The 49,706-nt window shown below is 46.4% G+C and carries 14 protein-coding genes and 2 pseudogenes; 14 read left to right on the top strand and 2 right to left on the bottom strand.

Features of this window, described 5'->3' with window-relative positions:
• The 5 genes and pseudogenes from ACFSVN_RS05015 to ACFSVN_RS05035 form a co-directional block, all read left to right on the top strand.
• Window positions 1–885: pseudogene (locus tag ACFSVN_RS05015) on the top strand (hypothetical protein); the annotation flags it as partial.
• Window positions 886–893: 8 nt separating this feature from the next.
• Window positions 894–3,059, top strand: a complete 2,166-nt coding sequence (locus ACFSVN_RS05020) for a PorV/PorQ family protein (RefSeq protein WP_390299523.1) — start codon at window positions 894–896, stop codon at window positions 3,057–3,059.
• A gap of 42 nt (window positions 3,060–3,101) precedes the next feature.
• Window positions 3,102–6,065: a two-component regulator propeller domain-containing protein gene (locus ACFSVN_RS05025; protein WP_390299526.1), complete on the top strand. Its 2,964-nt coding sequence runs from the start codon at window positions 3,102–3,104 to the stop codon at window positions 6,063–6,065.
• A gap of 2 nt (window positions 6,066–6,067) precedes the next feature.
• Entirely contained in the window at window positions 6,068–6,676 is a 609-nt protein-coding gene (locus tag ACFSVN_RS05030; protein ID WP_390299529.1) for a LuxR C-terminal-related transcriptional regulator, read from the top strand.
• Between the two features lie 134 nt (window positions 6,677–6,810).
• Window positions 6,811–7,067 (top strand): annotated as a pseudogene (locus tag ACFSVN_RS05035) (transposase); the annotation flags it as partial.
• Here the strand turns inward: ACFSVN_RS05035 and ACFSVN_RS05040 are convergent.
• Window positions 7,040–7,438: a transposase gene (locus ACFSVN_RS05040; protein WP_390299532.1), complete on the bottom strand. Its 399-nt coding sequence runs from the start codon at window positions 7,436–7,438 to the stop codon at window positions 7,040–7,042. The pseudogene ACFSVN_RS05035 and the gene ACFSVN_RS05040 overlap by 28 nt on opposite strands.
• 375 nt (window positions 7,439–7,813) lie before the next feature.
• Between ACFSVN_RS05040 and ACFSVN_RS05045 the strand changes: the two genes are divergently transcribed.
• From ACFSVN_RS05045 to ACFSVN_RS05055, 3 genes are all read left to right on the top strand, one after another.
• Window positions 7,814–8,221 (top strand): PspC domain-containing protein, encoded by a 408-nt coding sequence (locus tag ACFSVN_RS05045; RefSeq protein ID WP_390299535.1) that lies wholly within the window; start codon window positions 7,814–7,816, stop codon window positions 8,219–8,221.
• Window positions 8,222–8,233: 12 nt separating this feature from the next.
• A complete protein-coding gene (locus tag ACFSVN_RS05050; RefSeq protein ID WP_390299538.1) occupies window positions 8,234–8,857 on the top strand; it encodes a hypothetical protein in 624 nt (207 codons plus the stop codon).
• Window positions 8,858–9,253: 396 nt separating this feature from the next.
• On the top strand, window positions 9,254–9,469 hold the full coding sequence (locus tag ACFSVN_RS05055; protein WP_390299541.1) for a nitric oxide synthase oxygenase: 216 nt from the start codon (window positions 9,254–9,256) through the stop codon (window positions 9,467–9,469).
• 16 nt (window positions 9,470–9,485) lie between these two features.
• On the opposite strand, the gene ACFSVN_RS05060 is transcribed toward ACFSVN_RS05055, so the two are convergent.
• Window positions 9,486–10,682, bottom strand: coding sequence for a helix-turn-helix domain-containing protein (locus tag ACFSVN_RS05060; RefSeq protein ID WP_390299544.1), 1,197 nt, complete (start codon window positions 10,680–10,682; stop codon window positions 9,486–9,488).
• 274 nt (window positions 10,683–10,956) lie between these two features.
• Here ACFSVN_RS05060 and ACFSVN_RS05065 point away from each other — a divergent pair, with 274 nt between their 5' ends.
• The 6 genes from ACFSVN_RS05065 to ACFSVN_RS05090 form a co-directional block, all read left to right on the top strand.
• On the top strand, window positions 10,957–11,589 hold the full coding sequence (locus ACFSVN_RS05065; protein WP_390299547.1) for a phage tail protein: 633 nt from the start codon (window positions 10,957–10,959) through the stop codon (window positions 11,587–11,589).
• A gap of 53 nt (window positions 11,590–11,642) precedes the next feature.
• Window positions 11,643–20,675 carry a BspA family leucine-rich repeat surface protein gene (locus ACFSVN_RS05070; protein WP_390299550.1) on the top strand — a complete coding sequence of 3,011 codons (9,033 nt, stop codon included), beginning with the start codon at window positions 11,643–11,645 and terminating at the stop codon, window positions 20,673–20,675.
• Between the two features lie 196 nt (window positions 20,676–20,871).
• Window positions 20,872–21,186: a hypothetical protein gene (locus ACFSVN_RS05075; RefSeq protein WP_390299553.1), complete on the top strand. Its 315-nt coding sequence runs from the start codon at window positions 20,872–20,874 to the stop codon at window positions 21,184–21,186.
• Window positions 21,187–22,049: 863 nt separating this feature from the next.
• On the top strand, window positions 22,050–23,963 hold the full coding sequence (locus tag ACFSVN_RS05080; RefSeq protein WP_390299556.1) for a tetratricopeptide repeat protein: 1,914 nt from the start codon (window positions 22,050–22,052) through the stop codon (window positions 23,961–23,963).
• 191 nt (window positions 23,964–24,154) lie between these two features.
• On the top strand, window positions 24,155–24,544 hold the full coding sequence (locus ACFSVN_RS05085) for a hypothetical protein (protein ID WP_390299559.1): 390 nt from the start codon (window positions 24,155–24,157) through the stop codon (window positions 24,542–24,544).
• A gap of 179 nt (window positions 24,545–24,723) precedes the next feature.
• Window positions 24,724–49,706 (top strand): Ig-like domain-containing protein (locus tag ACFSVN_RS05090; protein ID WP_390299562.1); only part of this gene is annotated, 24,983 nt, incomplete at its 3' end.

Below are 49,706 nucleotides of genomic sequence, written 5' to 3' on the forward strand. Positions count from 1 at the left end.
CTGGTTAGTGACCTGTATTCCAACCCGGTGGCGGGCGCCGAGGTGACATTCCGTATTACCGCGGGCGGAGGCGAGTTTCCGGGCGGGGCTGCCGACACCGTTATGGTGACCAACAAGGACGGCATAGCAGTCTCCCCGGCGTGGACGCTGGGTACCACAGCCGGGGAGCAAACGCTGCGGGCTGAGGCAGGAGAACTGCCGGCCGTTGACTTTACCGCTACGGCTGTGGCCGAGGCCAATAGTGGTGAAATTACCACCATTGAAGCAGCACAGGGTAAGGTTGAGCCACACACCACGGAGGTTAGTTTGTCTGCATTCCTGATAGACCGCTATGAGAACCCGATTATAGACACCGAGGTTACCTTTGAGCTGGTTATGGCCCCTTCCGGTGCCTCCGGTATGGCCTTTAGAGCGGATTCAAGCGGCAGCCGTAAAGCTAAAGAAGCTCGGCAGGAAGTGGGTACAGACCGCTTTACGGTATCAACCGATACAGCGGGTAAGGCCGAGGTGCTATTTACCGTAGGCGACCGCTCTGGAGAATACCTGGTTGAAGCAACGGCCGCCGGCATAGGGGTGATACCTTTTGATATAACGGCGTATTCAAATGGTTTTAAGATCAATCAGAACTACCCGAATCCGTTTCGGGGTGTAACAACCGTGCCGGTGGATATAGAATCTGAGAGTCAGGTTCGCATGGAGGTGTTTGATGTGAGTGGCCGGCGGGTAAAGACGTTATACGACGGGCGATTACAACCGGGCTGGCACCGCATTGAATTTGACGGCCGGGATCTCCCCAGTGATGTCTACTGGGTACGAATGGTAGCCAGGAGTGAGGATGGAACATCGCATACAGGCACGATTTCTCTGACCCTTGTTAATCAATAAATCATGATATGTATAAATCACTATTATTTATTAAGATGATTAAAATTTTTTTATTCTTTATAGTAATTGTCGGCTTAAACGGTAAGTGTTGTCTAATTATGGCTCAAAACGGACAATCTGCTGTTCAATTTCTAAAAATTGAACCTGATGCCCGAGTTTCAGCTATTGGCGGGGCAGGAGTTACTATTTTAGATGGAGGCTTCGGTGGTTATTATAATCCGGCATCACTTGGCTGGCAGCAAGGTGTATCTGCTGGGTTCAGCTATTCTAATTGGTTACCCGGTATCACTAACGATGTTCGCTACAATAGATTTGCAGGAACGTATCAGATGGGGGCTAAAAGCTCATTGGCACTGTATATGACCTACTTAAATTTAGGTGAACAAATGGCTACTGATGAATCTAATGCAGAGCTTGGAACATTTTCGAATCAGCAAATGTCAACAGGATTGAGTTATGGTCGTGAAGTTAGCCGACGTTTGGCTTTAGGTGTAGGCGTAAAATATATTTATTCATCTATCGGATCGGGTCAAACAGTAATAGGGCAGGCAATAGATCCTGCCTGGAGCATAGCCGCCGATATTGGTGCCTTATGGCGTAGTGGTGAAATGAATATATTCGGTCAAAGTGGTGAATTCCGGGTAGGAAGTTCTTTAAGTCATGTAGGTTCAGGATTATCCTACCTTGGCGGCAAAAGTGTAGCACCGCTTCCTCAAACATTTCGGGTAGGGGTTGCAATGCAACGGGAATTAGGAGCTTCTGGTGACCAACAGCTAATTTTATCCCTTGATACAAGCCGGCTACTTGCCAGAATGCATAGAGAGGTTTCAGGTAGTGATACGAGTTGGACTAGTGCCGGAGCTTTAAGTTCATTGATAAAGGGTTGGGGCACAATTAAACGCTTTGATGGTATGGACACCGTGGAGTTGGGGTTCTTCGATCAGTTTACGATTGGTTTGGGTGCCGAATACTGGTTCCGTAATTTATTTGCTATTCGTAGTGGGTATTATTCAGAGCATCCAGACAATGGTGATCGAAGATTTATGACAATGGGTGCCGGGATACGTTATTTAAGTACAGAATTTGATCTTTCGTATTTGAAAACCGTTGAATCTGATCACCCTCTCGACGGTACACTTCGAGTTTCTTTAAGAATACATTTTGATGGTGGGTACAAAAAACCAAAAACTGTGAGTAAACAAGTCAGAAATTTAAAAAAGACTGTCATAACTACTAAAGATCAACCTGTAACAGATGTTAAAGTAATTGCAACGGATACTACAGATGTAAATCTATTTCAGAATAATCCTGATAGATCATTTGACATTTTAAAAGATTCAGTAACAACAGAAAGAATGAAAGGCGATCAGGTTACGATGCAAAATTTCAGTCAGGAATATGAAGATTTCGAGTATCGACAAGAAAAATTTCAGATCGTTGGGTTTCCTGTCATGTCTTCTCAATTAACACAAATACATCGGGACCGCTTATCGAAATTGATCGTACGGTTACAAAAAGAACCAGATCTTTCACTTAGGATTGTGGGGCATACTGATAATACAGGCTCAGACATGGTTAATCTAATGTTGTCTGAATCTAGGGCAAGGGCAGTCTGCCTGGAATTATTATCGTACGGAATTATTGACCCTGATCGGCTCTTGATCGAGGCAAAATCATCAAATTTACCGTTAGCAGGTAATAAAACTCTTAACGGAGGGAGGCTGAACCGTAAGGTTGATATAATACAAGAACAGGATTATAAGAATTTTGAAGCAGATTATGGAAGATATAAAGAACAAAGTAGTACTGTAAATTTTGCTACGCCAATAAACAAAGGAAACGAATTTTATTTTGATATGCTTAAATTAAAAGAAAATACTGTTACTGATCGTATTTTAGAGGAAGCCAAAAACTATTTGCGTAAAGGGCAAGCCCAAGTCATTGGAATTGCAGGGTTTGCAAACTACAGTGCAAGTTCATCGGAATTTATTAATGAAATAGTAAAAGCTCGATCAGAATTTATAAAAGAAAAACTTATAAGAGCTGGTGTAGCATCCCATAAAATAATTGTTATGCAACCAAATTCTAATGTATGGAATGAGGTCATTAATCCTATTCTATCTGATCAGTATGATGAACAACTTTGGTTGATTCCTGGATCTGCTGATAAATAAAAGGTTAAAAACCTCATAAATTTTACACCATCAATATAGGATATGATTAAAAAAATACACTTAATACTATTGACAACTATATCAATATGTGTTGGTTGTGTAGCTATTGTAAACGGACAGCCATTTGGAATAGATTTTTATGATATACAAAAAATTGAATCGCTAGATAATGGATATTTCAGAAACATAAATGATTTAGTAATAGATAACAATAACTTTGTTTGGTTGGCAACTGATGGTGGTTTAATTAGATACGATGGCGATCATTTTGTTTACTATAATGCTTCTACTACTGAAAATTTTTTTAAAAACTCAACCGTACATAAGGTAAAAAAATTTAATAACAAGTTATATTTGCTTAACCGAGACGAAGGATTACTAACATATGATCTAAATGACTCCATTTTTGAATATTTAACCAGAGAAAAGACTAATGATTTTACTATAGATGAAGATAACTCGTATCTCTATATTTTAGAAAGATCTTCAAAACTTTTAAAATTAAAGGGGGATGAAGTAGTAAGAGAAACTACATTACCTAAATCATCTTTTGGTATATTAGAGCATTTTTCTGACGGCTTGTTTATTGCATTAAAAGATACAGGATTACTTAGGTTAGATGAAAATTTTAAAGAGCTGCAAAATCTATCAGTTCGATTCAAATATCCAGTCCCATATGGATATAAAGAACAATTCTTAAGAACAGATGATGCCTTATTTTATGTTAGAGAAACGCTCGTGTCTAAAATAACTAATGATTTAACAAAACCGAGTTATAAACAACCATGCTCTGAGCATGATAAATATCTACGTTTAGGGCAACCACAAAGAAATTATGCAAGCTACAAGTTATTCAATTATACTTGTGATAATAAAATATATGTTAGTTATAAAAGTCTAGATGAAAAAAATACAAAATGGTTTAATTTACCAGCCCAATTAGATATAAGAGAGTTTTTAAAGATTAATAATAGTGATTTTTTGGTTGCTACAAATCAGGGATTATATTTACTAAGAAAAAAAACATCATATTTCAGTAATATTATTGACAGTGATTTAGCACAGGGAAATAGTCCAAGGGTTCGCAGAGCAATAATTGAAACCAAGAATGAAGAATTAATTCTGTTGGGTTACCCAAGTGTAATTAAATATAAAGCTAAAAAAGGTCCGGAACTTGTAGAGCCAAATTCAGAGTTTCTTTTTTTCGATGCTTTAAAATCTAAAGACTACATCTTTGCTACTTCCGAGGGCAATGGGATTATAAAATTAGATCTATCAGGTAAAATTATAGATCGTATTTATAGTGAGCATACGGTAAATAGTTTTTTTTATAGTATCGCAAAAATTGATAAAAACACTCTAATTGCAGGATCTGAAGGTATGGTAAGTATTATTACTGATGATTTTAAATCTATTGATGTAATTGATCTTACGAAATTATCTGATTATATCAATTCAGATACAAAAATACTTGATATTCTTGTAGACAAACAAGCAAGGGGTATTTGGTTAGCCTCTGAAGAAGGAGTACATCTGCTTGATAATGAACTGAATAAAGAAATTGGATTTTATTCATCGCGCGAGGAATCAAAAATTCGTCTGAAAAATACGACTACTACAAATTTACTACAAAGTGATAATGGCAACACTATTTTTATTGGTGGAAATAATGGCGTAGATGTAATTGATAATGAACATCAGAAATTCATTTCACATCTTGACTCTACAATGAACAGTAAAGTAGTGGCCATGTTATTTGATAACGACGGTAGATTGTGGATATCTACGTATGACGGGCTAATAATAAGTGCTAAAAATATTGAACAAACCTACTCTCTGAATAAAAGTCATGGGTTAATAAATCAAGAATATAATCTAAAATCCGCAGCAAAAACCCGAACTGGAAAGTTAGTTTTTGGTGGGTTAAATGGATATGATATTATTGACCCAACTTTTTTAGACAGTACTTTATTTAATAATAGTATAAATCTTACTAAAATTACACGTAGACAATTAGGAAAAACCAAAATTGAAGTTCCGGGTAATTATAATGATCAAATACGGGTAAAATTTGATGCTCACTCTGAGCTAATTCAGCTACACTTTTCAGTACTTGACATCGTGAATTCGCAAAATTATCGATTAGAGTATAAAATAGATGATAAAGATTGGTTGGCATTAAAGCCTGATAAAATTTTAATGTTAAACGGTTTAATAAGCGGTACCTACAAGTTGAGAATACGAGGTTATAATCCAGTAGGGGAGTTAATGAAAAAAGAGATTGTAATTACACTAGTTGCCTATGTCCCATTTTATTATAAAAAAGAATTTTATGGCGGAATAATAATCATATTAATGGCTTTGATGATTATGCTGATTTATACTATGTTAGTTAAATCACAAAACGAAAATAAAATTAAAGAGGCTATAGCAATTGATTTACATGATGTAGTAGGTACATCACTAACTAGAACAAGTATACTTGTACAAGAATATTTGGAAGATGGTAATAAGATACATAAGCGTATAAAAAAAAATTTGGAGGAGTCTAATTTTGCCCTTCGTTTATATATAGAATCAGTAACACGTCGCAGTTACAGTTACGATGAACTTAAGTCGGAAATTCATGACCTTATATATAAACATTTTGCTGGTACAGACATAAAAAATCATACTTTGTTTCGAAACACAGAAAGTAATAGTGATAAGGTAAGTAGTGAGTTAGTTAGAGATATCAAACTTGCAATTTTTGAATTAGTAAACAATACAAAAAAACATTCAAAAGGTTTTAATACTTATCTTAATTTAGAGATTATGAGGGATAAATTAAACATTGAGTACCAAGATGATGGGCATATAAGTAATGTTAAAGACATTAAATTTTCTGAAGGTTATGGGCTTCGCAATCTAAAAAAAAGGCTAAAAAAACATAATGGGAAAATCACTTTTGGCATTAACAAAAGTGGGCATGGCTTAAAGGTTATAATGAGTTTTCAAAGATCATAGAGATGTACCAAGTTGCGCTTATAGAAGATGATATAGAAATAGCTGAGTTGATAAAAAATAAATTAAATAACATAGAGTTTTTAAGCTCTATAGATATTTATGAAGGACCATTGACATATCTTAATTCGGGGAAAAAAGCTCCTATCATTCTTTTGGATATATTGATGCCAGAAATGAATGGTTTAAATGCAATTCCTATTCTTCTTGAGTATGATCCTGACGCACTAATCATTATGCATACAATAAAAAATAATTCTGAGACAATTTTTCAATCTATTAGGTCTGGTGCAGTTGGCTATATTGATAAACAGAGTTCAAATATAGATTACACAAAAGTATTTAGATCAATATTAAATGGTGGAGCTTATCTTACACCGAATGTAGCATATAAAATTGTTAATTATTTTCAAACGAAAAAAAATCAGTTTAATAGTCTAACAGATAGAGAGAATCAAATTACTGATAAAATTGTAGAAGCAAAGTCTTACAAAGACATTGCAGATGAACTGAACATTAGTATTAATACAGTTAGAATGCATATAAAAAATATTTATGGTAAGCTACAGATTAATTCAAAGTATGAACTTATAAAATTGACTAAGTCACGTTAGTCTATATATAGCTTTTAATTGCTAAAAAGCGATACCATAATTAGACAAAATGCTCCGTTTTTTTGAATTTTTGCCTTTGTCAGCTTCCTTAAAATTCGTCCGGTCTAAAGTGCAAAAACTCTTACTTTTGTTCTATGAAAAAATCTCGATTTACCGAATCCCAAATTATCTCTATTCTCTTCCAGCATGAACAGGGATGCAAAGTAGCCGATCTGGTTCGTGAACACGGAATTAGCCCAGCCACCTTTATAACTGGAAAGCCAAATACGGAGGTATGGGTGTCAGTGAGCTTACCCGACTGAAAGAACTGGAAGCCGAAAAACGCCGTCTGAAGCGTATGTATACTGATTTAAGCTTAGTCCATCATGCCCTGAAAGACGTGATGCAAAAAAGCTGTAATGGCGACCATGCAAGCAAGTTTTCAAACAGCTCACCAGCCTGTCTTTGAGTCAGCCCTTGTCCGTATAAGGCACTAACAAGCTTATCGGTCTCGGCTTGCTGGCTGCGTAGCAACGTCAACACTTTAGGATAGAATTCTCCATTGCGATCTCGGGGAATACGCAGTTCCAAAAGCTTTCCGTGGCCATAGACCCGGCCCGGGCGGTAGCCATTGCTTTTATTGCCTTCAGCAGACTCCAAATGCAATGCCCGCTCATGTTTCATCATCGCATTAAGGGTAAACTCTAATACTTCGTTGAGCCCGTTATCCTGCTTGATATGGTTGGTAATTAGATCATTGAGTAGTACTTTTGAGATAATCATTGGTCTTCTTGTGTTTTGGGTTCTTGGTTGGTTTGGACGCTGCCAAACCTACACAAGAAGACTTTTTTATTCTACCTACAGACACACTTTTCTGGCAAGTACCTAATTAGATCATTGAGTAGTACTTTTGAGACAATCATTGGTCTTCTTGTGTTTTTGGTTCCTGGTTGGTTTGGTCGCCGCCAAATCTATACGAGAAGACTTTTTTATATTTTACCAACAGACACACTTTTCTGGTAAGTACCCACAATAGTCCCAAAAGTACTTTAGGAACCCGTTAGAATTATCAAAAAATACACATCTTCATGTGTTTTTTAATGTATATGCGATACATATACTATTCAATACTAAAAATGGAATGTATTGTAAAACTTCATGTATTGTAGAACTTGTAGTAAAGAAGTCAAAGATGATAATACGATTTGTTCAAAGTGCGATAACCATATCCTTATGGGTAAGAGCTACTGTCCTGGGTGTGGAAAAGCTACAAGTTATCGAGAAGTACTCTGCTATATCTGCGGCCACAATCTTACCATAGAACTAAAATCTCTTAGTCGACTTGATATATCCCCCCAATATCGTCGCATTTACAGAAGTACAGATGAAAATCTAATCTTTGGAATTATGGCAGGGATAGCGCATAAGTATGGAACAAATAGAACTGTGCTCAGATTAACGGCTTTTTTATTAACGTTCCTGTTCGGTTATTATGGCACTATACTTGTACTAACATACATACTTTCTGTATTTCTCCCAGCTCTTCCGACGAAAAATATAAGGTAATGGTACATTTTTATGAGTAACATCCTGCATAAGTTCAATTTGGTATTTATTCCCATTATTCTTTCAGCAAATTCCGTATCAGGACAGATTGATGATAATTCAAGTAAATCTTTTCATGAGGTTACGGAAACATATCAAGATTCAAGTACTTCATACGCTAATAAAAAAGAGATTGGTGATATAGGAGATAGTGGAGGAATAATATTTCAGATTGTAAATACAAAAACAAATTACGAGTATACTGAAGCATATCAATTTGATTTACGGCAACGATTATATCACGATAATGGAGTCATAATCAATCAATTTGATCTAAACGGCTACACTGATTGGAGACTACCAAGTGCTGATGAGTTTTTGAAAATGATTAAATTAATAGATTTGGATATTGATGTAGGATTAGGAGGTGGTGCTAGGCCCTACTGGATAAATGAGTCTGCAAACTATAAAGACCACAGATGTACAGAAAATGGTCCAGTCCCCATGTTTTTAGTTTATTGGGTCGGCTTGGAGACTACATACTACCCTAACGGCAAGCCTTTCAAAAACATGGAAAACTGGATTCCAAAATGTCCGAATAAAAAATATTTTGTCAGACCAGTAAGGTCATATACAAAACAAAAAAGAAAACCATAAAATTATGAATATTGTATACCCCCTAATAGGAAAATAGCCTTTGATTAGGCTATTTTTTTTAGGTAATATCCACAATTGATAAAGGAAAAATGGTTGATGTCTTTTTTCCAAAATTTCGTCTATGTTTTGTCTGAATTTTGAGGAAGTTGTACTGCCTCTTTGCATTTCTTTAACTGTTACTCACCGAATTAATTTGTCTGGATGTTTTACTTACATAGGTTGTCAATGTCGTTATTCTGTTAAATTCGTTGGCACCTAATTTTAGATAAGCACCTATGTAAACAAAGTGTTTACGCGTTGATCGGATGTCCGCCACCTGGCTGCCATGCTGTGCTGTATTCGTTTAAAAAAGCAGGGGTCATGATAACCGACCATCATACGGCATCCAGGTAGTTCATGAAATTTTGTACCAGAGAAAAAGAGGCCGGCCGTGAAGTAATGGCCGACTGGTCCTGGATTGTACCTCCTATGAGCGCATCAACCATGGAAGTATTCCATAAGCAATGGCAGGATGAGGTGTTAGACCCAAACTTTTATTATCAGGAAAAGAAGTGGAAGAAAACCGCTGGTAAAAAATTAAAGGAGTGTCCTTACCATCTGAATTCGAATTAAATTAGATATCAACTATTCAATAAGTATTATCTTGCTTTTTACACTTTTTTGCATATTCAGTAGGGGTAGAGCCTGTCTTATCCTTAAACAATTTATAAAACGTAGTTTTGTTTGAAAACCCAATATCTTTAAGCAGGGCACTTACTGTATAGGTTTCAAAGTACCCTTCTTCAATTTTAGAAATTGCATCCTTTATCCGGTATTCATTGATCAGTTCGTTAAAGTTCATGCCGAAATGTTCATTGATAAGGTAGGATAACTTTCTGGCAGGAATGTTAAGCTCAGTGGCAAGGTCATTTAATTTTAATGAATTGGTTAGATATACGTTATCCTTTTCAAGTGCTTCTTTTAAAGCATTTATTTCTTCCTCAAACTCATTTCTATTCTCATTCTCTTTCGCATCATTATTTTGTTGGGCTTTACGTTGATAATTGTAAAGCCCTATCAAAGTTTCCGGAAAAACAAGAAGGTAGGCTGTATAAAAAATGAGTGTGCCGTTGAATAACGTAACGATGAGAAATTCGATCAGTCCACTCACTAAGGCTGAAGGCTGTAAAACCGGGAATAGATTTGTTAGTACGAAGCTGGAAAAACTAATGAGGTTTACGGATAAAGTAACACCGAAGAGTAAAATCCACTTGTAAATGCGCTGTTTAAAACCCTTGCTATTTACATTTTTATACAAGACATAAACCTTATGTTTGCGCAATAAGTGAATAATCAATAATGAATAGGTAAGACTGATAAGGGCTCTCACTACTGAGAATGTAGCCTCATCTACCATTCCAACGTTAGTAGTATATTCAAGCGTATTATCACTTAAAAGCTGTTTTACCACCTGTTTTTTAAACGTTGCAGATGAAAAATAGAAGGGAGCGTATTGTAAAAAACCCAACAAAAAAGGCACACTGTGCCAAATATCACTCTTGTGAAGCGCATTTTCATCATTTAATACAGACCTGATATATAGGTAACCAATAGCCGGGCTAATTAAAGAAAGGGGTAAAGTGGTTCTGTATAGATACCATAGATTTTCAATAAGTCCGGTGAAAACCAACAGATATAAAGCCAGCGCTGCAATGTTGATCCCGAAAAAAGTTATAAGCAAGCGGTTCGAAAACACCTGCCGGTCTTTTCGCACCAAAATCCGAATAATAAGCACCAATGACAACGCGATGACGCTAAGGTGTAAAACGGTAAAAAAAATAGACAATGGATTGTTCAAAGCTAAGACTTCTGCTGTATAATATCTTTATGTGTCAATAATACTGAATTCTTGACACCTAAAATAGGGTAATAGAGATGTTTATTAGTAGAAAATTGATATTATAAAAACTAAACTAAACCTGAATAAACTCAGTTCCAGAAACCTCCATATGGTGCTGAAACAGACCATTCTTAGAGGAAATTAATTGTACAACCCTTAGCATGAAATTCAGGGCATCTTTTGCAATTAAATTTTTAATAAAACTGACATCTTTGTCCCCATGAAATCAAGAAAAAAATTTCTAAAAACCATTGCTGCCGGTTTATCTTTAGGTTGGTTATTTACAGACAATTCTCAGGCTGCTAATGTTGACGACTTGCCAGCAAATAGCCTGGCAACAGAACCATATATCGGCACTGTGGCACTTTTCGCGTTTAATTTTGCACCAAATGGCTGGATGCCTTGCGACGGGCGTTTACTTTCAATAAGTGAGTACGATACCCTTTACAGTCTTCTGGATACTATTTATGGTGGAGATGGCCGAACTACCTTTAGGCTACCCGACTTACGTGGACGGGTACCTATTGGAACCGGACAAATGCCAGGGGGGAGTAATTACCTGCTGGGTGCACAGGGAGGTACAGAGACAAATACGCTTAATGAGGCTCAACTTCCAAGCCACAGTCATAGTTTAAATGTGTCCGGTAATCCGGGTACTTCTTACGAGGCTGCAGGAAACCTGCCTGCGGCAAACCGCGATGGTATTTTGCATTATGCTGAAACATCTGATAATACCATGGGAAATCAAGCGATATCAGCAACGGGAAGCGGGCAAGCAGTTAATAACATGCAACCTTACCTAAGTCTAAACTACTGTATAGCCGTAACCGGCCTGTACCCACCGACTCCATAATTGGCATACGGGTATAAAAAATTAATAATCAATAAATACACTTAAATAACAATATGATTTCATCAATCTGGCAGGTGTTAAATAGATCTGCACTCGGGTATATGTTCATAAGCTTCCTTATAATGGCAAGCGGGCAAGCATATGCACAAACATTTTTAATAAGCAGTAACAGCCAGAATGCTGTTCAGGTGTTATCTGATGAAGGCATAGCAGATCTAAATGTAGATGGGGCCGTTAGCCCCTGGGGTATATCTGCTGACCCTGGTGAAAATAAGATCTACTGGAGTAATGTCACCGAAGGATCGATCAGGAGGGCTGATACAGATGGAACGAACTCAGAAACCGTACTAACCGAACTTGATGTGCCCAGGGGGGTTGCCGTAGATGCCGGCAGCAACAAGTTATTTTGGGCAGAGGCTGGAAGCAGTACCCCGGCCATTCGTGGTTTAGATCTTGGAAGTGAAAATGCAGTGATTGAGGATATAGTTACAACCAATATAACCTCCCCCTATCACATCGCGTTAGATTCTGTAAACAGCTACATCTACTGGGTAGATAATGCCCTGGATGCCAAACATATCAAGCGGGCCAGTTACGATGGAACGACGGTTGAAACGGTGATCTCTGAGGTGAAACAGGTATCTGGTATTACGCTCGATTTAGCCAGCGATAAGATCTTTTGGGGAGATTTTGAAGATGACAAGATCTACAGTGCCAGTACAACCGGCGTGGATAGCAATATTCAAACAGTACATGCAATGAGCGAAGAGGCAAGCCCCTGGGCTCTGCAATTCGATCCAGAGGCTGAACGGTTACTCTGGTCTGATTATTTAACCGGTACCTTGAATCAGCTGGATCTAAACAGCGGTACTGTGACCAATGTTTCTTCCAGTGCCCCATCCGTATCCGGTATATCAACGTATAACCTCTCAGGTCAAAATGCAGCACCGGCATATTCAGGAGGCAGCGGTACCGAGGCTGATCCTTACAAGATCGCAACTCAACAAGATTTAATTGACCTTTCCAATACCCCCGCAGATTGGGATAAACATTTTATTCAAACCGCAGACATTGTATTCAACAGCGACTCTACACAATTAGATTGGGACGGGGATGGTACCGCTGATTGGGATGCTGAGGATCAGAAAGGGTTTACACCTATAGGTACAGGTGATGATAGCTTTACTGGCTCATATAGTGGCGAAAATCACACTATATCAAGACTGTACATTAACCGTGAGAATGCACTTTATATCGGGTTGTTTGGGGTTTTAAATGGTGGGGATATTAAAAATGTAGGCCTGCTGAATGTTGATATAAAAGGAGAAGACAGAACGGGTGGTCTTGTTGGATATGTATCTGATAATAGTTTAGTTGCCGATACTTATGTGACAGGCAAAATCTCTGGAGGAACTGTGGTAGGAGGTTTGATAGGATATGCTGGAAATGGAGAGATCAATAATAGTTATGCAAATACCAATGTGGAAGCTACCGGTGATAATGTTGGTGGTCTTATTGGTGACAACAGTGCAAAAGTAAGTAATGCCTATGCCCAGGGGGTAGTAAGCGGTAATAAAAATGTGGGGGGGCTTATCGGTTTAATAAGAGATTCAGACATTTCTAATGTGTATGCCACAGCCGAAGTTTCTGCAAATGAGAATATTGGTGGTTTAATTGGCGGAAAACTAAACACAAACACCTCCGATTTAAGCGGGAACACAGCGTTCTGGGATGTGGAAACCAGTGGTGTTGGGAGTGCCGGTAATGATAACTTCGGAGCCACCGGTAAAACCACAGCCGAGCTTAAAACCCTCTCCACCTTCACCGATGCCGGCTGGGATTTTACCGGTGAGACGGCCAATGGAACGGACGATATCTGGACGATCAAAGAACCAGGCAGCGGCTATATCTCGTATCCTTATTTATCTGGCTTAACATATGATGCCCCGGAAGCCAACCCGGCCGTCAATCCTATTCCGGGCTTAAGTAAATTACCGTACGCCGGCGGCAGCGGCACCGAAGCCGATCCCTACCAGATCGAAACTTGGGAGCATTTGCACAATGTGCGCCAAAACCTCGATGCCCACTTTGTGCTGAATAACGATTTGGATGAGAACACAGCGGGCTATGCCACCTACGTCAAAGACGGCGAAACCCTGGCCAATGACGGCAAGGGGTGGGAGCCGATTGGGGACTCAAATACACCATTTCAAGGAAAATTTAATGGAGGAGGCTTCCTCATTAGTTCGCTGGAAATGTACCGCCGTCCCCAGGATGAGATAGGTCTTTTTGGCTGGATAGGGTCTTCCGGAGACGTAGCACGTCTTGGTGTCTCTGTACAGATCAGCGATGGCAGCAATGGCGCTGGCGGCGATTCCTCGGTTGGTGGCTTAGCGGGCGTTAATTTTGGAAGTATCCAGGAAGTATATGTGCAAGGCCTGGTCATTGGTACCACTTATGTTGGTGGGTTAGTTGGGGCCAATGAAGGTACGATAGAAAACAGCTATGCCACAGCATCGGTAAAAGGGGATGTTGTTGCCGGGTTTGCAGGCATGAATTCTGCTACAATCAATAACAGCTATAGCACAGGCTTTGTTACCCCGGAAGGCGGAAAAAGTGCCACTTATGGCGGTTTTGTAGCCTTATTTGGGGGGGGGACAGTAACCAATGCCTACTGGGATATTGATCTTTCACAGGTCGGTATATCAGACGCCGGGGAAGGGAAAACAACGGCCGAGATGAAAACCTTGAGTACCTTTACCAACTGGGATTTTGATACCGTATGGGCTATAAAAGAAGGCGCTTCCGTCTCCACCCCCTACCTGCAGAATGCGGTGCAGGAGCCCGCCCCTGGGCTGGTCGAATACTTTGCGGGTGGTAGTGGTACGTTAGAAGATCCCTACCAGATCGAAACCTGGGAGCACCTGCATAATATCCGCTTTGCCCCGGAAGCCCATTTCCAGCTGATGAATGATCTGACCCCGGCAACTAATGGCTATACCACCTATGTTGAGGATGAAAATGGCCTGGTGGACGACGGAAAAGGATGGCTGCCCATTGAGTCATTAACCGGCACCCTGGATGGTAGCCATAGCGAAGGCATATTTACGATTAGCGGGCTAAAAATAAACCGCCCTGCTGCAAGTGCAGGCGTGGGGCTGTTTGCCGAACTTGGGAAAACGGCTAATATCACAGAGCTTCTGGTTAAAGATGCTGACATTACAGGTAACAATGGTGTAGGCATTATTGCAGGAAATAGCGCGGGCGTTGTATTACGAGTGGGTGCATTGGGCACTGTACAAGCCAATAGCTCAGCTGGCGGTCTTGTAGGTATTCTTACCTTTCAAACCAGTCAAACCGAAACACCTACCATAGAAAAGTCTTTTGCAGATGTTGCGGTAACAGCTGCAAACGACATAGCTGGTGGTTTGGTGGGTTGGGTCGCTGCCAGCAATCAAGGGGCTATATTAGATGCTTATGCCACCGGTACGGTAACAGCAAATGATAAAGTAGGTGGCTTGGTAGGTTTATTGGACAATTCCAGTTTAGCCAGAACCTATGCAACAGGGCAGGTAACAGCCAATGCCGATTCTCCCACAGAGGTAGGCGGACTTGCCGGCGGAGTGTTTGATTTAAACCAAGCTATGGTTAAAGGCAGTCTCTACGACACGCAAACAACCGGGCAGGGGTATGATTCGGACACCGATGTCGGTATCGGTAAAACCACCGCCGAAATGAAATCCATAGATACATATAACGGCATTACCGAAACCAGCTGGGATTTTGATAATGTATGGCAAATGAAGGATCCGACAAGCGGATATAAGACCTACCCCTACTTACAGGCATTCGAGTATGATGAGCCGGAAGCTGAGATTGTGATCACTACCTTACCGGGCCTGGAAGCGTTGCCCTACGCAGGCGGCAGCGGCACCGAGGCGGATCCTTTCCAGATCGAAACCTGGGAGCACCTGCATAACGTGCGTGAAAACCTGGATGCTCACTTTGTGCTGAACAACGACCTGGATGAGAATACCGCCGGCTACGCGACCTACGTGAAAGACGGCGAGACCCTGGCCAATGACGGCAAGGGGTGGGAGCCGATTGGGCTTGGAAATGGTTTTGGTGACCAATTTTCCGGTGTGTTCGATGGGGGAGGTCACGAGATCAGTGGGTTAGTTATCCAAGATCCTGAAACAGATTTTATTGGGTTTTTCTCAATTTTAAAAGGTGCAATTAGCAATGTTCAGTTTTCCAATGTAGATGTAACGGGGAAAGCTTTGGTAGGTTCTGTTACTGGATATAGTTATACAAAAACAGCACGTATTGAGAACATTAGATCAGAAGGTTCTATAACGGGTAATGAAAATGTTGGAGGCTTGGTAGGCACAAACTGGAGCCTTATTCAAAATGTTAGCTTTACAGGGTCGGTCACAGGTGAAGAAGGAGAAGATGGATATTATACCGGAGGTCTTGTAGGTATTAATGAAGAACAGGGGGTCATACAAGCAGCCTATGCTCGAGTAAGCGTGACTGGAGATGAAGGAGTTGGAGGGCTTGTGGGTTATAATACTGATGAATGGGCGGGCGAGGCAGAGGGTAGAATCATTGATGCCTACGTGACAGGCAGTGTAACCGGTAATAGTCAAGTTGGCGGTGCCGTAGGTGCCAATGATACCGAGCTGAATCGTGTCTATGCATCAGTTAGCGTAACCGGGAACAGCGATACCGGAGGTCTTGTAGGAATTGCACTAAATGATCCAGGTAACATCATCGGTTCATTTTGGGATACAGAAGTTTCAGGACAAACCAGCAGTGCGGGAAATGGCGGCACCGGTAAAACCACAGCCGTGCTTAAAACCCTCTCCACCTTCACCGATGCCGGCTGGGATTTTACAGACGGCACAGGAGTATGGGCGATTGAACAGGGCAATAGTGTATCATACCCGTATCTGCAGGCCCTGAGTTACGATGAGCCCGGGGCTACACCGGAGGTAAACCCCATTCCGGGGCTAAAACTGTTTCTTCTTGCAGAAAATGGAGTGACGGTACTATGCAAAAATGCGAGCATAGGTAACACAGGTGAAGTACGCATAAATGGGACGGCAGTGACATTTACTAAGCGTGCTGCCACTGATATAACAGTTGATAATGCAGCTACAACCTGTACTTCTGGGATCACTGATATGAGCGCTCTTTTTAAAGATAGTAACTTTAATCAGGATATAAGTAGCTGGGATGTAAGCTCGGTGACGAATATGGCAGAAATGTTTAGTGGCAATAGTGAATTTAACCAGGATATAGGAAGTTGGGATGTGAGTTCTGTAACCGATATGCGTTCAATGTTTTATGGGGCCACAGCCTTTAACCAGGATATAGGAAGTTGGGATGTAACCTCGGTGACAGATATGTCTGACATGTTTCTTAGCTCCTTTGCATTTAACCAGGACATAGGCAGTTGGGATGTAAGCTCGGTGACGGATATGTCAGGTATGTTTCAATCTGCCAAAGTCTTCAACCATGATATAGGCAACTGGAATGTAAGTTCAGTGAAGGATATGTCACTGATGTTTTCCTTTTCTTCTTTTAACCAGGATATAGGCAAATGGGGGGAGAAAGTAAGCTTTGTTACCAATATGCATTGGATGTTTAAAGAAAACAATAATTTCAATCAGGATATAAGTAGTTGGGATGTGAGCTCGGTGACGGATATGTCTGGAATGTTTTCGGATGCTACTGCCTTTAACCAGGATATAGGCAGTTGGGATGTGAGTTCGGTGACAGATATGTCTGACATGTTTCTTGCGGCCACAGCCTTTAACCAGGATATAGGAAGTTGGGATGTGAGTTCTGTAACCGATATGAACGTAATGTTTGCTATCGCAGAAAACTTTAACCAAGATCTAAGTGGGTGGTGTGTAGAGCAGTTTAACAAAGAACCCCAATATTTTTCTGCAGATGCGGCTGCATGGGATAACGCCTATAAACCAGTGTGGGGTAGCTGTCCAGTGGCTTCTTCAATACTATACGCCGGCGGCACCGGCACCGAGGCCGATCCCTATCAGATCGAAACCTGGGAGCACCTGCATAACGTTCGTGAAAACCTGGATGCTCACTTTGTACTGAACAACGACCTGGATGAGACGACTGAAGGCTACGCGACCTACGTGAAAGACGGCGAGACCCTGGCCAATGACGGGAAGGGCTGGGAGCCGATTGGCACCAAAGGCACAGAATTTACGGGCGCCTTTAACGGTGGCGGCCATACCATAGCCGGGCTGCATATCCAGCGTTCTGCCACTGATTTTGTAGGGCTATTTGGGGCCACGGGTTTTGGAACGATCGAAGATCTGGGGCTGGTAAATGTTGATATTACCGGGGCAGATAAGGTGGGAAGTATTGCAGGTAGTCTTAGCGGCCCGCTAACAACGTCCTATGCAACTGGGGCTGTATCAGGCGAAGCAAATGTTGGCGGCCTGGCGGGAGAGCTTTATGGGTATATGGGAAATGTGTACAGTCTGGTAGATGTGTCCGGAGATAGCTATGTAGGCGGGCTGGTCGGGTTGAATGATGTAACAGTTGTAAATGCATATGCTGCGGGGGCCGTAGAAGGAGATAGCAACGTTGGTGGATTAATGGGGTATTCCACCAACCCATTAGCGATAGGCAGTTTCTGGGACACGCAAACCTCAGGGCAGCAGAGTAGTGCCGATGGCACCGGCAAAACCACGACCGAGCTCAACACCCTGGCGACCTTTACCACCGGCCTGGGAGAACAAGCCTGGGATGTTGAACAGGTATGGCAGATCATGGAGCCTGGAAGCGACTATGTGTCCTACCCCTACTTGCGCGGTTTTGCCTATGACGAGCCGGGCGCAGAGCCGGCAGTAAACCCCATTCCGGGCCTGGAAGCGCTAAGCCCGGCGCCCGTGGTGCTGGCGACCACGCCGGCCGATGGGGCGGAGCAGGTGGCGGTGGACGCGCAGATCCGGGTGAGCTACGACCAGCCGGTGGAGGCGGTGGACCTGACGGGGGTTGTGCTGAGTGACGCCTCTGGAGCTGCAGTGACCGGAGTGAGCGCGGCCGTGGCCGATTCGGGGTTGACCCTCAGCCATGGCGGGCTGGCCGGCGGGGCGGCCTACCGGGTGACGGTGCCGGCCGGGGCCGTGGCCAACCTGGACGGGATCCCCGGGGCAGAAGTAAGCTGGGGCTTTGCCACTGAGCAGCTGGTGCCGGAGGCGGTTACGCTGCTAAGCCCGCAGGACGGGGCAGGAAGTATTGAGGTGCTGGCCAGCTTCCAGTGGAGCCCATCGGAGGGAGCCGAGCGGTATCACCTGCAGGTTTCCGGCGCCGATGAGCTCGTGGTTGATATCGATTCGCTTGAAAGAGACACCTACACCCTGGCGGACTCCCTGGACTATGGAGTTTCCTACAGCTGGCGGGTGCGAGCGGGCAACCAGGCCGGGTGGACGGGGTGGAGCGAGGCGTTTGAGTTTGTCAGCGAGGCTGCGGCCCCGGCACTGCTCTTTCCGGCGGCCAATGCGGCGGGGGTGAGTATTGCCCCGCAGCTGGAGTGGAGCGGGGAGGCTGGCGGCGGCCCGTGGCGGGTGCAGCTGGCGGGCCCGGCGGGTTTCCAGCAGGCGCTGGTCGATACGCTTTTAGGGCAGCCCAGGTATTGGGTAACGGGCCTGGAGGAGGCGATGGGGTACACCTGGCGGGTACGTGTAGAAACCGAGGGAACCACCAGCGGGTGGGCAGAGGGGGCGTTTACGACGCGTTCTGCGCCTGATCCGGTAGCGATCAATGGATATACCATTGGTTTTGATGGGGTTACTGCCAGCGATTACCGGCTGATCTCGCTGCCGGGGTCGGGGTCGGTAGATCCGAAGCAGTTATTTGAGGGGGAATATGGCACGCAGTGGCGCCTTGTGTGGGATAACGGGGAGGATGCGAACTATTTTGAGGAATACAATGCGCAGACCAATCCGTATGGATTGGAGCCGGGGAAGGCCTATTGGGCCTTAAGCCGGGAAGATGTGCCCATTACGCGGACCTCAGAAAGTGTGCCCCTTAACGCCAGAGATGCCTATGCGATTGGGTTGCACTCAGGCTGGAACCTGATCGCCAACCCGTTCACGCACCCGGTTAGCTGGGGCGAGGTGCAGCAGCTTAACGGTTTGGAGGAGGCCCTTTGGGGCTACAATGGAAGTTATGCGGCTTCGGAGGAGTTGGAGCCGCTATCCGGGTATTATGTGTACAATGATCCGGAGGCACCCCACGACAGCCTGCTGATACCGTATAGCCCGCCGGGGCGTCAGAAAAGTAAGCGCGCGCTGCGGGCACAGGGTCAAGCGCAGGCCAAACGTAAGGCCACTGTAAGTAGCCGAAGTATGCGGCTGAAAGCGCAGGCGGTGGATGCCGATGCGGCCATGAAGGTAGATATTGTGATGGCAGCAGGGAATGGTGCGGGGCAGCTTAAACGGCACCCGTCTATTGAGCTGGCCGAGCATGCCCTGATGGTCAAGGATGAGGGGCTCAGGCGCGGTGGCTGGGCGGGTCTAACCCTGGAGGATCCGGGCGCCATTACCTCTGAAACGGTGGTCTTTAAAGGCCCGGTTGGCCAGAGCTACCGGGTATCGGTGGAGGTTCCGGAATCGCTGAGGGGGATGGCGGTGCTGCTGAAGAATACCGTCAGCGATGTGACGTGGCTGGTGCGCCCCGGGGCTGCGGAGCGGCTAACGCTGACCGAGCCGGCCAGCGAGTACCAGGTGTATGTGGGGCAGGAGGAGGCCTTGCTGGATATGCAGGAGCAGATGATCCCGACGCAGATAGAGCTCAGGGATAACTACCCGAACCCGTTTAATCCGGTTACGAACATCCAGTATTCGATACCCGAACGGCAGCATGTGCGCTTAGAGGTATATGATGTGCTTGGCCGGCGGGTGCAGGTGCTGGTGGATGAGGAGCAGCCGGCCGGGTATTACACCTTCCAGTTTGATGCCGGCCGTTTAGCCAGCGGGGTGTACCTATACCGCATGCAAACCGGCGGGACGGTTAAAACCGGGCGCATGACCCTGGTTAAGTAGAACAGACAACAAAGCAAGAACCCGATATAAACAGGACAAGCAAATGTATGTAGAATCAACGATAACGGTAAGCAAGAGTTCCCGCTGGCTCATGGGGATGTGGATCGGCCTCATGGTGCTGCTGATGACAAAGCCGGCGGCGGCGCAACATAGCCATAGCCATTCGGTCGTGGTTAGATCCCAAAATCAGCAGACTATGCCCATACCCTTGGAGCAACAGCAAGACGTGCGTGTAATACCGGAAGGTACCTTGAAGATGCTGCCGGTGCCGGTATTTAACGTGCTGGGCAGGGTCCCTGTAAGGGCGGTTGAGGGGTTGAGCCGGCAAAGCCGAAATCAGCGCTTTGTTGAGGTGATCAAAGAAAATAAGTATCTGGCCATAGGAGTGGGCATACTCACGGTGAGTATGGTTGCTATTTTGGCTACATCAAGTGGAGGCGGATCGCAAAGCGGTGCTCTTGAGGTGCCAGCTGGCCCTTTACCTATGCCGGAGGGGCGACCCGGGTCATAAATTACTTCTACAAAAAAATAGTCGGAATTTTAAATTTTGTGTCACAATGTACTTAGTTTGATAACAAACAATTATTATTTCGAGCGCAATGTAATAGAGTTGTTAGCTTTCTAAAGCTACTAATTATCAAAGCCGTCAGATTGATCTGACGGCTTTTTATATTAGTGTCAATTTCTTTGAGGGTGTTGAGAGGTCCCCACTGTCCCATCCTAAATTTGTACTCTTCAAAAAATGTACAACTGTGTAAATTATCTTGTCATGACAAGTCAGGTAGTAGCAAGAATATAGTTTACCATGATTGACTATTGGTATAACCCTAAGTTAGACTAGCGACAATGCGGATATAAAATTGTTTCACCTTCGTACCTAATAGATAAGCTGTTGGTTAATATAATTAGGCCAGGAATAAAAAAATAAAACCTCGAACAAGGGGCTTTATTAGATGGGGTTGTTGTTCTGGTACTAAAAACAAATCCAAAAATGTGTTTAGTAAATATTGCACATAGACATAAATGTCTCATGATTATCTAAAATAACATATTGTTTGATGTTTATTTTTAAAAAAAAGACGTTTTTATCAAAATAGAGCCGTATAGACTCTATGCTATCGATTATTACTTTATTTAAGTTTGTAGTTGGAAAACATCATGACACATGTTGGTTATGGGCAGTAGGTCGCTGTGCAGTGATACAGCGGCCTATTTTTTCTAAACTTTCTAACAAAGGTGCTTTATATTCTAGGATCATTACTCATACCCATAATTACCTTATACCTGGAGAGAGTGTTAACTATACCGTGCTTACGGTTAAAAATTTTCGAGAGAACATTTTAAATACACTGATATTGAAAGCATATAGTTGATATGAGATTGAAAGGTCACCTCTACATTATTGTGATTTTTACTGTTTTATGTTCTGGGCATGTCTTAGGTCAAGATACTTTATCCGTTAACAGATCAGTATCAGATGAATTATTAGAAGACATCGGGGCCAAAACTCAGGCGTATTTCAATATGGAAATGTATAATCGGGCTGAGGACTACTTAGAGGCGTTAGATAGTGATAATAATGAACGGAATTTTTTGAGAGAGCTTGAGGAGCAGGTGCGCTTGCTAAGCCGAACAGGTGAATACGGTAAAGCCGAATACTTTTTAGCCTATCTTATCTCACACCCCTCTATTGCGCAGCTGGGAGATGAATCAGAAGTGCTTTCGGTAATGCTCCTTCTCTATTCACAGGTGTTATCGAGCCAGGTGAAGACAGAAGCGGCCCTGCAGGTTCTGAATTCTATCCAGTTAACCTCTGTCGGAGATTCTTTGTTCCTGGGCGATGTGTATCGAACCAAAGGCGCCCTTTATCGAGATCTGGGCAATTTCGAGGAGTCGGTTCAAAATTATCAGTCGGCTATTGAGTTATATAAGCGGGAGCAATATGACAGAGGCACTTTTCAGGCCTATGTTGGGTTAGCGGCTCTGAACCTTCAAATTGATGACCAGCAGAGGGCAAACCGATACTTTAACCGGGCAGAAGATTATCTGACTGATAATACAGATCAGTATCAGGTGGCTGATTTTTACAGTAACTTTGGCGTTAATTACCGGCAGCTTGATTCGCTTGACCGGGCTAAGGATATGATGCTGGAAGCTTTGTCTATTGCCGAAAGCCTGGGGCATACCATGCTGCAGGCACAAAACCTGCTGAATATTGGAAATGTGTATGCTTCGGAGGGGCTGGACAGGCAAGCCATTGACTATTATGAACGAACACTGGCGCTCAGTAAGCAGGAGGAGATTACCTATGGCCAAATTCTTTCCTACCTGTCTATCGGCAGGCGGTTATACAGCCTGGGAGAGTATGACCGGTCCATTGGGTATTATGACAGTGCGGCTGTACTGCTATCTGAGAGTACGCTGCCCCAGGAAACCCTTACGCTTTATGAATACTATGCTGATTCATACACAGAAGCAGGCAACAGCCTTAAGGCGCAGCGCTATACAGCACGTTATGAAAGCTTACAAGACAGTTTACTGTCTGCCGAAGCCCAAAATGAGATCTTAAGAAGCCAAAGTGAGTTTGATATTACTCGCCAAAAGGCCGAGATCGATCAAAATCTGAGTACCATATCAAGATTATCCGTGTATATTGGGTTTACCTTGTTTGCAAGTGTACTTTTACTGTGTGTGGCAATATGGCTTTGGAGGCGTAATAAAAAACTTAAAGCCCTGTTTGAAAGAAATATGCAGGTGCAGAACTTGCCGCCGTACCTGCAGCCTATATTAGGTGAAAAAGCTGGTAATAAGGCTTTAGATAACAAAGGGCAGATTCATAAAAAGCACAGCAGCGTTGCGCAATCTGAAATTGCTGCTGCCGATGAACCGGCAGAGGCTACAGTTAAACATGAACAGGCTGTCGAGACGGTAAAACAGTTGTCTCAGATTTTCAAGAAGATCATACATTTGCTGGAAGATGAAGAAATCTATCGGGACAAATACCTGAATATTGAACGGCTGGCACAAGAGGTGGGTACCAATAAAAAATATATTTCGGATGCAATAAGCTACGGAAGCAATGGTAACTTTTATGATTTGGTTAATAAATATCGCATTAACGAAGCCCGCCGCCTGCTTGCCAAGCCTTCCTATCAGGATTACTCCCTGGATGTTATTTATGAGAAATGCGGCTATAAAAATGCCAGTACCTTCTACAAAAATTTCCGGGAAATAACGGGTTTAACCCCTGCTCAATACAAAAAGCAGAACAGTTTAGCCGCCCGCTAAAACGGCACAGCCTTTCTTGCTATCATACCAACTTTTTCCTGATTCATAAAACAGGTTCGGTATATACCGATCATAGAACAGTACATCTTCACCTCCATGCTTAAGCAGAGCAGAGAAGAGCTTAGCTTAGGCAATGAGCGTTTGAGAGTGCCTGCCCGTAAATGAAATCTTATGGCTAAAATAGTATCAACATGATGGATTGGAATAGTAGCTTAATACAAGCTGGCCAACACGAATACGTAAATATCTATACCACCCAGCCGGATGGGGTTATGGCAGGTTTCGACTTCGTAATTTATGTGTTGGCGGCCCTAACTTGCCTGCTAACCCTGTTAAATATCTATTTTTTAATTAAAGACCACAAGCTTAACAAAAAGATTAAACAGGAACTTGAGACCGGCCGGCAAATGTATGTGCCCACCCTGGCGCATCTGCCATCGGGTACGGCAACAACCCCACAAAGCATCGGGTTTACGGATGCGAGCCAACCCGGCATTGGGCGTTGTGAGCGACCTATTGACCCCGCCATCTACCACCTTCTGAATACCTACATTAATCACATAGATAGCCGGCAAAACTAAAAGGGGCAGAGACTCCGCCGGGTACACGCAATGCAGGTGTAAATACCTGAATTAGGCTTTACAGGCGCTCAGGCGGTATTTATTTCTCTGAATCATAATGTCATTTCGCTAAATCATATTCATTGGAGCCTATTTTTTAGGATGTAATTATCAAAAATTATTATAGCTGTTATTATCCCATGCAAACAGTGTTCAAATCACTCACGCTTTTATTACTATTTTTTGTCGCCTTCTCAGTAAACGCCCTTGCGCAACTTGAAGCTGTGCAGCCACCGGGCAGCGGTACGTCTTCAAACCCGTATGAGATCTCCTCTCATGATCACTTGTACTGGATGTACTCCGAGAATGATCAGTTCGATGAAAATACCTATTTCATCCAGACACAGGATATTTACCCCAAGCTCAGAAATGATGGCGACAAGGAAAGCTTTTACCCGATTGGCTCCGTAAATCACCCATTTAAATCGCATTACGACGGGCAGGGTTACGCGCTCATTGATTTTGACATTCATCGGAATAACGGGGATACCCATGGGTTTTTTGGGCGTATTTTTGACAATGGTTCGGTAAGAAATCTCTCCATCATCAACGTCTCTTTGAAAAACACGAGTTCAAACGGCTATGTAGGGGCTTTAGCGGCTTATGTTAAGTTTGCCACTCTGGAAAATATCTATGTTTCAGGAACCGTTGAGCCCGGTGGCGATTCTGATGACTACTTTGGTGGGCTTGTTGCTTTTGTGCAGGACTTTAACCAATCCAACAACAAAACCATCATCAGAAATGTCCATTCTGATATTCGTTTTACTAATGATGATGGATATGGACGTGAGGGAGGGATAGCAGCTTACCCCAATACTGATAATTACCCTGAGTTTTCGCAGACCATTACAAGAAATACCATTGATGGTGTTTTAACTGATCCCGCGCCTGGTGCCTTCTACGATCTTTACAGTTCAGACACTAAATATTATTGGGCAAGTAACTTTGCGGAGAAGGCCGAAAGTGGGGTGTACGATAACCGTAACGACGTAGATGAAGGCAATATGTATCGGTCAACGGCCGACCTGTTGAGCTTGTCTAACTACACCAATATGCCATCTTTTGCTTTGGAAGGGTATGGTTCTGCTGCCTTCAAAGAAACCACAGGCCCCTGGAAGATCAGGCAGATCAATACAGCCGACCCCGATGTATCGGACACGCTTGTGGTAACGGTGCAGAACGTTGGTGGCCAAAATAAATTTTTTATTGACGGCGAAGATGGCTCTCAGGTAGCTTTGGAACTTACCCGGGGTGCCAAATACGTGTTTGATCTCTCTGACCCCTCCATGAGTGGGCACCCTTTTAAATTTTCCGAAACGGCCGACGGCACACACGGCGGCGGGGCCGACTATAGTTCGGGCATCACCAGCACCGGAACGCCGGGCACCGATGGTCTGCTCACCTTTGTGGTGCCGCTGGACGCGCCTGAGGCCCTTTACACCTATTGCCAAAACCATGCCGGCATGGGCGGGCAGGCTACACAGCATGATGCCGAGTGGCTGATGGACGCAGAAGGGCGCATCAATCAGGGTTATCCCTACCAGGCGGTATTGCAGGAAGGGGCGCCGCTGGTGAAGCAAAGCCTGCTGAACAATGATGCAACCTCTATCATTGCTACCAATCAGCTGAAAAGTGATGGATTTCGAAAAGTCATCGAGCGCGGGGTCGTGGTAGCCGCTGCGGTAGATACGCCAACGGTGGATAGTAATATTGCCCAGTTTACAGAGAGTAACACCGCCGTGCTGAATAATAAAAGTGTAGACCTCACCGTCACCGGTCTCACGACGGGTACGACGTACGCCATTCGGTCCTACGCCATTAACCAAAGTGCCGACGGGCAGACCGAAGACATCCGTTATTCAGATGTCCAAACCATTACACCCTTTCCTTTTAGCGGTGCAGGTACGGAAGGTAATCCTTTTGTGTTGATGACGCTGAGTGATCTGACCTGGTTCAACAGCTTCAGCGAGCTGCACGATAAACATTTTGAATTAGGGGCTCCCATTGATGCCTCTCAGACGCAGTACTGGGACTGGAGCGACGATAACGGCGATGGCAACCTGTTTAACGACCCCAATGATGCCACCGATGCGGGCGAAAACTGGGGCTGGCGACCCATCCCTGAGTTTACCGGGGTGTTTGACGGGCAGTACTACGCCATCCGAAACCTGGACATTAGCCCGAGTGGCTCTGACTGGAGTAATGACAACAACCTGACGCGCATGGATTACGCCATGTTTGAGGAGTTAGACGGTGGTATCGTTAAACAACTCGACTTGCAGGATATCAATGTAAATGTGACTGGTAATTATAATTATACTTCACGTATTGCTTCGATTGCAGGCGTTATGTATAGCAACTCACAAATCCGTAACACCCGAGTATCGGGCCTTGTGTATGGTGCTGATGAGGTAGGTGGTATCGTGGGATATTTATCATCTGATAATCTTATAACAAATGTAAGTAACCGTGCCACGGTACACAGTCAGGCGCAAGGGCTTGGGGGGATTGCCTATAGGTCGTATGGTACTATCCAATACACTAACTTTATAGGAGAGTTGATCTATAATGGTAGAGACGTATGGCGTGTGGGAGGCATGGTAGGCGTAATGGAGGGTGGATCTCTATACTACGGATACGTTTCGGCATCGCTAAACCTGAGATCGGCGTCGCCAAATTATACCTCAACTGCTGGCGTTGGCATCATTTACGGAGATGGTAACGGTGGAAGAGTTAGTCGTTTTATCTATGACGCCAGCAAAGATGATGATTATAAGTATGGTTTTGGAGTAAACAATGGTATCAGTGTCAACAATTTATCTGGCGAAGCCACATCAAACTTGGATGGCAAAGGCTATTACAACAACCAACTCCTGATTTCAAGCTACGGCTGGAGGTTGACCCCGGGCTTCAATGTAATGTACTATAAAGACGGGGATGGTAATATCGACCTGTCGAGCCCTCAGAATGATGGTTTTGCCCACCGGGATTGGGAATTCTTTGCGCCCAAAGTAAGCACCGGGGTGTCGAGCAAAACCGGAGAAACCACCGTTGAGGTTGCTGCGGAAATCACCAGCGATGGCCGAGCTGCTACCGATGGTAGCTACACCAACATTACCGACCACGGTGTGGTCTATGGCACCAGCCCCAACCCCACGCTGGAGGATAATGTAGCCAGCAACGGAGCCGGAGCCGAAGGCACGTACACCACCAGCCTGACCGATGTGGAGCCCGGCGTGTTGTATTATGCCCGTGCCTATGCCGAGAACCGGGTGGGTGTGAGCTACGGGGAAGACCAAACCTTTGTGATTCCTCCCTTTGCCGGCTCAGGTACGCTGGAAGATCCTTTTCAGGTGGCCGAACCCGACCACCTGACCTTTATTGCCGAGAATGCAGAAACCATGTGGGATAAGCACTTTGTGCAAGTAGCCAACCTGGATATGGCGGCGCATTTGGACACTCTCAACGTAGGCGACCACGATGGCGATGCCGCCACGGCTGACGTTGCCATGGGCTTTTCCCCTATTGGTAACAGCGATACTTACTTTACCGGAAGCTACGATGGCGGTGGTTTTACCATCAGCAACCTGATGATCAACCGGCCCAACCAAAACTATGTGGGGCTGTTTGGCTACGTGCGTCAAGAAAATCAGGATACGGTATATGTGAAAAACATCACCTTTGAGGGCCCGCGTATTACCGGGGCTCAATACACCGGTACCGCCATCGGCTATGCCTATGCACGAAATGAGGTGCTAACGGTCGAAGACATTACGGTGAATGACCTTTTGCTTACATCAACCAAAACGACAGGTAATAATTACGGCCAAGTAGGTGGCGTGGTTGGACGAGCGGAAAGCTATTATGTGTCTAATGCGAGTAACAATGGCCAGATCATCCTCGAAAACCTGTCGGTGAAAGGGGAAATATTATTTAGTCACACCTCATATAATGCAGCTCAAATCGGGGGTGTTTTCGGTCGATTAGAAACGGCTACTAGTGACTATTCTACCAGAGAAAACAAGCGCACCTATGTCAAAAATGTTCGCTTTGAAGGCCAAATCAGTGGCGATTCAGACAATGGGTATCAAAAACATCCCTCCGAGATAGGTGGTATTGGATATTTTGTAGGACCCTTTGTAGATATTGAACAAGCCATTGTAACCAACACGACCATCTATTCAAAGGATAATGCCGGTGGTCTATTTGGGGAGATGGAGCACGGTAGTAAGATACACCGTTCAGGAGCAGAAGTTTATATCACTACCGATGGTAACACTACCCAAACACAAGTTGGCGGATTGGTGGGTTACGTAAATATGTCTAGCAATAATGTCGATTTCAATCGAACGTATTACCTCACCTCCATCACGCAAAGCTACACGCGGGGAACAATCGATAAGGCGTACCAAGAGGTTGGCGGAATTGTTGGTTATTTGGGCAACACATCTACCGACATAGAGTTCAAAATTGCAGATACCTACTCAACGGTCAATATTACCTCGCGGTACTACAATGATCGTGAATCCTCCCCTGCATACTACGACGAAGATAATCGGGATGACAACAACCCTACGCGGGGTTTGGGTGGTTTTATAGGGAGAGTATCTATAAGCAGCGATAATGATAATTATGATGCAACGCTGAACCTGAAACGGAACTTTGTGGGGGGTAACCTGCGCTATTATCACGGTCTGACTAGCTCAAGCACCGGTAATAGTGGCTTCATAGGCTATTTCTACGATTATGATAAATATTACACGGTGACCATAGATCAGGAGTACAATTACTGGGATTACAATCGCATGCATTTTGACCCAAAGCGTAAGGCGGATGCCATAGTGAATGATTACAGAAGTTCAAACTACAATGCAAATACGGGGATTGATTACAAATCACGCAATGAGCTGCAGGAGCAGGCGACCTTTAGCACCTACGATTTTGATGCAATCTGGGAGATGGACCAGACCGGCCTGGGCAATTACGGCTATCCCCGACTGCAGTGGGAGCTTGAGGCGGATGATACGCCAAACACCATTCCTTTTGCCGGCAGTGGCACCGAGGCTGACCCCTACCTGATCGAAAGCCTGGATGATTTTATCGCCTTTGGGGAGCTGGCCTATAAATACGATAATGCCCACTTTAAACTGACAACCGACCTGGACATGAGCCAAAGTCAGTACTGGGACCGCAGCGATGACGATGGCGACGGCCACCGGTACAACGACCCGAACGATGCCACAGACGCCGGCAGCAACAACGGCTGGCTGCCTGTTGGGAATAACTTCGACGACACCTGGTTTCACGGCCATTTTGATGGCGGCGGGCATACCATTGACGGGCTGCACCAGCGCACCGAAGACCGCTACTATGGAGGCTTGTTTGGCTACATGAAGGTAGCGGCAGATGATTCAGCCTCCATCAAGAACCTAAGCCTGACCAATGCTAATTTTGAGTTCAAGTGGTTCAATGGCTTACGAACAACGGGTTATTATTATGGTGGCATTTTGGGATTCGCTGATTATGAAGGTGCTGGTCTCGGTAGTGACAATCATAAGATTGTGCTCGACAACCTGTCGATTCAAGGAAGTCTTGTGGCAGGGAATCAAGATAAGAATTTGCAACGTGTGGGTGGTATAGTAGGTTATGGTGAGGGTGTAACACTTATTAACTTACGAGCCAATGTTAACCTTAGCGCAACAGGTCCTCAGTTAGGCGGAATCGTAGGCTATATGAATTATGGCACCATTACCGGCTCCTATGCAGAAGGTAGTGTGGTTCCAAATGAAGCCTATAACAATGGTTTAAGTGCAAGCAATGTGGGAGGCATCGGAGGTCAATTAGTGAATACGGATCTTGTAGAACAGGTAGGGGCCAACGTAACGGTCAAAGGGCCACAACGAGTCGGCTCGCTGTTTGGGAGTGCCTCCGTCACCAACATCAGAGATGTGTTCAGTACCGGCACCATCGAAATGACCCACACGAGTTCAAGCACCTCTTACAGTGATTACAGTGGTGGATTAATAGGAGATTTTGGCGGTGAACTCACCAACGCCTACCATAGTGGTAGGGTAGATAATCAGGAGTACGACAATTACTACGACGTTCTGTTTAGCTATGGAGACCCTGACATCTCCGGAGCCTTTTCCAATTACGATAGCACGGTTGCCGACTACCCCGACCTCGTGGTGGGCGAGATCGAAAACTATGCCTTGGTACAGACCGAATCGGCGCTCAAGGATATCCGTACCTATACGGCCGAACTTGAGGCCAACCTGCAACTGGGCTGGACAGCGTGGGATTTCCAGAACACCTGGTTCATGGACGGGCAGCAAAATGGTGGCCTGCCGATGCTTCGAAACCTGATCGACACGCAAACCACCCTTAACGGGCAGCCTGTGATTACGCGGCTGGCCAAGGAGTCGGTTACCATTACCCCGACCTTTATGGAGGGTAGCGACAGCCCCAGTGCGTATGGGGCGGTAATTAGCACCAACAGCACCCCTACGCTGGACAATGCGGTGGTGACCCTGATCCAACCCAACCGCGGCGATGCCCTGGAAGCCACCGGGCTCACCCCGGGCACCACCTACTACGTGGCCTCTTACAGCACGGTGGGCGGCACTACCAGCTACGGGCCGGCACTCAGCTTTACCACGAACCCCGCCGAGGCGCTGGATGGCGGCGGAACCGTTAACTTCCCGTACGAGATCAGCACCTTGGAGCAACTGGCCTACCTGGCACAAACGCCTGAGCTTTGGGGCAGTGTGGTCAAACTGACAGCCGACATAGACGCCGGCCCCACCCGATACTGGGACTGGAGCGATGACGACGGTGACGGCAACCGCTTTAACGACCCCAACGACCTGACGCTGGACGGCGAGAACAACGGCTGGCGACCTATTGCCCGAAACACAAGCACACCATTTACCGGTATCTTTGATGGAAACTACCACGCCATCAGCAACCTCTTTATCCAAAGCGATGAAAGTTACCTGGGGCTATTTGGTGTGGTGCAAGGCGCTACCATCAAACACTTGGTACTGCAAGACATTGATTACCGCCCGACCCAATTTAATGCTAGTGGTAATAATCAAATAGGCGGTCTGGCAGGTCGCGTTCAGCATAGCACGATCATAGAGCGGGTGTATGTGACCGGCCAAATGGGGCGTAATCCGGCCAATGCGGATGCGCTTTTCAATATCAGCGTTGGGGGACTTATTGGGTATGCGGACAACTATTCTGATGGCGACTCCATTAAGGTAAAACAATCTGGCGCGGTGGTTGATATTTCCGGCAGAGATATAATAGGTGGCCTTGTAGGCCATGCCGTAACAGCTGGTTATGGCTTAGAGGCTGAAGATGTGTACTATCAAGGCACCCTTACCTTGCACGGTAATAAGATGGGAGGCCTTTTTGGGAGAAGTTATTATGCAACGTATGTAAACAGAGCCTATGTGTATGTACAGTATGATCAATTCAAGCGAGCTGATGGTACGGCAGGGAACTATGACTATGCCGGGGGCTTAGTGGGTGATTTAGTACGGAGTAATGAGGCATCTGATTTCAAAAATGTGCTGGTGAATTGGAATCAGATCACCGGAGTAAGCCCGCGAGGAGATTATTTTGCTACATTCACAAACTACGATCCCACCAATGGGTATGAGGTGAGTGGTGAAGACCATGTTGGCCTCTTCACTCAGTCCAACTACACCAGCGGTGGCCGCGACTTCGACTTTACCGACACCTGGGACATGGACGCCGACTATAACAACGGCCGCCCGTACCTGTACTGGCAGCGTTTTGTGCCGGTCATTGAACAGGACGAGGTTGTAGCCACAGCACAGGGTGACAGTAAATTTATCGATGCTACCTTTACCATTGCCGGTGATGGAAACCCGGACTATGCCGGGGGGAAGAGTGCAGGCAACGACCAAAGCATCACCGAATACGGGATCGTGTTCAATGAAGTGGGCAACCCAAGCATAGTGGATACCACAACCACCGCTCAAAAAGTGGTAGTGAGCAGCAGTGCCACCGGGCAGGTAACGGTAAACAGCGACCCACTGCCGCTGGGCACCTACTACGTGCGCAGCTATGCCCGCAATCAGCAGGGGGTAGGCTATGGGCCGGAGCGCATTGTGAACATTACACCCTTCAGCGGCAGCGGTACCCTCAACGATCCGTATTTGGTGGATAATTTGGAGGCATTGCAATTTATTAATTCCAATCCAGCGCAGTATTACAATAAACATTACCGACAAGTGGCCAATATTGATGCCTCACCTACCGCCACCCTCAATGTAGGCGACCATGATGGCGATGCCGCCACGGCTGACGTTGCCATGGGCTTTTCACCCATTGGCAACACCGATACCTACTTTACCGGAACCTACGATGGCGGTGGTTTTACCATCAGTAACCTGATGATCAACCGGCCCAACCAAAACTATGTGGGGCTGTTTGGCTACGTGCGCCAAGAAAACCAGGATACGGTATATGTGAAAAACCTCACCTTTGAAAGCCCGCGTATTACCGGGGCTTCAAACACGGGTACGGCGGTTGGTTATGCCTATGCAGCCAACGAGGTGCTAACGGTCAAAGACATTACAGTGAATGACCTTTTGCTTACAGCGACAGAGACAAACGACGGTAGTCGCGGGAACGTAGGTGGCGTGGTTGGGCGTGCGCAAAGCTATTATGTGTCAAATGCGAACTACAACGGCCAAATTATCCTTGAAAACCTGTCGGTGAAAGGAGACATCCTCATCAGTCATCCCGATGAAAGTTCAGCGGGAGCAGGGGGTGTATTTGGTTATTTAGCTACAGCTGATAGTGACTATTCTACCAGAGATGACAAGCGTACCTATGTCAAAAATGTTCGCTTTGAAGGGCAAATCAGCGGTGATGTGGATAACGGGTTTACCGAGTATGTAGGAGATGTAGGCGGTATTGGGTATTTCGTGGGCCCTTTTGTAGATGTAGAACAGGCCATTGTAACCAACACCACGCTGTATGCCTATAATGATGCCGGTGGTTTATTCGGAATAGTGGAGCATGGTGTTGAAATTTACCAATCGGGCGCCGAAGTGTACATCACCACGGGTGCAGTAACCACAAGTCAATCAGATGTTGGTGGTCTTGTTGGTGAGGTAGATATGTATAGCAATAATGTCGATTTCAATCGAGCACGTTACTTCACCTCCATCACGCTGAGTTACGCGCGGGGAACGATCGACAAGGCGTACGAAAATGTGGGCGGAATTGTGGGTACTTTGAGAAATACAAGTACCGACATAGAGTTCAAAATTGTAGATACCTACTCAACGGTCAATATTACCTCGCGGTACTATAATGATCGTGAATCCTTCCCTACATACTACGACGAAGATGATCAGGATACGAACAACCCTACGCGGGGTTTGGGTGGATTTATAGGGAGAGTAAGTATAAGCAGCGATAATGATGGATATGATGCAACGCTGAATCTGAAACGTAACTTTGTGGGGGGTAACCTGCGCTATTACCACGGCATTACCAATACGAGTTATGACGGTTCCGGTAATAGTGGCTTTATTGGCTATTTTTATGGTGGAAACTCGGCATCTGGAGTAAGAATAGATCAGGAGCACAATTTCTGGGATATCAATCGCATGCATTTTGACCCGGCACGTGCTTCATCCGCTATTGTAACGGATTTTTACGCTGGAGACTATAATGCAAAAGAGGGAATAGATTATAAATCCCGCAATCAGCTGCAGGAGCAGGCGACCTTTAGCACCTACGATTTTGATGCAATCTGGGAGATGGACGAGACCGGCCTTGGCAATTACGGCTACCCTCGGCTGCAGTGGGAAGTCGAGGGGGATGATACGCCTAACACCATTCCTTTTGCCGGCAGTGGCACCGAGGCGGACCCGTATCTAATCGAAAGCCTGGACGATTTTATCGCCTTTGGCGAGCTGGCCTATAAATACGATAACGCCCACTTTAAACTGACAACCGACCTGGACATGAGCCAAAGTCAGTATTGGGACCGCAGCGATGACGATGGCGATGGCCACCGGTACAACGACCCGAACGATGCCACAGACGCTGGAAGCAACAATGGCTGGCTGCCTGTTGGGTTTATTGTTTATGGGAATGCAGAATACGACTCCTGGTTTCACGGCCATTTTGATGGCGGCGGGCACACCATTGACGGGCTGCACCAGCGCACCGAAGACCGCAACTACGGTGGGCTATTTGGCTACATGGAGGTAGCGGCAGACGATTCAGCTTCCATCAAGAACCTAAGCCTGACCAATGCCGATTTTGAGTTTCAGTGGCCCAATGGCTTACGAACAAGCGGTAGTTATTATGGTGGGATATTAGGATACGGCGACTACTCAGGGGATGACCTGGGCACTGAAAACCACAAAATTGTCTTAGACAACCTCTCAATACAAGGTACCCTGCTGGCAGGAGATGATAAAAATAGAATGGGGAATGTTGGCGGCATTGTGGGACAAGTGAACGGTGGTACCCTATCGAATCTTCGTGCTAACGTTACCCTAAACGCTACGGATACATATTTAGGGGGTATTATAGGCTATATGAATTATGGAACCATTACGAGCTCCTATGCAGAGGGTAATGTGGCACCAAATGAAGCCTTTAACGATGGTTCAAACGCAAGATATGTGGGAGGCATCGGAGGTCGATTGGTGAATACGGACCTTGTAGAGCAAGTGGGTGCCAATGTGGCGGTCAAAGGGCCTCAGTATGTCGGCTCGCTGTTTGGGGCCGCCTCGGTCACCAACATCAGAGATGTATTCAGTACCGGTTCCATCGAAATGACGCATACCAATTCATCGAACACCTATTACGAGAGAAGTGGTGGATTAATAGGAGATTTTGCCGGTGAGCTTACCAACGCCTACCACAGTGGTCGTGTAGATAATCAGGAGTACGACAATCGCGACGAAGTTCTGTTTAGCCATGGAGACTCTGACATCTCTGGAGCCTTTTCCAATTACGACAGCACGGTTGCCGACTACCCCGACCTCGTGGTGGGCGAGATAGAAAACTATGTGCTGGTACAGACTGAATCGGCGCTCAAGGATATCCGTACCTACACGGCCGAGCTTGAGGCCGACCTGCAGCTGGGCTGGACAGCATGGGATTTCCAGAACACCTGGTTTATAGACGGGCAGCAAAATGGTGGCCTGCCGATGCTTCGAACCCTGATCGACACGGAAACCACCCTTAACGGGCAGCCGATCATTACGCGGCTGGCCAAGGAGTCGGTTACCATCACCCCGACCTTTGTGGAAGGCAGCGACAGCCCCAGTGCGTATGGAGCGGTGATTAGCACCAACAGCACCCCTACGTTAGACAATGCGCTGGTGACCCTGACCCAACCCAACCGCGGCGATGCGCTGGAAGCCACCGGGCTCACCCCCGGCACCACCTACTACGTGGCCTCTTACAGCACGGTGGGCGGAGCAACGGCCTACGGCCCGGCACTTAGCTTTACCACGAAACCGGCTGAGGCCCTGGATGGGGGCGGAACCGTCAACTTCCCGTACGAGATCAGCAGCCTGGAGCAGCTGGCCTACCTGGCACAAACGCCGGAGCTTTTGGGCAGTGTGGTTAAGCTAACGGCCGACATTGACGCCGGCCCCACCCGCTACTGGGACTGGAGCGATGACGACGGTGACGGCAACCGCTTTAACGACCCCAACGACCTGACGCTGGACGGGGAGAACAACGGCTGGCGACCTATAGGGCGCAGCACAAGCACGCCATTTACCGGTATCTTTGATGGAAACTACCACGCCATCAGTAACCTCTTTATCCAAAGCGATGAAAGTTACCTGGGGCTATTTGGGGTGGTGCAAGGCGCTACCATCAAACAGCTGGTACTGCAAGACATTGATTACCGCCCGACCAAGTTTAATGATAGTGGTAATTCAAGTATAGGTGGGCTGGCGGGCCGCGTTCAGCATAGCACGATCATAGAGCGGGTTTATGTGACCGGCCAAATGGGGCGTAATCCGGCCAATGCAGATGCGCTATTCAATCAATTAGTGGGAGGCCTTATTGGTGAAGCGCGCAACTATAATAGTGGCCCAGCCATTCAATTACGGCAATCAGGCGCGGTGGTAGACATTGCCGGTAGAACAATGATAGGTGGCCTCTCAGGCCGTGCTTACACGGCTGGTAGGGGTTTACAGGTAGAAGATGTCTACTACCAGGGCACCCTTACCTTGCACGATAGTGACATGGGTGGTCTTTTTGGCTCAAGTTGGTACTCAACCTATGTAAATAGAGCCTACGTGTATGTACAGTTTGATCAGTTCAAGCGGGCAGACGGTACGCGCGGGAGCTATCAGTATGCCGGAGGCTTAGTTGGAGATATACAAAGCGGTAGGGAAGACGACTTTGAAAATGTTCTGGTGAATTATTATCGAATCACCTCTCTAAGTTATTATGCTGCGTATTTTGCCACGGATAGTTATTCCAACCCCACCAATGGTACTTATGATAGTAGTAAAGATGATGATCTTCTGTTCACCCAGTCCAACTACACCAACCGCACCTTCGACTTTACCGACACCTGGGACATGGACACCGACTATAACAACGGCCGCCCGTACCTGTATTGGCAGCGTTTTGTGCCGGTCATTGAACAGGACGAGGTTGTAGCCACAGCACAGGGTGACAGTAAATTTATCGATGCTACCTTTAGCATTGCCGGGGATGGAAACCCGGACTACGCCGGTGGGCTGAGTGCAGGCACCGACCAAAGCATCACCGAATACGGTATCGTATTCAATCAGGTGGGTAACCCGAGTATTGTGGATACCACAACCACCGCTCAAAAGGTGGTAGTGAGCAGCAGTGCCACCGGGCAGGTAACGGTGAGCAGCGACCCACTGCCTTTGGGTACCTACTACGTGCGCAGCTATGCCCGCAATCAGCAGGGGGTAGGCTACGGGCCGGAGCGTATTGTTAACATTACGCCCTTCAGTGGCAGCGGTACCCTCAACGATCCCTACCTGGTGGACGATATTGAAGACCTGGAGTATATGCACACCAACCCCGAGCAGTTCTTTTCTAAGCACTACCGGCAGGTGGCCAATATAAACGCGAGCTCAACCGCCTCCAGCAATAATGGGAAAGGGTTTGAGCCCATTGGCAAGAGTTCTGTGGCATATTTTACCGGAACGTATGATGGCAATGGTTTCAGTATCGATAATTTGACGATCAATCGGCCGGATGAGGATAATGTTGGGCTGTTCAGTTTCATCGTCCATGATAGCGGTGATGAGGGCCTGACCAAAGTGAAAGACCTGACCCTGCGCAATCCACAAATTACAGGAGATCAAAATGTGGCCCCACTTGTGGCTGGTATATACCACAATAATGTGAGTGAAGAGATCAAGTTTACGGGCATACATGTAGAGAACGCAGAGATAACAGCCGACAGCAAAGCCGGCGGCGTTTTTGGTGCGATCATGATACAGGGGGGTAAATCGGTAGGTAAAAAGGTGCTCTTACAAGACATTCACTTTACCGGCACCATAGACGGAGATAATGCCGGTGGGATCGCCTTCTATTTGTATGGTAAATTTATTGACATGGGCATTACGGTTAAAGATGCCACCGTTGATGTGACCTTTACAGACGATGACGATACAAGTTATGGTGCCTGGTATACGGCTGGAGTTGCCAGAACGGCCTATTTCACAACGATAGAAGATGTGGTGGTTACACGCCTCAAGAACCATCGCGCCTATGGGGTGGGCGGCCTGCTTGCATTTGGCTATCAAGGGACGCACATCAAGCGCAGTGGCGCCACAGTGGACGTTATTTTTCATGATTATGCAAATCAGGGTTTTGGTGGGGGCTTGGTCAGTCATTTAAGCACCATGGATAATAATTCGGAGACTGGTGTTGAGTTTCAAGCTACCGATGTGTCTATTGAAGAATCGTATGCCAGAGGCCGGTTTGTAGGGGCTAAAAGAAACGTTGGTGGCCTTGTGAATACAATTGTAAATGGAAGAAGAGCAAAAGCCCGAGATGTCTTCATTAAGAATAACTACGTAGATGTGGATATTACGGATTATTACTTCCATGAAGGCGCCGCACGCGGTTCATCCTTTTATGACGGTTACGGTACAGATTATGAGAATAAGACATCGAGACTCGGTGGTTTGATAGGAGTGATATTCAATGACAAAGCAGATAGATATAACTCAAGCTACTACAGAAATACGAAGCTAAATACGGGTGATAGACAACGCATTACCCTTTTGAACAACATCGTGAATGGTGAATTTGAGATGTACATTGGGCGTACCACAAGTAATAACGGAGGTTATGGCTGGGCGGGTAATGGCCTGCTGGTAGGGGGCAGAGATGTCGATTATAATGAGTCCACCTTTCCAGAGTACAAGGTGGAGGCCAACATTATCAATAACGAAAAGGTTTGGAATACAGACATTCTAGGCCGTTCAGATAGTTATGAATATGAAAATGGCATTTTCGAGGCAGACGTGTCAGATCCGGCAGAAATGCAGCAGCAGTCGTACTATGCGTATGGTGGCGGCACAAATTCTATCAATAGCAGTAGTGACAATTTCGATTTCACCAACACCTGGGTGATGGACCACTCCGGCCTGATCAACGAGGGCCGGCCTATGCTGAAATGGGAATATGAACGGAAAGGCAGCCCCTTAAATACCGATCCATTTGAGGAGGCCGGTACGGCTGACGACCCGATCAAGATCAGCTCGCTCGATGACCTCAAGGCCCTGATGGTGCTTCAGAAATACTGGAGGATCAACCATAGCAGCGGTTACTACTTTGAGCTCACCAATGACATTGATATGACCCCGACCCAATACTGGGACTGGAGCGACGACAATGGTGATGGCAACATCTTTAACGACCCGGAAGACCTCACTAGCGAGGGCAACAACGAGGGCTGGCGTCCTTTAGGCACCAGTAATCACGAATTTATAGGGCACTGGGATGGCAACGGCCATACCTTAACCGGCTTGCACATCAATATCCCAGACAAGAATGTAACTCACAACGGTATCGGCTTTATTGGTAGAACCCCCAATTACCAACCATTCAGCATACAAAACATGCATTTTACGGATGCGAAGATTTCCCTGAATGGTAAAAGCTTCAGAAACTATGAGTATGAGTCGATTGGAACCGTTGTGGGCCGCGTATATTATCAATATAACAGTTCCAGTTATACAGACCCTCCCTTTATTGACCAGGTAACGGTGAGCGGCAGCATTACCGGAACGGGCAAGGAAGGTTATGTTGGCGGAATTGGCGGAAACTTACGTGCTACAAATATCACCAACAGTGGTGCAAAGGTAGAGATACAGCAGGTTGAAAACTACATCGGCGGTTTGGCGGGGGGATTGACTTACCCGCATGCCCCTATAGAAAATGTATATGCCCATGTGGATATGCGTGATGTGGGCGCTGATGGATCGTATGTATATGCTGGCGGGTTATTTGGGAGTATAACCGGTGATGATGATGAAACCTGGGCAGCGGATGTAAACAAAGCGTTTAGCAGCGGAAATATTAACATTGGAAAATCTGGATATGTAGGCGGCCTTGCGGCTTACTCCGGTTATACCGACTGGACCGATGCATACAGTACGGTGAACATTACGGTGAATGACAATACGAATACCTCTTTTAATGAATATTCCGGCGGCTTATTTGGCTTTTTTAATGGTAACCAGAATTATCGCTCAAATCTGAAGAATGTATATTACAGCGGCCGCCTGAAAAATCAGCGCGTTGATAATACCTACGATGGTGGCTGGTATGGCCGGGATTCTTATAGAGGTGCCATCGAAGGTGTGGTCTACAACAATGAGCTCGACGACCTGGACGGTACATCTGATGAGCAATATGGAGCAGCTTGGGGCAGAACCACCGCTCAGCTGCGGGCCGATAGCACCTATGGCAGCTTTCTGGCCAACCAAGACCCTGCCGAAACGCCATGGGATTTCAGTGAAACGGGCCCGTGGACCTTTGCGCCAGACTCAGCCGACTTCACCCATGGTGGACTGCCATACCTTAAGGGCCTTGACAAGGTGAAAGCTGAGCCGGTCATAGCCCTTCGCAGCCCCGGGCTCATCACCGATGTAACAGCGGATATGGGAGTAGAAATTGTAACTGACGGATTTGATGCGCTTACCGAAGCGGGCTTCATCTGGTCGGATGATGGGACGCAGCTAAACAAAGCAGACGCGGCGAACATAGAAACCTTTACCGAGGTGGCCGATACGGTACGTATTGACCATACCATAACCGGACTGGAACGCAATAAGGTGTATTACGTGCGCGCATACGCTGAAAACAGGCAGGGACTGGCCTACAGCGATACCCTGATGTTTTCTACCAAGCCCTTTGCGGTTGATCCTAATGATCCTACTCTGTACCTGATACAAAACAAGGAGGACCTGCATCGCCTTACCAATATGAGCGACTACTGGGATGAGGATTTCAAACAGACCGCCGATATTGCCTTTACCTCAGCCGATTTTGAAGATGGAGGGGTGTTCTACAATGAGGGTGACGGCTACGAGCCGATTGGTAACAAAACCACTCAATTTACCGGCTCCTATGATGGTGGCGGCCATGTGATTGACAGCTTACAAATTTTGCGGGACGCGAATACTACAAACACTGCTACCAACTATGTAGGATTATTTGGATATACCTATGATGCTACCATCAGGAATTTAGGTGTCATAAATGCCCAGGTTAGTGGTTATAGTGATGTTGGAATCGTGGCCGGAAGGACTTCGTACTCCGCCAAAAAAGACTCTGCCATGATCAGCCGCGTGTATGCAACCGGTACGCTCACGGCCAGGCAACGAGCAGGAGGTTTAATTGGAAAAACGATCATGTCTCCGCCCAACGATAAACCCCATATCTATGAGGTGTTCAGTGATGTGCAAGCCACAGGATCTGGCACCGGCAACAACATTGCCTCTTTGATCGGCGAAAATGATTTGAACATCAAATACGCCTACGGCCTGGGTTCTGTCACGAACGGTGGAACACGTGGGATGATATCAGGTAATTATGACGGATTCCTCGACCGCGTGGTCTCTTTCGTGACCGTAGATGGCGGTAATGATGATCCGACCGGAGTGGCGTATGACAACCGTGCTGAAGCTTCTATCCGCAACAGTTTATACAATACAGATCTGGCTGCGGTTGGGAATTATGGACCCGGAACGGTCGAAAATTATGAGGGCCTCCCCACCGATTCACTCAAAATGACGACCGTATATGAAGAACGCGGCTGGGATTTTGAGAACCGCTGGTATATTGACGGTGTGAATAACGAGGGCTACCCCTACTTCCGCTGGCAGCCCATACCGCTTACCTCGCGGCAGCCTGTATTTACCAACATAACCAATGCGGCGGCTGAGGTGAGTTCTGAGGTGGTGACGGACGGCGGCGAAACGGTAACCGAGCGTGGCTTGGTATGGACAGAATTAAGCAATGGACTGCCCGTACTGGGTGATGAAAATGTGCAGGCGCACACTATTGAAGAAGAGGGTGTGGGATTAATAAGCCATGAGCTAACCGGACTTGCCCCGTTTACCGACTACATTGTGCGTGCCTACGGTACCAATGTTGAGGGTACCTTTTACAGTGAGCCCGATACCCTGCAAACCCTGCCATTTGCCGGTAAGGGTACAGAGGAGAGTCCGTTTCTTGTGGGTACGGTACAGGAACTTTATTACCTGAGTCAGGCGAGCCATTTGTGGGATGCGGTTTATCTGCAAACCAATAACATTGAAATACCGGATGAGGCCTACGAAAGCGGCGGTCTGCTTTACGATGGTGGTAAATTCTTTAGCCCCATTGGTACCGAGAGTGTGCCATTTAGCGGAAGGTATGACGGAAATGAATTTGTGATCGATAATCTGAAGATTGACCGGTCATCTGCCGATTTTGCAGGCTTGTTTGGTTACACAGATGGTGCATTTATTGAGAATATTGGCATACTCAATGCTACCATCAAAGGAGCAGACTTTGTTGGCTCCCTTATAGGATATCTGGATAAAACCGGTGGTGCAACAGGCGATACTCTGCAAACCTCGTATGTGAAACAAAGTTTGGTTCAGGGTAATAATAACGTTGGCGGCCTGGTTGGTTACGCTAATGAGTCTGCTGTAATACGTGATGCCTACAGTCAGGCTGTTGTTAAAGGAAATGAAAGTGTGGGTGGCCTGGTCGGTTATAGCCACCACCGATCGGGTACGGCAGACCTGCCTGAGATCAGTAATACCTATGCCGTGGGTACTGTAGAAGCCAATAATCTGTTTGGCGGCTTAGTGGGTAATCATGCGCCTGGTGGTACCTATCAAAATTCTTACTATAACACCGACAGTACAAGTGTTGGACATGGTAACGCAGACCCGGAAGGGATAACGGGATTGCCAAGCGGCGCTTTCAGTGATGCGCAAACCTTAATTGATGCCGGCTGGAATTTTGATAACATCTGGGGGGTAGATAGCTTTAATAATGGTGGATATCCGTATTTTATCTGGCAGTATGGCCTGCTGGTTTCTGATCCACAGCTTGATGATGTATCAACCTCAAATATCAGGCTAACCTCAAGCCTGGCTAATGACGGGGGAGACCCTGCCACGGAAGTGGGTTTTGTTTGGGGTGCAGGAGCCGGAGCATTCCCCGACCTTGAAACCAACGACGGACTGGTAGTACTGCAAGATTCCTTGCCGGGTATTGGCGATAATTTTGAATCTCTACTGGACGGATTGCCTGAGGTGGATTTCATTGTGGTACGCTCGTACGCAAAAAATAGTACAGACACCACCTTAAGTGGAAACAGACTGATAGAATTGTTGCCATTTGAAAATGGAGACGGCTCGGTTAGCAGCCCGTACGAAGTGGCAAATCTGAATGAGCTGAGATACATTGCTGAAAACCCAAGCTTGTGGGATGACCATTTTGTGCAAACCGCAGATATTGATGCCTCTGTTACAGCCGGATGGGATGATCAGGATCAAAACGGGGACGGTTTTGCCTATAACGACCCGGATGATGGAACTGATCAAGCGGGCAGTAATGAGGGATGGTTACCAATAGGTTCATTCGATAATCCATTTACCGGCAGTTACAATGGTAATGGCTTTGTGATTAACGAGCTGAAGATTACACGGCCAAGGGAAGATTATGTTGGCCTGTTTGGCGTGACCGATGGGGCTGATATTTCAAATATTGGCCTCTATGACGCGAATATTGCTGGTCAGGATTATGTGGGCGGTATTGTGGGCCATCACGAAAAAGAGGGTGGTGAAACTGGAGGAAGGTTATCGCAGGTATTTTCAGAAGGTGATTTTGCTGCATCAGATATTATCGGCGGCCTTGCAGGTAAACTGGGTGACACCGGTGTGATCGAGAACTCCTATTCAACTGCCGTAGTAAGCGCCAGTACCAGCGTAGGTGGGTTGGTAGGAATTATTGAAAATAACGCAGCTACGCCCGCAACTACGTTACGCACCAGTTATCATGCGGGTGAGATGCAGGGCCCAACAGATAGCAGGGGTGCTTTGGTTGGCGCGCAAACAGGAGATGCCGATGCGACCTATGAAACACTCTATTTTAATAAGGAAATTGTTGCGCAAGGCACCGGTACTAACTTTAGCCTTCCGGCTGAAGAAGTGACGGGTTTAACGGCCGATTCGCTGCGTATGGTTGCATCTATTGACACAACCTTCTGGGATTTTGAGAGCATATGGTCGATCAAAGTTCCCGAAGTGGACAGGGTTTCCTCGTATCCATACCTGGTAAACAGTACGTTGCCGGTAAGCCGCCTGCCGGGCCTTGTGGATAATATACCCCCGGCTTTGATTGCCACCATGCCGGCTAACGGTACCACGGGGGTATCGGTACGCCCAACCCTGACGGCATTATTTGATGAGGAGATCAAGCCATTTATTGGTTCGGTTTATTTATATAAGGCGAGTGATGGACCGGGTAACAGCGGGGCAGAACTTATAGAGCGCCTAAATTTAAATACGGAGAGTACGGAATATATCTCTGCGGTAAATTACAATGGCGAAACCCAATATGCCTTTAGCTTTACCCCAACAGATGACCTGGAATATGGAGCGAATTACTACATACAAATTGAAGAAGGGCCGATCATTGATACCTCCAATAATAAGTTTCCGGGTATCACAGGCAGAACCTGGAGCTTTAAAACCACGCACTTTGTAAATAGCACAATAGCCCATGTAGATGGTTCTTCGTTTAATGCTGACAGCCTGGGAATGGAGTTCCAGGAAGATAGCCTGCTAACGATGAGGCTTATCAATAAGAATGCTGAGCTTGATGGCAGTCAGTATGATCTGACTGATACCGGAGCAGATTCATCTTCTACATTACGAATGGAATTTACCGTGGCAAAATATGAACCCCATGCGCTGTTGGGTTCTGCAACTAATATATCCTGGACATCAAGCATAAATAATCAGGCTTGTTCCGGTTATACCTGCTGGGATGTCGTGGTTGAGGCAAACCCGGCTGAAGTATTTGCCTATATGAATGAAGATGGCAGCGTGCCCGACACATGGCCGGGAGACCGCGTGGCTACGCATCACTATCAAAGCAGCCTTGCTTTAACCATGGATGATTTGAGCAGCATGACAACAGATATGCAGAACAGATTGAAAGGCTCCTACTTTATGACTGATGCGCAGGTATATGGGCAGCCGTTGTATGTGGATGCAGGTGACCCGGGCCGTAAGGGAGATTATATATCTATGATCCTTGCTTCGCCTCACTTTAGTGCGCCGAATGTAGAAAATGAAGGGTTCTTTGAAGCTAAATTGCCTAAGGGTTTACTTCAAAGCTGGGGTATTAGTGCTGTTCGTTTGGACGGTGCATTCCGCAATACGGAAACGGATGAACTGTTTGAAGATATAAGCAGCAGGGTGCAGGTGCTTGAAAAAGGTGGCGCCCTTCTGGCCATGGATGTCCACTACTCAGAAGGAGCTGTTGAGATAAATGCCACAGAGAGTGAAGTTAGTGGAGATGTGGCAGGGCCTCAGCTAAGTGAAAATGATCCGTTTGTACCGGTCGACGATACCACGGATGTGTTGCTAAACAGACTGCTTGAGGTTACGTTTAATGAAACGATATCACCCTATGCAGGGAATATCACGCTTCATAAAACCTCTGATGACGCAGTGGTAGAAGCAATTGACGTTACATCAGAAGCTATTGTAGTGAAAGATTCGGTGGTAACGATCAATCCTGCCGATGATTTACTGCCAAATACATCCTACTATGTTCTGATAGACAACGGCGCCTTCACGGATGAGGCAGGTAACCTGTATGCCGGCTACACCGATACGAACACCTGGAACTTTACGACCGGAGAAAATGCGGACAATACCGCACCTAACTTAGTAGCTGAAAATCCTCTTACGCCGGCTAATGGTGCCGAAAGTATTGATGTAGTACCCTCTCTTACGCTTGTGTTTGATGAACCGATCGTGATAGGAAATGGTTTGATCTCTTTCTTTGATACCACCGGTACGGCTAACGTAAGTTTTGAGTTGAGCACAGATGGTGTGGAGGTGGTTGATGATACGGTATTAACCGTGGCTGTTACCGATTCGCTGACCGAAACTATGCCGTATTATGTGCAGATTGAAGAAGGTGCGGTTACGGATAAGGCGGGTAATAAATTTAGCGGTATCACGGATGATACGACCTGGACCTTTACAACATTGACCTTTGATTCGGATGGCGATGGCGTACCGGATGATGTTGAGGAAGAGCAGGGCACGGACCCCGAAGATGGCGGTGATGCCAAAGATTCCGACGGTGACGGCGTGCCGGATCATGTGGAAGAAGAAGATGGGACCGACCCTGAGGATGGCGATGACTATAAAGACAGCGACGGGGACGGGATTCCGGATTATGTGGAAGAGCAGACCGAAGGGCTGGACCCGAATGACGGGGGCGACGGAGATGACTCTGATGGCGATGGTGTGCCAGATTCGGTAGAAGAAGAGGAGGGCACGGATCCCGAAGACGGAGATGATTATAAGGATAGCGACGGCGATGGGGTGCCGGACCATGTGGAGGATAACAGCAAAGATACGCGGGCCCCGCAGCTGGTGAGCGAAGGCGGGTTGAGTCCGGCCAATGGGGCGGATAGCGTGAGCGTGCGTCCGGTACTGGAGCTACGCTTTGATGAGTCGGTGCTGGCCTCAGTGGGAATGCTGAGCGTGTTTGACAGCACGGATACGGCGATCAGTGAGGTGGATGTGACAAGCGGTAGTGTGACGGTGGTGGGCGATAGCCTGGCGCGTGTAAGCTTGGCGGATACGCTGATGGCGGGCAGCCGATACTATGTGCAGGCCGACTCGGGATCGTTTGTAGACCTGGGCGGTAACCCGTTTGCCGGTATCAGCACAGACAGCAGCTGGACCTTTACGACCATAGCCGGGGATGTGGATTCTGACGGTGATGGAGTAACCGATGAGCAGGAGCAGAAAGATGGGACTGACCCTGAGGATGGCGATGACTATAAAGACAGCGATGGTGATGGCGTGCCGGATACGGTAGAAGAAGAGCAGGGTACGGACCCCGAAGATGGCGGTGATGCCAAAGATTCGGATGGCGATGGCGTACCGGATCATGTGGAAGAAGAAGACGGTACCGACCCTGAGGATGGTGACGATTATAAAGACAGCGACGGCGATGGAATCCCGGATTATGTGGAAGAGCGAACCGACGGGCTGGACCCGAATGACGGGGGCGACGGAGACGACTCTGATGGCGATGGTGTGCCGGATTCGGTGGAGGAAGAAGAGGGAAGTGACCCGAACGATCCGGACGACTACCCCGACAGTGATGGCGATGGGGTGCCGGATTATGTGGAGGAAGAAGACTTTACAGATCCTGATGATGGCGATGATTTCCCGGACAAAGATGGTAATGGCTCGCCGGATTACCTTGAGGACAGGTTCAATATTACGACATCAAAATTGAGTTCTTGGGTAGCCAAGCAATCAGGCTATATAGACACGCTGGAGGTAGATGGTGGTTTAGCGCCTGTAAGTTGGAGTGTGATAGGTTCATTGCCTGAAGGGCTTACGATGAACCAGCAGGGGGTTGTTTCCGGAACACCGCTAGCTGCATCAGAGTATCAGGTGCAGGTTAAAGCAGAGGACGCCAGGGGTGTTTCTGACAGCCTGAAAGTGGCTCTGCGCATCGATGCACCTGAACTTAGGCTGCAGTGGATATCTTCGCCTCCTTCTGAAACACAAGCTGGAGAGTATATAGATTCACTGCAATTCAGAGTAGTTAATCAGTATGATTCTCTTGTAACTTGGTATGATAAGCAAGCATATATAACTATTACAGAAGGCACGGGTGGTGAACGCGCTTTTGATGCCAGATTAAAAGGAGATACGTTATCAGTGCCCCAAGATGGTATTTACAGATTCGATAATATCATAATAGAGAGAGCCGGTATCGAATATACGCTTACTGCATTGGCTGACTCAGTAATTTCGGACACATCTAATGTATTTACCATTAACCCCGGGCCTCCATACCAAACAACATTCGAAACTTCTGAGGTTGAATATGATTCATTAATGACTTCAATGGCAGCTAATTCGCAACTACCGGAATATGGTGGAGCAAGCTCGGCTAATCAAAAAGCTTCACAGGAAAGCAGGCTAAATGGTGCTCGAATTGCAGGTATTGTTGCAATCCTTGATGAGCATGGAAACTTGACCAGCTATTCAGAAGGAGATACAGAAGTTAGACTAATGGATGATTCTGAAACAGGCCATTTCTATGAGGCTGCTGTAGATATTGAACCTATCAATTCTACATTGATTGAGAAGAATAAGACTCACAGCCAGGTATTTTATGAGGATATAGTGCCGGGTGTTAAGTACATAGGACTGGAGCCGACTCCACCCTCCGGAGCAAGGCCAATTCTTGGTTCTGAAGATATTCAGGTTCTGATTAGTCGCCCGGATCGCTTAAGCACAGAGCGTGAAATCATTAATTCGCAAATGAATACACGCGAATTTCTAACGATTAAGCTGGTTTCTGATGATGATCAGGAAGCGTATGCACAGTATCCCGGTGTGCCTGTTTTCTTGGAAAGCTCATCAGGTCGCCCATTTTACACAAGCCCAACCGGTGAGCGCACCGTTTCAAAAGTTATGATACCGCCTGCTGACCATGACATCATTGTGTACTATGAGTCTGATGCATTAGGCGTAGATACCTTAAAGTATAGTACCAATGCTCTTGGCGAGCAGCGAATCACCGAGCAACTGTTTGTGGTCAACCCGGGTGGGGTAGATCTTACTGCATCTAACGTGGAGCTAAGTGATGTAATACTTGGTGAGGATATATCGCTTAAGGTGTCCTTAATGGATAAAGATCGAAATATTATACTGGGTGGGGCTACCAAGCTGTCGGCGGCGGTCGTGGGAGGCGCTAATACAGATATTGACATTAGCGCGTTCATTGAGACTGATGACGGGCATTATCTAGCGACATATACCCCAACAACGGCCGGTGTAGATTCTATAGAAGTGAGCTATGATGGGCAGTCACTGGAAAGCTCCCCGTATGTAGCTTCTGTATTGAATACGCAACCAGGGTCTATACAGATTGTATCAGGTGATGGCCAAACCATTTTACCTACCGATACAACAAGGGCGCCACTGGAAGTGGTAGTATACGATGAAAGTAATCAGCCTATGCCCGGGGTTACAGTTAGGTTCAAGCGGCCAGAATCCCCTCGGTCCTCCGTTTATGGGACTGTTATTAGCCCTGAGGTTGTAACCGACAGCAGTGGCATGGCCGGCACGCTATTAGTAGCTGGGGAAAAAGCGGGTGAACTGTCCATAGAGGCAGATGTGTTAGGGTTAGATACACTTAGCTTCACAGCCACGATAGAAACCTGCAGCGACCTTGCCAACACGTGGTGTGGGCCCTATAGGTACGCGGTGGAGGTTTCTGAGGCTACGCCGATGGCTGGGGATTCGGTGAGGGTTGCGGCCCA

It is taken from the genome of Gracilimonas halophila (genome assembly GCF_042684365.1).
Lineage (GTDB): Bacteria > Bacteroidota > Rhodothermia > Balneolales > Balneolaceae > Gracilimonas > Gracilimonas halophila.

What these genes read in the sequence shown, in the direction of transcription:
- ACFSVN_RS05020 (WP_390299523.1), top strand. Translation starts at nt 894, where the DNA reads ATGTATAAATCACTATTATTTATTAAGATGATTAAAATTTTTTTATTC.
- ACFSVN_RS05025 (WP_390299526.1), top strand. Translation starts at nt 3,102, where the DNA reads ATGATTAAAAAAATACACTTAATACTATTGACAACTATATCAATATGT.
- ACFSVN_RS05030 (WP_390299529.1), top strand. Translation starts at nt 6,068, where the DNA reads ATGTACCAAGTTGCGCTTATAGAAGATGATATAGAAATAGCTGAGTTG.
- ACFSVN_RS05040 (WP_390299532.1), bottom strand. Translation starts at nt 7,438, where the DNA reads ATGATTATCTCAAAAGTACTACTCAATGATCTAATTACCAACCATATC.
- ACFSVN_RS05045 (WP_390299535.1), top strand. Translation starts at nt 7,814, where the DNA reads ATGTATTGTAGAACTTGTAGTAAAGAAGTCAAAGATGATAATACGATT.
- ACFSVN_RS05050 (WP_390299538.1), top strand. Translation starts at nt 8,234, where the DNA reads ATGAGTAACATCCTGCATAAGTTCAATTTGGTATTTATTCCCATTATT.
- ACFSVN_RS05055 (WP_390299541.1), top strand. Translation starts at nt 9,254, where the DNA reads ATGAAATTTTGTACCAGAGAAAAAGAGGCCGGCCGTGAAGTAATGGCC.
- ACFSVN_RS05065 (WP_390299547.1), top strand. Translation starts at nt 10,957, where the DNA reads ATGAAATCAAGAAAAAAATTTCTAAAAACCATTGCTGCCGGTTTATCT.
- ACFSVN_RS05070 (WP_390299550.1), top strand. Translation starts at nt 11,643, where the DNA reads ATGATTTCATCAATCTGGCAGGTGTTAAATAGATCTGCACTCGGGTAT.
- ACFSVN_RS05075 (WP_390299553.1), top strand. Translation starts at nt 20,872, where the DNA reads ATGCCCATACCCTTGGAGCAACAGCAAGACGTGCGTGTAATACCGGAA.
- ACFSVN_RS05080 (WP_390299556.1), top strand. Translation starts at nt 22,050, where the DNA reads ATGAGATTGAAAGGTCACCTCTACATTATTGTGATTTTTACTGTTTTA.
- ACFSVN_RS05085 (WP_390299559.1), top strand. Translation starts at nt 24,155, where the DNA reads ATGATGGATTGGAATAGTAGCTTAATACAAGCTGGCCAACACGAATAC.